The 49,756-nt window shown below is 59.6% G+C and carries 42 protein-coding genes, 5 pseudogenes and 1 other annotated feature; of the genes and pseudogenes, 25 read left to right on the forward strand and 22 right to left on the reverse strand.

Annotated elements, in window-relative coordinates; all coding sequences use genetic code 11:
* Positions 1–817 precede the first annotated feature (817 nt).
* Together ASE69_RS05780 and ASE69_RS21870 are read right to left on the reverse strand one after the other, a co-directional pair.
* A complete protein-coding gene (locus ASE69_RS05780; RefSeq protein WP_156362187.1) occupies positions 818–1,018 on the reverse strand; it encodes a hypothetical protein in 201 nt (66 codons plus the stop codon).
* Between the two features lie 386 nt (positions 1,019–1,404).
* Entirely contained in the window at positions 1,405–1,665 is a 261-nt protein-coding gene (locus ASE69_RS21870; protein WP_156362188.1) for a hypothetical protein, read from the reverse strand.
* A gap of 622 nt (positions 1,666–2,287) precedes the next feature.
* Here ASE69_RS21870 and ASE69_RS21875 point away from each other — a divergent pair.
* The 6 genes from ASE69_RS21875 (at position 2,288) to ASE69_RS05795 (ending at position 5,294) form a co-directional block, all read left to right on the forward strand.
* Positions 2,288–2,557 (forward strand): hypothetical protein, encoded by a 270-nt coding sequence (locus tag ASE69_RS21875; RefSeq protein WP_156362189.1) that lies wholly within the window; start codon positions 2,288–2,290, stop codon positions 2,555–2,557.
* 75 nt (positions 2,558–2,632) lie between these two features.
* A complete protein-coding gene (locus ASE69_RS21880) occupies positions 2,633–2,809 on the forward strand; it encodes a hypothetical protein (protein ID WP_156362190.1) in 177 nt (58 codons plus the stop codon).
* 705 nt (positions 2,810–3,514) lie between these two features.
* On the forward strand, positions 3,515–3,682 hold the full coding sequence (locus ASE69_RS22535) for a hypothetical protein (RefSeq protein WP_200924123.1): 168 nt from the start codon (positions 3,515–3,517) through the stop codon (positions 3,680–3,682).
* 50 nt (positions 3,683–3,732) lie between these two features.
* A complete protein-coding gene (locus ASE69_RS05785) occupies positions 3,733–3,954 on the forward strand; it encodes a hypothetical protein (RefSeq protein WP_056484236.1) in 222 nt (73 codons plus the stop codon).
* Complete coding sequence (locus ASE69_RS23385) at positions 3,954–4,145, forward strand: DUF6771 family protein (protein ID WP_056484239.1); 192 nt, start codon at positions 3,954–3,956, stop codon at positions 4,143–4,145. The genes ASE69_RS05785 and ASE69_RS23385 overlap by 1 nt, the downstream gene beginning before the upstream one ends.
* Before the next feature lie 900 nt (positions 4,146–5,045).
* Positions 5,046–5,294, forward strand: a complete 249-nt coding sequence (locus tag ASE69_RS05795) for a hypothetical protein (protein WP_056484242.1) — start codon at positions 5,046–5,048, stop codon at positions 5,292–5,294.
* Here ASE69_RS05795 and ASE69_RS21885 read toward each other — a convergent pair.
* The 6 genes and pseudogenes from ASE69_RS21885 to ASE69_RS05830 form a co-directional block, all read right to left on the reverse strand.
* Positions 5,278–5,966, reverse strand: a pseudogene (locus ASE69_RS21885) (IS3 family transposase); the annotation flags it as partial. The gene ASE69_RS05795 and the pseudogene ASE69_RS21885 overlap by 17 nt on opposite strands.
* Positions 5,543–5,659, reverse strand: a sequence feature (AL1L pseudoknot). Its footprint overlaps the pseudogene before it by 117 nt.
* 794 nt (positions 5,967–6,760) lie before the next feature.
* Positions 6,761–7,571: pseudogene (locus ASE69_RS05810) on the reverse strand (replication initiator protein A).
* A gap of 191 nt (positions 7,572–7,762) precedes the next feature.
* Positions 7,763–8,803, reverse strand: a complete 1,041-nt coding sequence (locus ASE69_RS05815; RefSeq protein ID WP_056484245.1) for a ParB/RepB/Spo0J family partition protein — start codon at positions 8,801–8,803, stop codon at positions 7,763–7,765.
* A gap of 62 nt (positions 8,804–8,865) precedes the next feature.
* Entirely contained in the window at positions 8,866–10,062 is a 1,197-nt protein-coding gene (locus tag ASE69_RS05820) for an AAA family ATPase (RefSeq protein WP_056484249.1), read from the reverse strand.
* A gap of 190 nt (positions 10,063–10,252) precedes the next feature.
* Positions 10,253–10,495, reverse strand: coding sequence for a hypothetical protein (locus ASE69_RS23390; protein WP_056484252.1), 243 nt, complete (start codon positions 10,493–10,495; stop codon positions 10,253–10,255).
* A complete protein-coding gene (locus ASE69_RS05830; RefSeq protein ID WP_056484255.1) occupies positions 10,492–10,734 on the reverse strand; it encodes a hypothetical protein in 243 nt (80 codons plus the stop codon). The genes ASE69_RS23390 and ASE69_RS05830 overlap by 4 nt, the downstream gene beginning before the upstream one ends.
* Before the next feature lie 282 nt (positions 10,735–11,016).
* Here ASE69_RS05830 and ASE69_RS05835 point away from each other — a divergent pair.
* Positions 11,017–11,534: pseudogene (locus ASE69_RS05835) on the forward strand (integrase core domain-containing protein); the annotation flags it as partial.
* A 106-nt stretch (positions 11,535–11,640) separates the two neighbouring features.
* Here the strand turns inward: ASE69_RS05835 and ASE69_RS05840 are convergent.
* Positions 11,641–12,732 carry a hypothetical protein gene (locus ASE69_RS05840; protein ID WP_056484257.1) on the reverse strand — a complete coding sequence of 364 codons (1,092 nt, stop codon included), beginning with the start codon at positions 12,730–12,732 and terminating at the stop codon, positions 11,641–11,643.
* 150 nt (positions 12,733–12,882) lie between these two features.
* Between ASE69_RS05840 and ASE69_RS05845 the strand changes: the two genes are divergently transcribed.
* The 10 genes and pseudogenes from ASE69_RS05845 to ASE69_RS05880 all read left to right on the forward strand — a co-directional run bounded on the left by ASE69_RS05845 (position 12,883) and on the right by ASE69_RS05880 (position 27,233).
* A complete protein-coding gene (locus ASE69_RS05845) occupies positions 12,883–14,118 on the forward strand; it encodes a hypothetical protein (protein ID WP_056484260.1) in 1,236 nt (411 codons plus the stop codon).
* Positions 14,119–14,357: 239 nt separating this feature from the next.
* On the forward strand, positions 14,358–16,223 hold the full coding sequence (locus ASE69_RS05850; RefSeq protein ID WP_056484263.1) for a putative bifunctional diguanylate cyclase/phosphodiesterase: 1,866 nt from the start codon (positions 14,358–14,360) through the stop codon (positions 16,221–16,223).
* Positions 16,224–16,887: 664 nt separating this feature from the next.
* Positions 16,888–17,181 carry a hypothetical protein gene (locus ASE69_RS05855; protein ID WP_082452925.1) on the forward strand — a complete coding sequence of 98 codons (294 nt, stop codon included), beginning with the start codon at positions 16,888–16,890 and terminating at the stop codon, positions 17,179–17,181.
* Entirely contained in the window at positions 17,181–17,897 is a 717-nt protein-coding gene (locus ASE69_RS05860; RefSeq protein WP_056484269.1) for a cellulose synthase operon protein YhjQ/BcsQ, read from the forward strand. The genes ASE69_RS05855 and ASE69_RS05860 overlap by 1 nt, the downstream gene beginning before the upstream one ends.
* The coding region (bcsA, locus tag ASE69_RS05865) for a UDP-forming cellulose synthase catalytic subunit (protein ID WP_235518181.1) at positions 17,894–20,616 on the forward strand (2,723 nt) is incomplete at its 3' end. The genes ASE69_RS05860 and bcsA, both read left to right, overlap by 4 nt.
* A 1-nt stretch (position 20,617) precedes the next feature.
* Positions 20,618–21,382 (forward strand): annotated as a pseudogene (locus ASE69_RS23195) (cellulose biosynthesis cyclic di-GMP-binding regulatory protein BcsB); the annotation flags it as partial.
* Entirely contained in the window at positions 21,316–22,362 is a 1,047-nt protein-coding gene (locus ASE69_RS23200) for a cellulose biosynthesis cyclic di-GMP-binding regulatory protein BcsB (protein ID WP_082452927.1), read from the forward strand. The pseudogene ASE69_RS23195 and the gene ASE69_RS23200, both read left to right, overlap by 67 nt.
* Positions 22,359–25,718 carry a cellulose biosynthesis protein BcsC gene (locus tag ASE69_RS05870; protein WP_056484273.1) on the forward strand — a complete coding sequence of 1,120 codons (3,360 nt, stop codon included), beginning with the start codon at positions 22,359–22,361 and terminating at the stop codon, positions 25,716–25,718. The genes ASE69_RS23200 and ASE69_RS05870 overlap by 4 nt, the downstream gene beginning before the upstream one ends.
* 5 nt (positions 25,719–25,723) lie before the next feature.
* Positions 25,724–26,170, forward strand: coding sequence for a cellulose biosynthesis protein BcsD (bcsD, locus tag ASE69_RS05875; RefSeq protein ID WP_156362193.1), 447 nt, complete (start codon positions 25,724–25,726; stop codon positions 26,168–26,170).
* Positions 26,160–27,233 carry a glycosyl hydrolase family 8 gene (locus ASE69_RS05880; protein ID WP_056484278.1) on the forward strand — a complete coding sequence of 358 codons (1,074 nt, stop codon included), beginning with the start codon at positions 26,160–26,162 and terminating at the stop codon, positions 27,231–27,233. Before bcsD ends, ASE69_RS05880 begins: the two co-directional genes overlap by 11 nt.
* A 362-nt stretch (positions 27,234–27,595) precedes the next feature.
* Here the strand turns inward: ASE69_RS05880 and ASE69_RS05885 are convergent, their stop codons facing one another.
* The gene (locus ASE69_RS05885) at positions 27,596–28,102 is read right to left on the reverse strand and encodes a MucR family transcriptional regulator (RefSeq protein ID WP_056484319.1); all 507 of its coding nucleotides are present in this window, start codon (positions 28,100–28,102) and stop codon (positions 27,596–27,598) included.
* A 106-nt stretch (positions 28,103–28,208) separates the two neighbouring features.
* Here ASE69_RS05885 and ASE69_RS05890 point away from each other — a divergent pair, with 106 nt between their 5' ends.
* Complete coding sequence (locus ASE69_RS05890; RefSeq protein WP_056484283.1) at positions 28,209–28,496, forward strand: hypothetical protein; 288 nt, start codon at positions 28,209–28,211, stop codon at positions 28,494–28,496.
* A gap of 286 nt (positions 28,497–28,782) precedes the next feature.
* On the opposite strand, the gene ASE69_RS05895 is transcribed toward ASE69_RS05890, so the two are convergent.
* On the reverse strand, positions 28,783–29,193 hold the full coding sequence (locus ASE69_RS05895) for a DUF3597 domain-containing protein (protein ID WP_056484286.1): 411 nt from the start codon (positions 29,191–29,193) through the stop codon (positions 28,783–28,785).
* A gap of 153 nt (positions 29,194–29,346) precedes the next feature.
* Between ASE69_RS05895 and ASE69_RS05900 the strand changes: the two genes are divergently transcribed.
* Both ASE69_RS05900 and ASE69_RS05905 read left to right on the forward strand, forming a co-directional pair.
* Entirely contained in the window at positions 29,347–29,937 is a 591-nt protein-coding gene (locus ASE69_RS05900; RefSeq protein WP_056484322.1) for a DUF4142 domain-containing protein, read from the forward strand.
* 155 nt (positions 29,938–30,092) lie between these two features.
* The gene (locus ASE69_RS05905; protein WP_056484289.1) at positions 30,093–31,976 is read left to right on the forward strand and encodes an AI-2E family transporter; all 1,884 of its coding nucleotides are present in this window, start codon (positions 30,093–30,095) and stop codon (positions 31,974–31,976) included.
* Positions 31,977–32,135: 159 nt separating this feature from the next.
* On the opposite strand, the gene ASE69_RS21895 is transcribed toward ASE69_RS05905, so the two are convergent.
* The 6 genes from ASE69_RS21895 to ASE69_RS05925 form a co-directional block, all read right to left on the reverse strand.
* The gene (locus tag ASE69_RS21895) at positions 32,136–32,654 is read right to left on the reverse strand and encodes a hypothetical protein (protein WP_156362194.1); all 519 of its coding nucleotides are present in this window, start codon (positions 32,652–32,654) and stop codon (positions 32,136–32,138) included.
* Between the two features lie 79 nt (positions 32,655–32,733).
* Complete coding sequence (locus ASE69_RS05910; RefSeq protein ID WP_235518184.1) at positions 32,734–32,916, reverse strand: hypothetical protein; 183 nt, start codon at positions 32,914–32,916, stop codon at positions 32,734–32,736.
* Positions 32,917–32,994: 78 nt separating this feature from the next.
* Positions 32,995–34,485 (reverse strand): methyl-accepting chemotaxis protein, encoded by a 1,491-nt coding sequence (locus tag ASE69_RS05915; RefSeq protein ID WP_235518186.1) that lies wholly within the window; start codon positions 34,483–34,485, stop codon positions 32,995–32,997.
* A 140-nt stretch (positions 34,486–34,625) separates the two neighbouring features.
* A complete protein-coding gene (locus tag ASE69_RS05920) occupies positions 34,626–34,940 on the reverse strand; it encodes a hypothetical protein (protein ID WP_235518187.1) in 315 nt (104 codons plus the stop codon).
* Positions 34,941–35,751: 811 nt separating this feature from the next.
* Positions 35,752–35,973 carry a TetR/AcrR family transcriptional regulator gene (locus ASE69_RS23395; protein ID WP_082452929.1) on the reverse strand — a complete coding sequence of 74 codons (222 nt, stop codon included), beginning with the start codon at positions 35,971–35,973 and terminating at the stop codon, positions 35,752–35,754.
* 206 nt (positions 35,974–36,179) lie between these two features.
* Positions 36,180–40,583 carry a beta strand repeat-containing protein gene (locus ASE69_RS05925; RefSeq protein ID WP_156362195.1) on the reverse strand — a complete coding sequence of 1,468 codons (4,404 nt, stop codon included), beginning with the start codon at positions 40,581–40,583 and terminating at the stop codon, positions 36,180–36,182.
* Positions 40,584–40,857: 274 nt separating this feature from the next.
* On the opposite strand from ASE69_RS05925, the gene ASE69_RS22540 reads away from it, so the two are divergent.
* From ASE69_RS22540 to ASE69_RS22850, 3 genes are all read left to right on the forward strand, one after another.
* A complete protein-coding gene (locus ASE69_RS22540; protein ID WP_200924124.1) occupies positions 40,858–41,130 on the forward strand; it encodes a pyridoxamine 5'-phosphate oxidase family protein in 273 nt (90 codons plus the stop codon).
* Between the two features lie 573 nt (positions 41,131–41,703).
* Entirely contained in the window at positions 41,704–41,922 is a 219-nt protein-coding gene (locus ASE69_RS05930) for a hypothetical protein (RefSeq protein WP_056484299.1), read from the forward strand.
* Between the two features lie 36 nt (positions 41,923–41,958).
* A complete protein-coding gene (locus tag ASE69_RS22850; RefSeq protein ID WP_082452930.1) occupies positions 41,959–42,144 on the forward strand; it encodes a hypothetical protein in 186 nt (61 codons plus the stop codon).
* A gap of 288 nt (positions 42,145–42,432) precedes the next feature.
* On the opposite strand, the gene ASE69_RS05935 is transcribed toward ASE69_RS22850, so the two are convergent.
* The 4 genes from ASE69_RS05935 to ASE69_RS21225 form a co-directional block, all read right to left on the reverse strand.
* The gene (locus ASE69_RS05935; protein WP_056484301.1) at positions 42,433–42,933 is read right to left on the reverse strand and encodes a MucR family transcriptional regulator; all 501 of its coding nucleotides are present in this window, start codon (positions 42,931–42,933) and stop codon (positions 42,433–42,435) included.
* Positions 42,934–43,281: 348 nt separating this feature from the next.
* The gene (locus ASE69_RS05940; RefSeq protein ID WP_200924125.1) at positions 43,282–43,599 is read right to left on the reverse strand and encodes a hypothetical protein; all 318 of its coding nucleotides are present in this window, start codon (positions 43,597–43,599) and stop codon (positions 43,282–43,284) included.
* A 361-nt stretch (positions 43,600–43,960) separates the two neighbouring features.
* Positions 43,961–44,434 (reverse strand): hypothetical protein, encoded by a 474-nt coding sequence (locus ASE69_RS05945; protein ID WP_056484305.1) that lies wholly within the window; start codon positions 44,432–44,434, stop codon positions 43,961–43,963.
* Positions 44,435–44,543: 109 nt separating this feature from the next.
* A complete protein-coding gene (locus tag ASE69_RS21225) occupies positions 44,544–44,945 on the reverse strand; it encodes a BLUF domain-containing protein (RefSeq protein WP_082452931.1) in 402 nt (133 codons plus the stop codon).
* A gap of 709 nt (positions 44,946–45,654) precedes the next feature.
* Here ASE69_RS21225 and ASE69_RS21230 point away from each other — a divergent pair.
* Together ASE69_RS21230 and ASE69_RS22855 are read left to right on the forward strand one after the other, a co-directional pair.
* Positions 45,655–46,173, forward strand: coding sequence for an IS5 family transposase (locus ASE69_RS21230; protein ID WP_162236852.1), 519 nt, complete (start codon positions 45,655–45,657; stop codon positions 46,171–46,173).
* 155 nt (positions 46,174–46,328) lie between these two features.
* Positions 46,329–46,484: pseudogene (locus ASE69_RS22855) on the forward strand (IS481 family transposase); the annotation flags it as partial.
* Positions 46,485–49,297: 2,813 nt separating this feature from the next.
* Here ASE69_RS22855 and ASE69_RS05965 read toward each other — a convergent pair.
* A complete protein-coding gene (locus tag ASE69_RS05965) occupies positions 49,298–49,549 on the reverse strand; it encodes a hypothetical protein (RefSeq protein WP_056484316.1) in 252 nt (83 codons plus the stop codon).
* Between the last annotated feature and the right edge of the window lie 207 nt (positions 49,550–49,756).

A 49,756-nucleotide genomic window follows, 5' to 3' on the forward strand; every position in this document is an offset into this window, starting at 1 on the left:
ACAGATTTCGTTAATTTGTCATATTCGTCAATACCCAAACAATACCTATTAAATACTTTTATGCTGAATTGTTGCGTAATAGCATCCTCCATTCGTATGGCGGACACGCACGATGCTCGCTGATCGATACGGTAGAGGCGGAAGTCCAGTTATGTTCTCTCAACGCCAAAACGGACAGGCGGGTGACCACAAGGGGCTGGCCAATCAGCCTCTTGCTGCCGCTCGCTGAAGGAACGGCAGCTTACCCGCTGATCGTCACCCGTAGCCGGACAGGCTGCGATCCTCCCCAACTCGGACATTCCCGAAAATCGACCCCTGCAACACTAGGGCGGCGGTTGAACGCTAAATTGCAGATATCCGCATTTTCAGGGACAGTGCCGAGATGCAACCTCGCGCCCTACATACTCTTCGAGCGATAGCGACTGCCCTTTTGCCAGCGTGGCTTTAGCCGCATGCAATCCTAGGCAAAACAAGTGTGAGAACAAAGACTAGAACTGGACGCATCGTCTTGAGCAGTCAGTATCCGTGTCACATGTGCTCCTCGTAACGCAAGCAGGCATTTTGCTGTGGAATGGTAGTGCTATCAGTCCCCAAGACCTATCAAGTCGGCTTGCACTGAAGAGCGAAATGAATGTTATGCCGAAAACGCTTCTCCGGCATGAACGGGGTGTAGACTGTGCTGAACTTTTAGCTATAAAAAATCAGATTGAGAAATCGATGGACTGTGCCTCCGGCAAGTGTGCGGAGGGACGCGAATGGAAATCAATCCCTGATAACGGCTTCGACGGCTTCAGTGGAGGACAATAAGAACGCTCGATTAAGCAAAATCGTGTGGACGGGAAAAAGCTAGACGCCTCAAGCGGTCCTTCATTTCGGCCACCAAGGCATCGCGCCACGGATCGCCCGCTTTGGCTTTGGTCGCTAAAAAGGCAGTTCGAACCACTCTGTCGGACATCGCACTAATACGTTCTTGATACTCCAAAACGTGCTGGTCCTGCCCGCGTTTTTGTTCTTCCATCACAGCCTGTTCCGAATTCGCCGCCCGCCTGAGACTTAGACTTATTACCGTCATCGCGCCGCGCTAATCGCCGAATTCGTCCGACGAAATCGTGAGTAACATTAGATAACATCGGACCAGTAAGAGGCTTCTTCGACCCATAGCGGTTGCGATAGCACTTTACGAAGCTCTAACATCGTTTAGGGTTAATACCCCAGTATGAGTTCGGGATCGCCATGATGCTAGAGTATCGTATGTATGTTCTCGATAAAGTCGGAAAGATTGTCGAACGTATCGATCTAGAATGTCCAAATGATGCGGACGCAGTGTCGGGCGGAAAGACTTACGCACGAAAAAACGATGTAGAGATTTGGTGTGGCCAGCGGGTTGTTACCGTTCTTCACACGTTAACCTGATTGAGACCGTAGAGCCTCATTTTCGATGGACTCTTCCGGCGTGGTGGCATTCGCAGGGCGAATACGCGTCGTGTACGAGCCTGGCTTACCTTCTCGAATTATGCCATCGGGCGCTTGGTCATGCCAGCGAACCAATAGCGAACCATTATCTTCAAATTCGAGATCGTATGGATGGTTCCTCATTGCCTTCCAATCAATGCCTAACTCTTTGGCGACAAAAGTACGCTGCTTTTCCAATTCGCTTTTCAGCATAAATATCTCGGAATCCTGACTAAGGTTCGATACTGGCGCGACAAACCCTCCAAGGACAGTGATTGATCCTGTTTAATTTTTACTGCGGTTACATTAGCGTCGAATGGTTGGGCTTACTCGACCGAACGAGGACGACGCGGGTGCTGTCGTCCTTCCAGCATCCTCAAGGTTTCAGGATCGCTGGGATTCATCGTGCCATACGGTAGCTTTAAACCAAGCTACTTGGATCGGGTCCCACCGGCTGCGGCAGTGCGTTGCCGAAAATGGGGTATCGATGGGGTACAACGTAATATATTTTGCCCAAGAACGGCCTATTTTATGCGTGGCGTGGACCGTTGCGGCGGAGGGGTTATCCGCCGCACCTTCAAGAGGCGTAGGATTATGTCGGTTGCTTACCTAACAAGGGGCTGCCGTGGACTGACGTCGAAGACGAAAACCTTCGCCTCTGGTCGGAAACTAAGGGTACTCGCGAGATTGTGGACTTGCTTGGGCGTACGCCAAACTCCGTTTACGAACGGCAAAAAGCCCTTGGCTTGAGGCAAAGCCATTGACCCTGCGACGGAGGGGATATCCACCGCACCATCGTAAAACATGACCCATTCGGGCAACAGGATGACTCCAAATGACGCGCCTTGTCGTCGAAAAGAACCAGTACTTTGTCCCATGGGCGGAACTTGCGACTTTGTGGCGTCGAAAAGGTAGGAAGATCGGTCCAGGTAGCGAGGAAATGCTCGCAGTCGCGACGCTGCGCGAAATCGTTTGTATCGCGGCTTCATTGGGTTTGCCGGCGCGAAACCGGCTTCGAATCGTTCTCCCGAACCGAAACTGCTGGCCCTATGGGTATTACGGCAAGCAGCAGCTCGCACGACTAATCAAGCTTTCAACTCTCTAGCGCCTGGGGCGTTAAGGGAGCGGCGCTGGAAAGAAGTGCGGCGGTGAGGTCTCCGCCGTATGAGGAGGAATAAGCGTGGATGAGATGGATGTAACGGCCGTCGCAAAGGGCATGGAGGCGCACTTTAAAGCCGCGCTCGCTCCGTTCGATGCAAACTCCGTGTCGCTATCGCGGGAGGAGGCGGTGCTTACCCTCGGGCTAATATCGGCGCTGGTCGACCTCTTGGAACGTCACGATCCGGCCAAATCATAAAATGCTGCGGCGGATAAGGTATCCACCGCATTGTGCGAGGTGAGGACGGGAATGGCTACTTCTACGAACCCAGCTGACGACCTTGCACAGCGCAAGAATGCGGTGAACAGTAGGCAGGCTTGGACGAACGATGACGACACCAGGCTTCTTTTGATGGCTGGCTCGAAAAGCCAACGCGAAATCGCTGTTGAGTTAGGCCGCTCGGTATCGGCCGTTGAAACTCGTATTCGAAGTTTGAGGATGAAGTAGAGTCAAATCGCACGAAGTCGACCAGTGTTGTAATGCACAACCGTGATGCATTTTGGGGGGCAATGGGCGTTCCTGACGTTGCCAAAGGGATCCCTTTGTGGCTCGGCCCGTGCGAGCTTTGATTCTCGAAATAGGATCGTTTTTTGAGAAGCCGGATCCCGTTATCTGTGGCGATCAGTTTTCCGGAAAAGGTGAATGGCAGGCCTCGTTTGGACAGGTTAAGGGCTGCGATATGATCCGCGCCACACTCTTGAAGCTTAAAGCTTGGTTATCCCCCGAAGTTGCGAGCAGCGGTGCGAAGGCCAAAGGGCACAGTAGTGTGGCTAGCGCCCAACTTGCAGAGTCCGCGAAGAAGACCAAGCGGCGGGCGCAGAGGCAAGCGAGAGCGCGAAACCGTTAGAGCCGGTGGATACCGAAACGGTCCTCCTGGTAGATCGGCCGTGTTATTGCTTTGCCATGACAATCATCGAACGAGCATTCGAGATCGCGCGGAGCGGCAAAGCGCGCTCGATAACGGACATCCGCACCCAGTTGAGGCGGGAAGGTTTCGATCACGTGCAATCGCATTTGAACAGCGCGGCGCTGCAAAAGCAGCTAAAAGGCCTGATCAAACCTCCCAATTAAAGGGACGCGACTGCACTAGCGTTCTTTCTTTGTTCCGCTATGGTCCGGGTATGGAACACGCACCCGAGTCGATGCGCGACGGCGCACAGCCCTTCAGCCATACCCACACTCTGATTGCCGAAATCTTGCCAGAGCTTCGGCCTTGCGAGATGCAGACCACCTTTTTCCAATGCTTCGAGGACGGTCCTGAAACCCTCCTGGCGCCGATTGAGGCAGAGTTCGCGCGGCGTGGGCTGTCGCCCTACGGCAAGTTCTCGACCCATTGCTTCTGATGGCTAGCGTGATCTCGCCAGAGCGGATTGCGGCCATTCTCAAAGACGCGCCTGCATGGGCTCTGATCGGCCTTACCGCGCCGCGCGAGGGTCTGAGAGCAGACGCACGCCTTGAAGTCGCAAGGCATGTCTACGGCATTCTATACCAGCCTGTAGACGCTGAAGCGGCGCAGATGGCTTTGCCTTGGTGATCCTGTGGGCAACACGCGGTTTAGGACGCTGGGCGATTTCACGAAGCACGAAGCTAATGTGGGCTGCGTATGCTCCAAATGCGGGCGCAAGGGTGTCGTGCACCGCCTGGTTTTAGTGAGGTGGTGTTACCTCAAACGCAAGAACATGTCGGTCGAATGCCTCCTCGGATATCTGGGGTGTTCGGCTTGCGGCAGTAGGCCAAACAAGATCGCACCGACGCCGCTACCGCCGTCCTTTCCCAGTTACGGTCGGGACGAACGCCAATGGAAGCGCTTCGAGCAGAAGCTGAGAGTGTAAGGTGGCGTTCTTGTAAAGGCGGACGTCATCACCGACTATGTCGTTGATAATGCCGCCGATGCCGGGTCGACCGTCCAGATGGGCTAGCATCACAGACGAGCGCCGGGAACACACTACAAGCTAGGCAGTTTCTAAATACGCTAGAAGCGTCCTGCCCTTTCGGGGGGAACGGCGGTGAAAGCTCGCAATGCCCTGTCGGTCTTCAGATCGGCAGGGCATTTTCGTAACTATGTGCGGAACCGACGCCGGCCTGTACTGTTGATATCATAACCGGTCGGGCACTTCCCCCCCCCCCCTTGGTCCCGCTGGTTCTAAAGCGCCCCGCTGCCCCCCCCCCGCAGCGGGGCATTTTATTGTCTGGGTCCTTTTGGACAACGGGCCAATCGAGATTCTACATCCGCAATGATTGCTTGAGATGTCAAAGCTAGGGATACAACGGAGCCATTTTCGCACGTGGCTGGTTAGTGCGGCATATCCCTATCGACAGTTCCCTATGCGCTTGCCGTTAACGATGACCCGTTCATCCTCATGGATGTCACAGCCATTCTCGAAGATGCGGGTTCCGCATCTATGAAGCGGATCACAGCGATGCTGCGATCGCGATGCTCCCTGAATACGCGCACACAATCACCCTGCTCTTCTCAGACGTCGATATGCCGGGCGATACTAACGGGTTCGCGCTCGCCCACCACGTCGCGGAGAATTACCCCTGGATCGAGATCGTTATCGGCAGCGGCCACCTCCGGCCGAAGGCGGATGACTTGCCCGAAAAGGCCACATTCGTATTCAAGCCGTTCAATGCGCAGATGATCTATGGTGATCGCGCGGTCATGGCGCTGCTTTATCGCTGATGGTCGTGCGCACCGGCTTGCCGCTGATTACCCCCGCCAAGCCCATCTCGCGCATCAGCCGTTCCACGGTACAGCGCGCGACCGCAAAGCCCTCCCGCATCATCTGCCGCCATACCTTCCGCACGCCGTAGACCGCAAAGTTCTCCGCGAACACACGAGCGATTTCGGGCTTGAGGATCAGATCCTCACGCGCCCGTGCCGACAGACGCGATGGATCCTGTCGTTGCGACGTGCTCGTAGTAGGTGGATGGGGCTATCGGCAGGACACGGCAGATCGGCTCGACCCCATAGGCATCACGGTAATCGTCAATGAAAGCGATCATCTCCGGAACGGGCGGTCGAGCTCCGCCTGCGCAAAATATGCCGACGCCCCTTCGGCAGGCTCAGGACAGGCTTGCGCAGGATCTCGTTGGCTTGCCGCAGTTCGCGGACCTCGCGCTCCAGCGCCTTCACCTTGTCGGCCACATCTGTCGGGACACCGCCACGTTTGCCGCTGTCGACTTCGGCCTTCTTCACCCGTTCATGCAGCGTCTGCGGAACGCAGCCGATCTTCTCGGCAATCGATACCACGGTCGCCCATCTGGACGGGTAATCCCGCTCGTGATCGAAAACCATCCGTACCGCCCGCTCGCGGACTTCGGGCGCAAACTTGTTCGCCGTCTTGCTCGTCATGGCTCCACCTTCTCAGGAGTTGAAGCCTCCAACAAACCCGGGGCGGTTCATTTAATCCGCTTTTCGAAAATATACAAATTCGCTGGTTAAAGGGTTTATACCTAATGTTAATGAGTTAATCGCCTTTCTAATGCGCTTGAATGCCCTGTCTTCCATGAGCTAGCTCGATAACGCGGTTCCGGATGTGTCGTCGTTCTGTTCCTAGAGTGTCTAGGACAAAGTTCCCGAAGGGTCGACTTTGCGTTCCTAAAGGAGCGAACCTTGTTCCTAGAGTGTCGAAGGCTGGCTCGATTGCGTAATTTTTCTCGAGTAATTGCATCAGATTGTTAAGGTTTGTCCTAAGGGACGTTCAATTGCGACAGATACCCAAGCGTAAAGAAGGAGGGACGTTTACAAACACGACACTTCGGGAACGGTTGAACTAGGCTATAGGGATTTTGAAGTACGCGGCCCCGATGCCCTCTCAAGGCAAAGGCGGTTCGTAAGGCCAAGCAGTGCTAACGCCCAAGTTCGTGACGGTGCTTTTCATGGTAGCGCCGTACAAAGCCGATGAACGCCGCCTGATAACTCACCGGCGTGCGCGTACTGTCCGCCTCAACCCAGGCGCGAAACTGATCGTGTAACGTCTGGTAATCCCATCCCGGGCATTCCCTGCACAGCGTTGCCATTGTCGCGTCGGTGATTTCGCCGGCGGTGGCGCGTGTCGCCAGACTGGTCCGCGACCGTCGCAGCAGCGCTGTTACGTCAATCGTCTCATCCGCATCGTTGGCTGTGGCAGTGGGGTTGGTTGACGTTTACCTTGCTGGAGCTTTAGCGCCCCCTGCCCCATGTGCCACCACGGTTTTCATCGGGCGCTCGACGTCGCTGCGACGTTTCATCCGCAGCAGTGGCTCGCGCTTTCCAGCTGGCGTCTCCAAGGCGAGCGCATAGCCCGGCAGCCCGTTGCGCTCGACGATCTTCGCGATCTCGAACTTGAAGCGGCGATATTGCCCTTCGGCGCCCGACTTCTCGAACAGCGTCGGCATGGCGATCGCGAAGCCGACTTCCCCTGCCCCTCCAGCATGTTTGCGCGCGACGCGGTATAGCCAGCGCTCACGCCCGCCCGTCAGGTCGAAATAGGCAGGGTCGATCGACAGCACCCCGCCCTGCATCATTACGCCTTCCCAGAACCAGTTCGACACCTCGATCGTCATCCCACGCGACCGCTCGGTCTTTTCGTCGACCAGCTGTGTCCACCCATCGAGCCAACTGAACGTGGCCTCTCGGCGATTCTCGGCGAATGTTGGTCTTGATCGTGCTTGACACCAGCCGGTCGAGCGCTTGGCCGAGCAGTTCATGCGCTCGACCGGTCGTGGGCCGCCCAATTGCGCGGAGTAGGTCATAGGGCATAAGGTAGAGCTTGCACGGAACGTCGTTGATCCCGCGCCGGGCCATATCCGCAAGCACGCTCGCGCAATAGATTAATATGTCCGCATCCCAAATCGTCGCCATCCCGTAATCAGGGTTGCCTGAGACGTGCACCCACAGCTTGCGGTCGGGGCTGCGATAATCGATCGGCTTGACTCGCTTGGGCTTGGCGAGGCTGAAGAACGGACGCTCCATCATCTCGCGCTGGTCGCGCAGCGGCAGGTCGGCGAGATAGGGGAGGAGCAGGTCGATCGCTCAGACACCCTCTGACGATCGGCGCGTGTCATGCCGTCACGACCTGAGTGTTTCCCAAGGAAAACATCATCTGGGCGGTAGCGGCAATCGTCCGCGTTGGTATGGAACGGACATGTTTCCCCGGGGAAACACACTCACCGCTGCAGTCCGCGGCCTTCGGCCTCCAAATGCACGAGCGCCTGCCGCAGCGCGTTGACCAGCTCGTCGTTCCCGGCGCCCGACCCGGCATGGAGTCGGATTGTTACGCCCTGTCGGTTGCTCGACTGGATGCTGAGCCCAGGGCGTCCAGACGGCGTGGTCCATGTGAACGGGGGCGCAGCGTCGGTGGGATCGTTCGACGCCTCGAGCAACCGCCGCAGCACGTCGCCAGCAGGGTAGGGGGGCGCACCCCGATCGCGCCGCGCAGCCTGCTCACGCGCAAGATCTCGAGCAGCACCTTGAATAGCCTTAGCGGCAACCTTGTCGTTGAGCGCCTGCGCCAATGCATAAGCAGGCTTGAGTTGGACGTCGGAGGGGGAGGCGAACGCGGTAATCACCGCGTCTGGGATCTGCGCGACCTTGACCATCTTTGACAGCCAACCCTTTGACACTTTGAGCCGGTCCGCCATCCGCGTCAGGTGGTTGCCGTAATGGGCCTTGAGCGCCTCGGCATAATTACGGGCACGCTCGAGATCTGACACATCTTTCCGCGCGCGGTTCTCTAGATCGGCAAGCCGGAACGCGGCTTCGTCGTCGAGGTTGGCAACCTGCGCTACGAACTGCATCTCAGGATAGGAATGCGCACGTAGCCAGCTGATCGACCAGTGGCGTCGAGTACCCGCAATCACCTCGAAGTCATGTGTAGGATCGCCGTTGACACGGCGTACCACGGCAGGAACCTTTTGTCCGCCCTCGGCGATTATGGAATCGATTAGCTCGCGGCAGCCTTCTTCGGTCAGATGCTGGTAGCTACGCGCATTACCCGGCCAGATCCGCACGCGCACTGGATCGAGTAGCAGCTGCGTCACTTGTCGCACTTCCCCGCTAGTCACTCGCGCTAGTGCAGTCTCGCGGTTGAGCAGTGTCGTCCCACGCGTCCGTTCGGACGTGGGCGGGGCAGGGGGCGCGTCGGTGTCGATTTCCGCTGATTCGTCGGCCAGCAAGGCTGCGAGATAGTCAGATTGCTTACGCGCCATGCTGCACCTCCCGCGCTGGACTTATTGGGAACGCTGCCGCGCAGGACAGCACCAATTCGGGTTCACGCGACACGGAGTAGATCCTCCTCGCGTGCGGGCTCGACACGGCCCCAGCCTTGTCGGACGAGTTGCTCGATCTGCCCCATCGCCTCGTCAAGATTGGCACGGCAGCGCTTGTGCGTCTTGGGAGTACCGATTGGGCGTTCAAGTTCGTAGATCGTCATCATTCGCATCGCGGCATGGCTGATCTCGGCGGATTCGAGGATTGGCACCGGGAGTAAGGCTGGACCGAAGCTCTGTTCCATAATCGTGCGAACCATTGCGTGGCTGGGATCGTTACTGTCAAACTTCGAACATATAAGCCGAAGGAAGCTATATTCGACCTCGATTCCGGCATGCGCGAGCTGCTGCAGGACCTGGTTCATCATCGACAGAAACTGGACGGTCGAGCAAAAATCGGGCGTCGTAGCGGCGAGCGGGACGAGCAGCGCATTTGCCGCCTGCATCACCGCGAGGCTGATCGTCCCGAGAGCAGGTGGAGGATCGAGCAGTACCACGTCGTAATTGCGCGCAAGATCGGCCAGCCCCTGTTTGAGCTTGCGGAAGCGCGCGGCGAGCACCGACTGCCCGTCCGATCCCGCGGCGGCAAGTTCATATTCGACGTCGAACAATTCGAGGTTCGATGGGATAAGGTCGACATTGGGCCACGGTGTCGATTTGACCGCATAGAGCAGGTCGGCCTGGGTCGGATCGATCGACAGATAGGGGTAGAGCGTCTCTTCTCGCGCGATATTGAAATGGGGGTTAAACCCGAACAGCGTCGTCGTCGTCGCCTGGCTATCGCAGTCGACAACCAGCACACGGTACCCCTGCACCGCGAAATAATGCGCGAGGTGGCACGTGACCGTCGACTTGCCCACCCCGCCTTTGAAATTCTGCACTGCGATGATCGCGGGGATATCAAACAGTGCGCGTGCAGGAGAGGCGCCAAGTACCTCGCGCATCTGCAGTAGTTCCTCGACCGAATAACCAAGTCTCCGCCCATTTTCACCCGCCGGGGCAGGGGGGAGGCGACCGTCATCCTCCGCCATGCGGATCCGGTTGGTCGAACAGTCGAGTAATTGCGCTGCCTCGGCAATCCCGAAGCGGACATTGAGCCCCTTGCGGCTTTCGGGCAGGAATGCCTTGCGCCGTAAGCGTTCAATCATCCGCTCGCCCGCGTCCGCCAGTTCTCCGATATGATTGACAATGGCATTCATGAACTGGTCCGATCGCTCGTCTGAAGCTTCTGGGCAATTTTATACGCGTATTAAACTCAATGCGTAAGGGTATGGCATAAAAAGGTCTACGGTGAGGCGATCTTCGCTATTAGTGTACTGGGTGTTTGATCCCACGGTTTGATGGTGTGATCCGTCGTTAGAATGGAAGAAGCCGTATGGGACAGGTACGTCATGGGAGCGCCACGACCACGCACGCCGTCAGAGCAGCAATACAGCGATCGCAAGCTTCGCTCTCGACGCTGATGCGACGCATGGCGGTATCAGCGATGGTCTCGAGCTGGTTGCCCAGTTGGACAGCCTGGGCGACAGCGAGGTCGCGCAGACGAACATGCTCGGTAAGCCTGATGGCTTCGGGGTTGTGGACATGGGGCGTGAGCTCGGCATGCAGCGCAGCAAGGCAGCGTGCGATCACCGCAGCATCGAGTGGATCGGTCTTGGCCAGCTGTGCTCGGCACGGGCGAAGCTGCGCACCCGTGCCGGATCTATAAAATAGGCGGCAAGTGCCAGCCGATCGAGCAGGATGATAAGCTTGCGCTCGTAACCGCCCGACGCCTCGAAGCCGATCCGCAAACGGGCCGTGCCGGCAAGCCGGGTCAGCTTGCGGCCGAGCATGGCAAGACCGGTCTTGCTGTTGGCGACGCGACACAGCATGCCGGTCGGATGAAGGTGAATAGCGAGTTCGTCGTTGGCAACATCGATGCCGACAAAGGTCGGGCTATGACATGATCCGGTCTCCCAGGCTCGTCGTGCGGGTCCGTTAACGGTCCCAAGCAACTGTTCGGGGTTTGGGAAAGACGGATGCGGCCCTGCTCAGGAACGGTCTTTGACGACCAGCCTGTCGAACGGCCTCACATCCGCCGCCTGAGCGGGGTGGCCATCCCGCTCAGGAACCTCGTGAATACACCATTTTCCACAGACAAGCTCGTCGAAGGGCTCTGCCTGTTCGTCGGCATCGACCGCACTAGCAAGTTTGCGGTCACCCAGCTCGTCGATAAGGCTGACAGGCGGACGGCTTGGGAGTTCCTCGAACATCTGTTGAAAGCCGTGCCCTACCGCATTCACACGATCCTGACCGACAATGGCATCCAGTTCGCCGAGCAACCGCGCAACCGCAACACCGCCTCGTCGCGCCAAATGCGCTTTGACATGATCTGCGAAGCCAATGACATTGAGCATCGGCTTACCAAGCTTAACCACCCTTGGACCAACGGGCAGGTCGAGCGGCGGATGAACCGCACGATTAAGGAAGCGACCGTCAAACGCTTTCACTACGAGAGCCACGAGCAGTTGTAGGTGCACTTCGCCGACTTCATGGCGGCCTACAATTTCACCCGCCGGCTCAAGACGCTCAGTGGCCTCACGCCTTACGAATACATCGCCAAATCTGGACGTCAGAGCCGGACAGGTTCATCGTCGATCCGATCCACCAGATGCCGGAATTAAACACCTAGCACTCAATTTGTGGGAATGCGGCAATATTTGTTTATCTGAGCCGCTGTAGTTGACTGGTTGCCACTGCTAGCCGGAGGCTGAACCCGTAATCGAAACGCGCGACGTTCAATGACGCCTCGAACGTTCCATCAACCGATCGATATCAGCCATGCTTGCATCAAGGTCGGCCGTGGCAAGGGCCAGCGGCCCGTCGTCCAGGATAGCGGGTTGCTCGACCAAAAGCTCACGTTGCGTCGGATGAATACGACCGCCTGCTGCGAGGGTAACGAGACCGGCACGGGCGAGCGCATGCGCCTGGATATCGGCCCCGGCTCGAGACAGACCTAGCGCCCGTGCAAGCTGGGTCCGCCGCAGCGGGCCGACCGCAACGATGAGCGCCCACGCGTCGCGCGTGCGTGCGTTGCGGGAGAGGCCGGTAAGCGCTTCAATACCGCGAACGCAGCGGCGGTTGCTCTGTTCAAGGCGGTCAAAGCAACCGCGAGCGATATGTTCACAATGCTGGACAAGTGCCTCGGCGCGCTCCTGAGTCGTCAAATTAAGACGAAAGACGGTCCGCGGAAGCTGCCCCGCAAGTCCAGGCCTGACGCCCGTGTTGTGGCCCAACAACGCTAGGTTGAGCGCCCAACACCCTGAAGGTGGTGCTGCGACATAGCGATGCAGCGGTCCATCCGGCAGTTCCAGCATGGCGTCATGGCTGTCCTGCTGGGCGAAATCGGGATCGTCGAGCAGCACATCGATAGCGCCAACGGCCGGCGCGATCTGCTGCAAAGGGTGATCGGCAGCAAGCCCAGCGAGTCCGAGAGCTATAGCAAGCGAGCCGGTTGTCTGCACTGCGAGCAAAGCGGCTTGTGCTGCGTCGAGGAGCGCTAACTGATCAGGCCCAAAATGCCGGGACGCATCGACCATGCGTGCCAGCATGGCGGCGGGCGCTGCGATCGCGGGCACAGCATGATTAGCAAGCCATAAGAGTACAGCGTCACGACGGAGGTCGTCGGTGAGGAGAAGCGTGTCGGCGTCGATGCTCTCCTGATGGGCAAGACCGACATCGCCGACGCCGGCATCGCGCCGGTACGCGCGCCATGCCTCAGCAACAGTCGCAAGACCGCTGATCCGGTTGCATTCGGCAGTGGCAAACCGTGTTGCGCCGGTCAGGCACCCCAATGCGTGAGCCAACGGGGCAAAATCATTACGCACCATAAATTTAGAAATAACCTAGCGGATCAAAGATTACTAGGCATCGCTACTTTTCTTTCTTTTTAACTTACCATAATCGAACATTATGGTAACTACAGCGATGTGCTACGAAGCCGGGATGCAGGGCAAACACGACCAGCGGGCAGGGCTCACGTGAACGAAATCATCGTCCATCGCACCGACGGGGAGGGGCTTCCGATCCGCGCGCGGCGTGGGATCGTTGAGCCGATCGATGCGCGTGTGACCCGGTTGCTGGCGCTAGCGCTCCCGGTCGACGCCGGCCCCGTGAGCGAGATCGGCTTCGCCGCGCAGCTTGGCGCGATGGCCGCGGCGAGCAAGGCGGCACTGGCGTCGGACCTGGCCTGCTATCTGCGTTGGTGTGAGGACATCCGTGTCGCCCCGCTGCCCGCCAAGCCCGAGAATCTGGTCCGCTACATTGCCATGCTCGAGGCGCGGGGCGCCAAGCCCGCCACGGTCGCCCGGCGGGTTGCCAGTCTCGCCACCGCACACGGCCTGTCAGGCATGCAGGAGAGGGGGCATGCGCCCACCAGCCACGTCATGGTCCGTGCGGCGCTCAAGGGCCTACGCCGGCGTCGTGGCGCTGCTCAGCGTCAGGCTGCCCCGTTGCGCTTCGGGGCCTCGCTAGATCCCCATACCAAGGGGTTCACGCTTACTGCCTTGCTCGGCGCCTGTAGCGGCGATCTGCAGGGCTTGCGCGATGCCGCACTGCTCTCACTCGGCTATGATGCGGGACTGCGCGTCAGCGAGCTTGTCGCCGTCACCGTCGCGCATATCGATCCGCACAGCGACGGTTCGGCACTCCTGTTCATTCCGTCGTCCAAGACCGATCAGGAAGGGCAGGGGGCGTGGGGCTGGCTGTCCGCGGACACGATGCGCCGGGTCGGCGCCTGGCTGGTAGCGAGTGCGATTACCGAGGGACCCGTCTTCCGCCGCGTCGGGGTCGATCGGCGCCGTCTGCGTGCGGCGGTTCCGCCGATGGCGTACGAGGCGATTCCGGGGCACACGCGGCACTGGCAGGAGAAGCTCAAGGGCAAGAAGGCCGAACCGGCACGCACCGTCTACACCGTGGGGACCACGTCGCTGAGCCGGCAGGGCGTCAACGGTATCTATCGGCGTGTGGCGCTGAGCGCCTTCGATCAAGGGCTGGTCGAGATGCCAATTGCGAGGGTTGAGGAGGCTGCAAGGGCGCTATCAAGCCACTCGCTGCGGGTAGGGCTGACGCAGGATCTGTTTGCCGCCGGGGAGGACGGCGTTGGCATTGCACAGGCACTCCGTTGGTCGTCGCCATCGACGGCACTGCGCTATGGCCGGAAGCTTGTCGCCAGGAGCAATGTTGCGGCGCGCGTACTCTCTCGCATCAGGAGCTGAAGGTGAGGAACCGACGGCCGCATCGGTTTGGCAACGTAGTAACGCGATTGAACGCCTATGGTCGATTACGGCAGCAAGCGGTTTGAATATCGACTCTGTAATCAGCAATCGAGTTCTCGCCGGATTTTCCGATCGGATTCCGGAAACCGGAAACAACATTCAAAACGGATGTTTTGATATACGGGTTTTATTTATGCTTTAAAGAATTATAAATCGGCGTTGTGATACGCTCTGTTTCCATGGGACTTTCTGAAACCGATCCATATCACGGAGGCGATGATACAGTAACCGTACTGCTTCATCTTCAGAACGCCATTCTGAAAATGATTGCCAAGGGCGCTGGGCTTACACCAACGTGTAGCACGCTGTGTGTAGAAGTAGAGCGGATCCTCCCTGACGTAATCTGTTCGGTTTTAACAGTCGATGTGGCAGGCCTGCTTCATCCGCTAGCTGGCCCGAGCCTTCCGGAAGTATATTCCCAAGCGTTGGATGGCTTGTCAGTCGGCCCATTAGCCGGCTCCTGCGGAACTGCTGCCTATCTAAAGACAGAAATTACCGTCGTTGATATCGAGACCGACGTCCGCTGGGCGCAGTTCAAAGACCTCGCACTTCCCCACGGACTCCGCGCCTGCTGGTCTAGTCCGATATGTGATGCAGACGGTCGCGTGATCGCGACATTTGCTTTCTACTATCGCAGCGCCCGACGACCGACGGCCTTCGAACGCGAGGTGGTGACTAACTGCGTTAACCTCACGCAAATCGCTATCGAGCGACATGAGCGTGTCCTCGAGCATCAGCGTCGGGCCTTTACCGACGCCCTGACCGGTTGCCCCAATCGGGCCGCTTACCATGCCGCACTTTCCAAACTCGAAGGCGCTGCGGTGGGCAGCTGGGCGCTGTTCGTGCTGGATCTCGATAATCTCAAGGTCGTGAATGACACGTTCGGGCATCATGCGGGTGACGAGCTTCTTCAGATCGCCAGCGACAGGATCTCAGCAGCGGTCAGCCCCGGGCGAACGTTTCGCGTCGGGGGCGACGAGTTTGCAGTCATTCTCCAGGCTCCTGTAGCTCTTGGTGACCTGGAGAAAATCGCTGATGACGTTCTAGGCGCGCTTTCGGTTGCTGCCGACTGCGGCGGGCATAGCATCGTCCCTCGCGCTACCATCGGAGGTGCTACGTTTTCATCGGACGACGCGGGGGTTGGAAGTGTTCGGCAGAATGCCGACTTTGCCCTCTACCACGCCAAGGAAACCGGTCGTGGTGGTTTTGTACGATACTGGGCAGGGCTCCGCTCGAACATGACGCGGCGTATGGGCGCGATCAGGGACCTCAGCGCGGCTTTGCAAGAGGACCGGATCGAGGCGCACTATCAGCCGATCTTCCGACTAGACACGCGCGAGATCGTAGGCCTGGAAGCCCTTTGCCGCATGCGCATCGGCGACAACCTGGTCTCGGCTGCCGCCTTTCATGAGGCGACTGCCGACGCCCAGGTTGCGACTTCGCTCACTGCCCGGATGATGGCGCTTGTCGCGGCTGACCTACGCCGATGGCTGGATTTGGGTATTCCGTTCCAACACGTCGGTATCAACGTCTCGTCTGCAGATTTAAGTGGCGGTGCCGTAGGACAGGTTCTCTCCGCAGCGCTCGAGCGCGAACGGGTCCCTCTCGATCACGTCATTCTCGAGGTAACCGAGACGGTGTACATGGGACGTGGCGACCAAGCGATCCAGCGCGCGATCAGGGCGTTACGCGCTGACGGTATACGTATCGCGCTGGACGATTTTGGAACGGGTTTCGCATCGCTGACGCACCTGCTCACCGTTCCCGTCGATGTCATCAAGATCGACAAACTGTTCGTTGACCACCTGGAACCCGACGGTGTCAGCGTGACCATCGTCGAAGGCCTTATCCGTACCGCGAAAAAGATGGGCATCAGGATCGTCGCCGAGGGGATAGAAACTGAAGAACAAGTCGAACAGCTTCGCGCAATCGGCTGTACGTTAGGGCAGGGGTACATCTTCTCACCCGCAGCCAATCGCGATACTACGACCGCCCTTCTCCTTGAGCACGCGCAGGGCATCGCGCCCAAGGCGTTGAAAAATTAAGCGGCAGGAGATAGGATCCATCAGTCTAAGGTGCTGTACGTCACCGGCGACGGTGACGTTGAATGCCGGAAAGTATTGATTGTCGCAGCGGCGTATTGCCGCGGGTCAGCGGTTAAGCCGATACGGCCGCGAAAATTTCCTAGGCCAGGACTTTTGTGGTTGCCGCCCCTGATGCAAGAGGTTTCTGACCGTGTGGGTTAGTGATCGGATGCGGTCTTCTGTCAGGCCTTTTGAGACGGCATTCAAAGCCGCTGGCTGGTATGGCGATCCGCGAAGCAGATCCAAATTTCATTGGCGAGCTGTAGCACTCTGAGTCCTAAACTGGTTTTCTAATACAGATCTGTTCGATTGTTTTGCTCAATCGGGTCGTCGCCTTCTTACACTCCCGTTTATTCGGCCTCAGGCAGAACTTGCAGCATAACGTCATGCTGCTTCTGCCTATGCCGCAACTCGATAATCCTTATTTTTCGTCAGCATCGCCCACGACGTCCGTGCCATCTTGTTGGAAGGCGATCGCCACGAGCATCCGCAACTTCTGCGATATAATTCGTGCTCGGCTCGTCAAGCATTCCGGAATCTAGAAGAATTTGTATGTATCTAACGGAAGGCAATTAACTAACTCGAAAACCTTAACTGCGAAGCATGCTGGAACAAGGAGTTCCGGATGCGACCCGATGCAAAGGCACTATTATCAAGGTTGGGGCAGCGCGATTTTCAGTATCGCCAGTTTGCCGATCCAATTGCAGACGTTGAGCCGTGGCCGTTGTTCGCGGCATTGCTAGAGGACGAGCGTGTCGTCGGCCGAGCCGAACGCGCAAACGAAGAAAGGGCATCTGCCGCAAATTTCCTGAGTGATTACGATGATATGTCGGGGCGCGGCGACCCTAGCCAACGTCAGGGCGGCAGCTTGCGCGCGTTCCTGTCCGGCCTTTCCGACGACAGTACGGAGCGCCGCTGATGCCGTTAATTCTGTGCCATTCACCCGTCGGCGGTGTTGGAACCACGTTCATGACCGCCCGTCTCGCGCTCGGCCTTGCAGCACGGGGGCACGACGTCTCCGCGATTGATTTTACACATGCCGACGCATTGAAGCTGTTCTTCGGGATGCTCCCTGCGCAGGAAATCCCGGCGATGACCGATGCCACGACCGAAGGCATCGTCGTCGACGGCGTCGAATTGCTGTCGGGCTATGCCGCCGTCCAGAGCGGCGCGTTCGGGCGCCTGATGGCGCGGTCGGGCGCGTCGCCGTTCGATAGCGAGCGTATTGTGATCGCCGATGTCGCCTGTGCGGACCTCGCGCTGAAGACCAGCCTGTTGCCGCACGCCGCGCTGCACCTGTGCACGCTCGTGCCGCAACCGACATCGCTCGCGGCATTGGCGAAGGTCCAGCCGGGTACGCCGACGATCGACCTCGAACAGACCGTGTTCGTTCTCAACCAGGTCGACGACACGCGCAAATTGTCGCGCCATTCGCAGATCTTCCTGCGCGCGTTGTTCGGCGATAATCTGATCGCGACTGTGCGCCGCGACGAGGCAGTGAACGAGGCGCTGGCATCGTTCCAGCCGATCGTGCGCTACGCCAAGCAGAGCGTGGTGCTGCCTGATCTCGAAGCCATGACCGACGCAATCCAGGCCCGTTGCGGCCTTACCGCCGTCTCAGAGCCGGCGGAATGACGCGCGGATCGGTCCGCAAGGCCTTTCGTGCCGATACGCTTGGCATCACAGTCGCCGCTCTGCTGACGCTGGTCGTCGTGACGGTGCCGCTGGATATGAAATCGCAGTGGATCTTTGCTAGCGTGTCGATCCTGGGCGCGATCGTGCTCGGGCGGTCGAAGTCGCGTCGTGGGACGCTGGTGCTCGCCCTGCTGTCGCTGGTCGTATCGACGCGTTATCTGTTCTGGCGGACCACCGCGACGCTCGAATTCGAAAGCGCGCTGGGCACGTTGCTCGGCATGGGACTGTACCTCGCCGAACTTTATGCGTGGGTCATCCTCGCGCTCGGCGTGCTCCAGACCGCGTGGCCGCTCGATCGCCAGTCGGTCGAGCCGGAGGGCGAACCGCACGAATGGCCGACCGTCGACGTCTATATCCCGACCTATAACGAAAGCCTGGAGATCGTCCGGACGACCGTGCTCGCGGCGCTCGACATGGATTACCCGCGCGATCGCTATCACGTTTACCTGCTCGACGACGGTCGCCGGCCTGAATTCCGCGCGTTCGCGCGGTCTGTCGGCTGCGGCTACATCACGCGCGCCGATAACAACCATGCGAAGGCGGGCAATCTGAACGCCGCGATGTCGAACACCGAAGGCTCGCTGATCGCGATCTTCGACTGCGATCACGTCCCGACGCGCGCCTTCCTGCAGATGACGGTCGGCTGGTTCCAGCGCGACAAAAAACTCGCGCTCGTCCAGACGCCGCATCACTTCTATTCGCCCGATCCGGTCCAGCGTAACCTGGGCTCGGTCCGCGACCTGCCGGGCGAGGGCGACCTGTTCTACGGCGCGGTTCAGCGCGGCAACGATCTGTGGGACGCCGCTTTCTTCTGCGGGTCGTGCGCGATCATCCGCCGCGCGGCGCTTGCCGACACCAATGGATTCGCGTTCGAGACCGTCACGGAGGATGCGCATACCGCGCTGCGCCTGCAACGCATGGGCTGGTCGACCGCGTATCTCGGCATCCGGCTGTCGGCCGGACTCGCGACCGAGCGGCTGGTGCTGCACATCGGGCAGCGTATCCGCTGGGCACGTGGGATGACGCAGATCCTGCGCATCGACAATCCGTTGTTCGGTCGTGGCCTGAGCTTGCAACAGCGGTTTTGCTACCTCAACGCGATGCTGCATTTCCAGTTTCCGCTGCCGCGCATCGCCTTTCTGACCAGCCCGCTCGCATATCTCATCCTCGGCGAGAACATCATTCATGCGTCTGCCGGGATGATCTTCGCCTATGCCGCCGCGCATCTCTACTGCGCGCAGGTATCGGGCGGCCGGTTGCAGGGTGGCGATCGCCGGCCGTTCTGGGGGGAAGTGTACGAGACGATCCTGGCGTTCCACTTAGTCCGGCCGACCGTCGTAACGCTGTTCCGGCCGCATGGCGGCAAGTTCAACGTCACCGACAAGGGCTCGCTGCTCGACAAGACGCATTTCGACACCGCGACTGCGCGTCCGCACCTGATCTGTATCGGCTTGGTGCTGTTCGGCATCGCGTTCGGGTGCGTCAAATACTTCTTCTTCGCGCATCTGTTCAACATCCAGGGCGATACGCTGGTGCTGAACACGGTGTGGGCGGTTTTCAGCCTCGTCATCCTGCTCGCTGCCGTATCGGTCGCGCGCGAGACGCGGCAGGTCCGCGAGTACATCCGCATTCCCGTCCAGTTGCCGGCGACGCTCTATTTCAGCGACGGCCATGTCGTCGATGCGGAAACGATCGACCTTTCGATGGGCGGTCTTGCGATCACCGCGCCACCGGGCGTGACGCTCGCCGACCGCGAGGTCACCCACGTCGCGCTGCCGATGGGGGATGAAGTGCTCACCCTCCCAGTCGAAACGCAACTTATCGACAAGACCTTGGTCACCATGCGGTTTCTGGAACTCGACATGCTTCAATTACGTCAACTCGTCCGCGCCGTCATGGGCCGCAACGATGCCTGGGAACCCGAGGCACCGCGGCGTCCGGTCTCAACGCTGCGCTCGCTCCACGACATTCTGGTCGTAGATCTCGTCACACTCAAACGCTTGCTCGGCTTAAACCGCGCAGAACGCCATCGCGAACGGATCCGGCTAAAGGCAGTAACCGCATCGCTTGCTGCCGCGGCATTGGTGATGAGCGTCAGCCTGCCGCAGCCGGTCGCCGCGCAGGCTCCAACCGTACCGGTGTCCGCACCCGAAGCACCGGGCGGTATCCGCCAGGAGCGCCTGACGCTGCGCGACCTGCGTATCGGCAGCGCGATCCGCCTTGCCGGCACCCGCGGCGAGATCGCGATCCCGTTCGGGCTTCGCAGCAACGAGGTCGTCACGGCAGCCAACCTGACGCTCGCGCTCGCCTGGTCGCCGGCATTGCTGCCGGATCTGAGCCAGTTCGTCGTGATCCTGAACGGCGAGGTCGTCCGTACGGTTCGGCTCACGCCCGACGGTGCCGGCGGTCAGCAGCTCACGATGGCGGTCAATCCCGCGCTGTTCCTGCCGGGCGACAACCAGCTCAATCTGCGCTTGATCGGTCACTACACCCGCGATTGCGAGGATCCGTTCCACAGCTCGCTCTGGGCGAACGTCAGCAATACGCGYTCGGCGCTCGACCTGACGATCCAGCGTCTCCCGCTTGGGCCTGACCTTGCCCGGCTGCCGTCGCCATTCTTCGATCGCGCGGACAATCTGCCGCTCAACCTGCCGTTCGTNTCGGCGCTCGACCTGACGATCCAGCGTCTCCCGCTTGGGCCTGACCTTGCCCGGCTGCCGTCGCCATTCTTCGATCGCGCGGACAATCTGCCGCTCAACCTGCCGTTCGTGTTCGGGGCGGCGCCGTCGAATGGCGAACTCGAGGCCGCGGCCAGCGTCGCATCCTGGTTCGGACGGCTGGCCAGCTATCGCGGGTTCGCGTTCAAGCCGAGCTATGGCCGCATCCCGCGCGGCAACGCGATCGTATTCCTGCGTCCCGGCATGCGCGTCGGCAGCTACGTGCCCACCATCGCCGGTCCATCTGCGCAGGTTATCCGCAACCCATTCGACGGTTTCGGCCAACTGCTGCTGGTGATGGGGCGCGACGAGCGCGAACTGAAGCTCGCCGCCGCTGCGCTGGCGACGGGCCGCGGCACGATCGGTGGCGCCGCGGCGTCGTTCGACGGTGTCCGCATCCCGACCTATGCGCGCTACGCCGCACCCCGCTGGCTCCGCTCGGACCGTGCCGTCAAACTGGGCGAGATCATGGACCCGCGCGCCCTGCAGGGCGTCGGCCTGCCACCAGGCCCGCTCACCGCGGCGTTCCGGACCGCGCCCGACCTGTTCTTCTGGCCGCGTGGCGGGGCATCGCTCGACCTGCGCTATCGTATCGCTACCCGTCGGCGACATGGCTCGACCGGCGCGCGTCGCGGCTCGATATTTCGATCAACAACCAGTATCTGCGGACGCTCCCGCTCGCCGGCGCGGCATGGTGGAAGGCGCTGATCGGCGGCCAGGACGGCGCATCGTCGAGCCAGGCTCGCGCAAAAGTCGAACTGCCGAACTATAATCTGTTCGGCCAGAACGAGCTGATCTTCGATTACAACCTGATCCTCGGCACTAAGAAGAAGTGCGAGGGCACGCTGCCCGAGAACGTCCATGTCGCGATTGACCCGGACAGCGCGATCGACCTGACGCACGCCTATCATGCGCAGCGGATGCCGAGCCTCGCGACGTTCGCGAACGCAGGCTATCCCTTCACGATCAGTCCCGACTTGGCCGAGACCGTCGTCGTCGTCCCCGCCTCGCCCGACCTTGGTATCGTCGAGGCGTTCCTGGCGATGATGGGCCGCTTCGGTGACTCGACCGGTGCCGCCACCACGGGGGTAACTGTCACGCAGGCAGCTGACGGCGACCGGCTTGAAGGGCATGACGTGCTGGTCATCGGTATCCCGCAGACCGCCGGCGCGTCCGCGTTGTTCGCCGGTGCGCCGGTGCGGATCGAGAACGGCAGACTGCGCGTGGTAGAACGCAATCCGATCGAGCGCGTCTTCGGGCTGATCTCTCCCTACGGTGATAGTGACGTGACCGAGACCAACGCGTTTCTTACGACCGCAGCGCGCTTCGAAGGTTTCGTCAGCTTCCGATCACCGTTTGATAGCGCACGTACGGTCGTTGCGATGCTCAGCACGGATCCAACCGACCTGCCAGAGCTTATCCAAGGTCTTGCAGAGCAGCGAATTAATGCGCAGGTGCAAGGCGATCTATCAGTAACCAATGGCGAGGGCATGCGCAGCTTTGCGGTCGGTCAGACTTACTGGTCCGGATCGCTGCCGGTATGGATGCGGATTGGCTGGTGGTTCAGCGAACGACCGCTGCTGATGGCGCTAAGCGGCTTGCTTATCGCGCTCCTGCTGGCAGGGCCTCTATATTTGCTGCTGTCGCGTCAGCAGCGGCGTCGCCTGGGTTCGGAGGACGCGGCATGATCCGCTTCACCACGCTAGCGCTATTAATGGCGGGCATAGCTTTGCCAGCGCTTGTCCAACCAGTGGCCGCGCAGGTCGCCGGAGTCGGTGCGCTCGTCCAGCAGGGACGGTATTGGCAATCGCGCGGTCGCATGGACTTGGCGCGGGTCGCCTATCGTCGTGCGCTCGCAATCGATCCGTCAAACGTTGAAGCTCGTCATGCCTTGTCTGCATCAAGTGCCCCGGCCCCGGCACCTATTGCACGGCCCAGCAAGGGGCCAGCGCAGGTTCCGTCGAGCATGACCGGTGCCGAACCCGCGCCAGCAACTGCCTTGCGAGCGGTGCCGGCGACGGCCCCGGCACGCAGAGCAGTACCGACACCGTTGGACCGCGGTGGGGATTCACGCGCGGCGGGCTTCCGCTCGCTCGACCAGGGCAATCTCGTACAAGCGCAACGCCAATTCGAGGCGGCGCTTGCCAATAACCGTAACGATGCTGATGCGGCAGGGGGCCTTGGCATCGTCCGGTTGCGGCAGTCGCGCTTTGCTGAGTCGGCCAGCCTCCTGTTGCGCGCCTCGGCACGTGGCAATCGGTCGCGCTGGTCGGAGGCACTTGCGTCCGCGCAGTTCTATGCGGGGCTCGGCAACGCTCGCGCGCGTCTCGCAGGCGGTGATGTCGCCGGCGCACAGACCCAGGCCGAGGCGCTTGCGCGTACCGACGTCAAGAATCGCGGCCCTGCGCTGGCGCTGCTTGCTGACATCTATGAACGCCAAGGTCGCTACGCGGACTCGGCTGATCTTGCACGCCAGGCGGGTTCGGCAGGCGGCAGCGCGTCGCAGCTCGAAAGCCGCGTGGTACGCAACGACGCGTTGCAGGCAGCGACGCACGGCGATCCTGCAAAGGCAGATGCCCTGTTCCAGCGTGGGCTGCTGCTCGACCCAACGGACCCGTGGATCCGCTACGAATATGCGCGGTACATGATCGAGCAGGGCCGTGCCCCGGAAGCCGAGGCACTGATCCAGTCGATCCAGACGATCGGTACCGCCGACGCGTTGTATGCTGCAGCGATGCTCCACAACGAACGTAGTCGGCAGGCACAGGCAACGTCGTTGCTGTCGCGGTTGACCGAAGCGCAGAAGACGCCGGCGATACGCCGTTTCGAGGCGCAGATCGCGGTGGACTCTGCCGTTGCGCGGGCCAAGGCGATCGCGGCACAGGGCCGGGGCGGTGAGGCGATTACGACGTTGCGCCAGATCGGCTCGACCCCGACGTTAGGCGCTGCATCGCTCGCAGCGATTGCCGGAGGCCTGAATGATCTCGGCGATCAGGCTGGCGCCATTCCGCTAGCTGAGCGCGCGTTAGCCGCAAGCCCTACAGCCGCAGCGGATTATGAGCCGATCGTTCGGGTGCTGGCGCAGACCGGGCAGGATGCTGCGGTTGTTAGCGTGATCGATCGTGCGCGGACGGCATCGGCTGGATCCGCTTCAGGTGCCCAGGCAATTGCGCGTCTCGAGGGAATCGCGGCATCATCGCAGGCGGACCGGATGCGTTTGACGGGTCAGAACGCACAGGCGTTCGACCTACTGCAACAGGCATGGACCGCGTCGCCGGGGAATGTCGATGTGCTGAGTGCGCTCGGCAGATTATACCAGTCGGGCAACATGTCCTCGCAGGCGGCGCAGACGTATCAGATGGTGCTCACGACAAATCCGCGGGACAAGGGCGCATTGATCGGCTTGATCGGCAGTGCTGGCGCCGGCGGCAATCACGACGTCGCCGCCGCCACCGTTAACCGCGCGCTTGCTGCCTATCCAGACGATTACGAGATCTACGCGGCTGCCGGTCAGATGGAGCAAGCTCGCGGTGATCAGGGAGCGGCAAAACGCTATCTGCGTCGTGCCGAGGCAGCCTATGCCGCCCGCTCCGGCGCCGGTGCCGTGCTGAGCGGGACTAATCCGTTCGCCGCGGGCATGGGTTCGGGCAATCCCTTCCGCCAGGCGGAACAGGTGCCGGTCGTTGCGGCAAACCCGTTTGCATTGAGCGCTGGGCCGATCCCGACTTCCAAGCCCGGCCGCTCTTCGACGCCGATGGCCTTCACCGTGGCGCCCGGATACGGCGCAGGCTTGCCCGGTGTTTCGATACCAACTGGGTTTGCGCCAGGTAGCTATGCGTCCTCAAACAACGCGGTGCCGCAGGCCGGCGTTGCAGGCGGCGATGCCACGCTGATCCGCCTGCGCGACGATATCGCCCGGTTGAGCGACGACACCGGTCCGCGCGCGGAAATGAAGCTCGGCTTTCGCGAGCGCTCTGGCGAGACGGGCTTGAGCGAATTGCGTGAATTGTCGGGCACTGCAACGCTTTCCACGGGTGTCGCTGGTGGTCGCGTATCCGTGTCGGCGACACCGGTCGTGATCGATTCCGGCCGCCCAACCGGCTCCGCGCTTGCTCGGTTCGGCCGTAACGCCACGCCGGAGGCGCAAGGGATCGTCAACGCGTTACCTTCAGCTCTTGTCCAAGCCGATACCCAGCACGCCTCCGGCGTCGCTGTTGTCGCATCGTACGACAGCCCCGGCGTGCGGATCGAGGTCGGATCGACACCGATCGGGTTCCACAATACCGAAATGACGTGGGGCGTGACGGCTAAACCGAAAATTTCCCGGACGGTAACGGCGCAAGGCTGGGTGAAGCGCGAGCCAGTGACCGACAGCATTGTGTCCTACGCTAGCACGCGGGATCCCGTCACCGGCGCGCGCTGGGGTCAAGTCATGCGGACCGGAGGCGGAGCATCGCTCTCGTGGGACCGCGACGGCACGGGCGTCTATGCCGACGTGTCGGGTTATCGTTATGCCGGTGAAGCGGTTCGAAAGAACCGTGGTTACCAGGCGAATGCGGGTGGCTATCTGCCTGTTTACCGCGACGAGCGTTCGACGCTCACTGGCGGCCTCAACCTTAACTGGCAGGCGTTCGACAACAATCAGAACTACTTCACCTACGGTCATGGCGGCTATTTCAGCCCGCAGAGCTTCCTAAGCATGAGCGTACCGATCCGGTATGCGTACAATTCAAGGCGTTGGGAGGGGCGTTTCGGCGTTGCGCCAGGTTATCAAAGCTTCGAACAGGATCGAGCGCCAATCTATCCGACCGATCCTGACGCGCAGGCCGAACTTGACGCGTTGAAGGCGCGGAATTCTGATGTCCGCTCTTATTACGACAGCCTGAGCAACACCGGTTTTGCCTTCTCGGCGGACGGGTCATTGTTTTACCGTTTGAACCCGAACACCCGGATAGGCGCCTCGGCCAGTGCCAACACGTTCGGGACCTATGACGATTACCGATCGACTTTCGAATTGCGCCAGTCCTTGGGGGGCGCCAAATGAACGCAATGACTGAATGGTCCACCGACAACGCGACCGAAACCACTGCTGCATCCCTGTTGCTGGGCAACATCGTCGCCGAAGTCGAGGGTAGCGCAACGACGGCGCAGCGACGCACGTTCTTCCGTGCGGTCGGCGCCCGGATCGCCGCGGGTCACCCGGTTGGCGACGCGCAGGACATTGCCGCGCTCGCAGCGTCAATTAATCGGCTATGGCGCGAGCATGACTGTGGTGAAGTGCGGTTCGAACTTGCCGAGGATGGCCTGTTGATCACGCACACCGGTTTTCTTCGACGGCTGGCGCCAGTTATCGGTGACGCTACCGAACATACCCTGCGGCCGCTGTTAGAAGGGGCGTATGATGCATGGCTACATACGCTTGGCAGTAGCACCAACCTGACGACACGCACGCTGTGGTGGACCGATACAGAGATGCGACTGAAGCATGGACGTTGATCGTCGCCACGTCATGGTCGGGATGGCCGGTCTGGCCATCGCAGGGTGCAGTAACGCACGCACACTGGACGACCGAACACTTACCTCCGAGAACAGCGCAACGCAGAACCTCGCGGCAGTTGAGCCAACTACCCTACCGGCGACCGGCACAAACGGCGTGAGCTGGGCGACGTTCAAGCAGCGGTTCGTGGCGGACGACGGCCGGATCGTCGATAACGGCAATGGCGACGTCAGCCACAGCGAAGGCCAGAGCTATGGGCTGCTGTTGTCGCAGGCTGCCGGCGACCGCGTGGCGTTCGATAAGATCCTCGGCTGGACCGAAGCCAAGCTCGCCCGGCCGGATGTCCCGCTATACGTTTGGCGCTATGATCCGCGCTCGGCCAATCCTGTAGCCGATCGTAACAACGCGACCGATGGCGACCTGCTCATCGCCTATGCTTTGGCAGAAGCGACGAAACGATGGCACGAGCCACGCTATGCTGCGCGTTCCCGGGTGATCGTGGATGCGATTGCCACCCGCCTCGTGAAGACGGTCGGCGGCAGAATGATCTTGCTGCCAGGGTTGGACGGGTTCTCGACCGCCGCGCGAACGACGATTAACCCGTGCTATTATGTCTGGCCTGCGCTCGATCTATTCGCCAAGACAGGCAACGCGGCGGTCTGGCGACAGGTTATCACCGACGGCGAGGCCTTGATTGCGGCAGCACAGTTCGGTGCGCACCGCTTGCCCACCGACTGGATCGACGTCTCGAACGTCGGAGCGGTCTCCCCGGCAGTCGATAAACCTCCGCGGTTCGGCTTCGACGCCATTCGCGTGCCGCTTTATGCCAACGTTTCAGGTCGCAACGCGCTGGTCGTGCCGATCAGAACCTTTTGGAGGCAGTTGCCGGTTGAACGAATACCCGCTTGGACCAACGTCATTACCGGCCAAGTTGCGGAATATCCATTGTCGACCGGCGGCCAAGCCGTCGTGAACCGCGTGCTTGGGACCCCATCAACGCATGTGCTTTCGACAGATTACTACGCTGCGGCACTGCAGTGCCTAGCTGAGGTTTTCGCTTGAGTGGTGGCGTCAATCGTATTTAACCCTACGGTTCCGGGTTCTCATCTTCCCCGTCCTGCATCAGCTTTTGAGTTTAAGCTCGCGAACGATCCAGTATTATTACGGGCTTGCCAATTGACCGAGAAATACACGTAGCGTATTTGACGTTGAGGTGCGCGAATTAAACGCGGACTGCCCATTATTCAAATTTAACATGAGCTGTGGAGCGCGAAAAGCAGGCCGGGGTATGACCGCGGTATCATAGCTTTATAAGCAGCAGGTTTCGAATCAGGCAGATACCGTCGATAATTGCCTACTATTGTCGACACAGGCTGCACCTAACAATGGCCCGGCTTCCGTTTCAAGGAAGCCAGGCCCTTGGGTTATTCCGCTGCTGCTTCTTCCACCTCGCGCTTGCGCGGAGTCGGAGCGGACTTTGCGTCTGCCTGAGCTGCATTCGTCTGGCCAGGTTTGCGACCTAGGCCAATGCTCTTGGCCATCGTGCGACGCGCTTCTGAATAGGTAGGAGCGACCATGGGGTAATCAGCCTTCAGGCCATAACGCTCGCGATACTCCACTGGCGTCATGCCGTTAGTCGCGAGGTGACGGCGCAGCGTCTTGTACGGCTTGCCATCGATCATGCTGATGATGTGATCGGGGCTGGCGAGCGACTTACGAGCCGTCACCGCCGGAGTGTATTCTTGAGCAAGTGCCTCTGGCTCGGCAGCCGTCGCGTTTCCGCCAACCAGCACCGAAACAGTTTCGTACATTTTGTTCAGGAAGGCCGGAACGTCGTCAGCATTGGTACGCGTGTTGGGGTTGGCTAACCAAGCGATCGTTAATTCCGTGGCGAGTTCAACAGGGTTTAGGTCGAGGGCAGGATCGGACATAGAAGTCTCCATTTCTGGAAGCGCATCTAGGTAGTGGATTGGTATCTGGCAATCTCTGACGGCGTTTGAATGGCTCTTTGCGGCGCAGTGCCGTTTTCAACCGGATATGTATCGTATCACGTTGGCAGTTAGTGACGTGCTTCCCAATTTCAGGCCGGATCTGTACTCGGCAGCTTGGGTGGCGCTGGAGTCGCAGGCGCTGCGCCCGGGGGCGGTCTTGGCGGCGGACTGGGGGCATTCTTGGTTCGGTCTTTGGCGAGCGACGATAGAGCCGTCCGGAGATAAGACCCTCCTGCTCGATCAAACCGGCGGATTTGAGGTCCACGAACATCTCGTCGCCACTGGGCTACGGCACGGCGATACCTTCGACGGTATGACTGGGGAGCGCATGTGATGCGGAGACGGGGAAACAAGCGAGCTGGTCCTGTGGCAATTGTCATCTTCGTGATGATCGTGGCACTCGTCGTCACGATCTGCTGGCTCGCCGCGCAGGGCTTTCAGAAGGAGCCGAATGGACCGCCGCGTGGTAGTCGAACGCTGCCAGCGCAAGCAGCGCGGCGGACCGTAACTTCGACGCCTCCCAACGCTACTCCTGCCCGATAACGGAGACGACGGTTAAATTGGCGGTCTGAGGTCGGGGGGGGCCGCGTAGGGTGCGGTCCCCCCCCGGATAGGCTGGTTTAGTTGCGCAGGGTGTCGGGAACGATACCGCCGTTATCGGCAAGCTTCTGCATCACTGCCTTATGAAGGGCGATGTTCTGCTCGGCCGAGCCGTCGGCTGCTGCATGGACGTTCAGTTCGCTAGCGAGTTCCTTGCGAGCCGTCAGACTGGAATCCAGGTCCAGCAGCTTCAGAAGATCGACGATCGAGCTCTGGTAGTTGCCCCCGCCATCTTTCATCGATGCCATCTCGCTGAGGACCGCACCGACATCGACGGACTGCTGAGCCGCTGCTGGGGCGGGCTGGTCGGTAGCGGTCGGCGCGGCTTGCGGTGCAGCCTGCGGCGCCGCGGCAGGAGCCTGAGCCGGCGCAGCGGCTGGCGCGGCTTTGTGATGGAAAACCTTGTTCATGATCGTGCTGAAGATGCTCATAGCCGTGTCCCGATAAGGCCGGCAGTTGTGCCGGCAGACGGCTAGAACGAACTTGCTTCACGATCGGTCCGGCGTTCGTTGCTTGGGCGGAACGGTCCTCAGGAAGCACGCGTTGAGCAGCCAGCGGCAATATGCGAGCAGATGGAGAGTATGATGAACTTCAAGACCCTGGCACTGGTATCGGTAGCGGCATTGTCATTGGCCGCATGCGGCAAGAAGGCCGACGATACGACCGCCGTCGATAACAGCACCTACGCCAACACGACCGCCACGGACGTTAATGCAGCCGGTTCCAATGATGCGATGGCAGCACCCGCCTCAGGTGGGCAGGCTTTCGTTAACATGGCAGCTGCGAGCGATGCGTTCGAAATCGAGACCTCGAAGCTCGCTGTAACCAACGGCGCATCTGCTGCTGTTAAGAAGTTCGCTGGCCAGATGATCACCGCACATGAGGGTTCGACTGCGAAGCTGAAGGCACTGACGGCAACGCTGTCGCCAGCTCTGACGCCCAACCCGGTGCTGAGTGCTGAGCAGCAGCAGAAGCTTGCCGATCTAAAGACCAAGCAGGGCACTGATTTCGACACCGCATACGCGGCTGCCCAGGTCGCCGGGCATCAGCAGACGCTCGATACGCTCAAGGGATATGCTGCAACCGGCGACGTGCCCCAGCTGAAGACGTTCGCGTCGGGTCTGGCACCCACGGTCGCAGCGCATCTCAACATGGCGAAAGCGCTCAAGTCCTGAGGTAGCGTCCCAGACGATGAAGTATGAAGCCGAGAGGGACGCCAGGTGTGCCTCTCGGCTTTGCCCGTCCTGACGTCAGGACGGATACAACGAAAAATGCTTCGTGCCGGGTCTCGACGTGACCGATACGCGAGCCCCGGCAGGAAGGTTTCCGCATGAGCAGCCCCGACAATATCGCCGGTTACAAGGATGTCGTGACCGGTAGCCGCGAAGCGCCCGCGGACAATCCAGGTGCGGCTCAGATCCGCTCGGCCTCGGCGCCGGAACTCAAGACGCTGGCCGGCGTGGCCGTTGGCACGCTCGTCATCGCCGCCCTGTATTTCGGTCAGGAGGTGCTCATCCCGATCACCCTGGCGGTGATGCTCTCCTTCGTTCTCTCACCGGTTGTCAACCTGCTGCAGCGTCTGCGTCTTTGGCGTGCACCTGCCGTGATCTTGACCGTCATAGCGGCCTTGGGTGTCTTGGGCCTGTTCGGCGCGCTCATCGGTAGTCAGGCGGCATCACTGACTGTGAACGCACCGCAATATGCCCGCACCATCGAAGCCAAGATCCAAGGGGTTCAGGGGTTTGCGGTCGCACGCCTAGCCTCGATCACCAAGGAACTGGGGGGCTCGCGACCAACTACCCGGCCTCGTGCCGCGCCGGCAACGCTGGCAACACCGCCGGCTGTGACAGCGTCCGACCAGCGCCGCCCTATTCCAGTGGAAGTCGTTCAAGGCAGCACGTCGCCGTTTGCGATAGCGCGTACGGTTCTCGAACCCATCCTGGGCCCGCTGGAAACAACGGTCATCGTTCTTATCGTGGCAATCTTCGTGCTGATGCAGAAGGAGGATCTGCGCGATCGCTTTATCCGAGTGTTCGGATCGAGCGACCTGCACCGCACGACGCGTGCTATCGATGACGCGGGTCAGCGTCTCAGCAAATATTTCCTTTCCCAGCTGGCTGTGAACACGTGCTTCGGCGTCGTTATAGGCCTTGGTCTATGGCTGATCGGCATACCATCGCCGGCCATGTGGGGCGTGATGGCGGGTCTGCTGCGCTTCGTACCCTATATCGGGCCGTTCCTGGCAGCAGTGGCTCCCGCAGCCCTCGGTGCGGCCGTGGATCCAGGCTGGGGAATGGCGCTGGAGGTCGTCGCTCTCTTCGTGATCATCGAGCCGCTCACCGGATATGTCGTCGAACCACTACTCTATGGCCACTCGACAGGTCTTTCGCCTGTATCCGTGATTGTATCAGCGATCTTCTGGACGTGGCTTTGGGGTCCGATCGGGCTGATCATGTCCACCCCGCTGACACTATGTCTGGTGGTCATGGGGCGTCACGTTAAGAGCCTGGAGTTCTTCGACGTACTGTTGGGCGACAGACCGGCGCTGACGCCTATCGAAAGCTTTTACCAGCGCATTCTGGCTCGGAACCCGGACGAGGCTTTGGCACAGGCTGAGATGCTTCTCGCTGACCGGTCGCTCACCGAATACTATGACGGGGTCGTGCTTGAAGGGTTGAAGCTGGCAGTCGAAGACGAAGCGCACGGGACAATCGACCGCGCTGGTGCGGCGCAGATGACCAAATCGATGATGTCCGTGATCGAGGACCTACAGCCAACGTCCGGGCCAACACCGTCTGACACCATGGTAAAGGCTCAAACGGTCGCCTGCGTTGCGGGGCACGGTCCGTTCGATGACGCTGTTACTGCTATGCTCACGCAGTTGCTGGGTCAGCAAGGGGTGCAAGCGACGCGTATTCCCAATACCGAAGTGTCCCGGGATGCGGTGCAGACGTTGGATCTAACCGGGATCGATGTGATCGCCATTTCTTATCTCGAGGTGACCGGTTCGCCAGCTCAGCTGCGTTACCTTGTCCGGCGCTTGCGTGCCCGAGCGCCAAACGCGCGCATTGTTGTCGGGCTATGGCCGCAGGGAGAAGCTACCCTTAGCGATACCGGGATCCAACAGGCCTTGGGTGCGGACCGTTATGTAAGCTCGTTGGCCGATGCGGTCACAGTGATAGTAGAACCAAGACCTTATCTAAAGGCAACCTGATCGGCCTGACGGAGGCAATGAACTTTAGGCCCTGACCTCCAAAAGAATAGCTCACTCACGCGGGACGGCCAACGGTAAATAAATGCGCATGGTAACAAAGGTGTAATTACGACCGAGGATCAGTCGTTACAAAGGTGTGTAAAATAGTATTGTGAACTATTAAGTTGCTTTTATTAAAGCAAGATTAGGATCGGAGCTCGCCAGAAACTTTGTTTGAACTCCGGATCGTTCGGCTTCTATGAGAAAATCGGTATCTGTCAGGGTGCGGTGATCAATCCACCACTTCGCATCAGTTGCAAGGGTACAGACCTGAAAGCCTTTTCCCTTTGTAACCGGCTCGGCAACGAATCTGCAAAGGCGGCTAGCTCGAAGGGTTGTTGCCCATGCGACTTGACGATCACTACCGGTTAGAAGGGGTAGGTTAAGGTGCGCTATGGCGGCGCCGTCACGAACCGCCGCTTCCGCCTGCTCGGTCTGTTTGGTTGCGACGAAACAGGTGCGGCACTCGGTTGTCTCTAGCCAGCGCGCTTTTCGCTCCTGCTGGCTGGCGAAGCCAGAGAGATAATGAATCTGCTCATGCCCACAGGCATGCGTAATGATTTGTCCCATAACGGGATGATGCTCGGCAGACATTTTCAGGCAACCGGTATGAGTCAGGGTGAATCGGGCATGCGGCAAGCCGTTGGCCTATAGTACCTGCCAGTTGGTCGACCTCGGCGTTGCCACATTGTTTTGGCATCGCATGGTCGGGTTGCCGTCAAAGGCTGATATTCCGCCTCGCCATTTCAAGGAACGCCACATTGCCGATCGGCGTGCGAGGCTCGGCTTTGAAGATGTCGGCCAGATCAAGCAGGTCGTTGTCGGCAAGGCCTGTTATGGACGTCTCGATCTCGGCAAGGCGTTCAGCGGCGCGATCACCACGATTAGTGATCCGCTTCATTTTTGTCCTGAGCATGCACCCTCCTACCATGGGCATCCTGATGCGGGCACCCCCAGGGAGATGGGACCGACTTGGCACCTACGCTTTTGCCGCATCGTCCGAGTAAAGGAACGAGACGAACAGATCGGTCGACGATCTCAAATGCCGCGCGCTTGCCGCCAGGTCGCTGGCGCTGCCCCGTACCGACGCTGACAAGAGCGCGGCAGATCCCGCCGCTTCCGCAACGCCGTCGATCCGGGTGCCGATCTCGTCCGCCGCGCCGACCGCACGCGCTGCACCCGCATCTACCTCTTGTGCCGTGAAGCGCTGCTCGCCGACTGCGGTCGCGATCCCCGATGCCGCGACCGATACCTGGCCGATCGCGGTATTCACGCTGCGAAGCTTCTCGCCCGTATCCGCGACGCCCTCGCGAATCCCAGCGAGCAGCATGCTGATCCGGTCGCTCGCCCGCTTGGTGTCCGCCGACAGGACCTTCACTTCGCCCGCGACCACCGCGAACCCGCGCCCTGCGTCGCCCGCCCGCGCGGCCTCGATCGTTGCGTTCAGGGCGAGCAAATTGGTCTTGTTCGCCAGGTCACGGATATCGTCGAGAAAAACTTCGATCTGGACCGCATGATCCTCAAGCATCGCGACCGTCTGCACGCTGCGCTGCGCTTCTAGGCTCGCCACCACGGTCAACTCCGATTGCCGGTCGGCCGCGATCGCGATCGTCCGGATCGATTCGGACAGGTCGCGGATCGACGACGAGACATGCGCAATGTCGCGTGCTGCTCGGCTTGCGCCCGATGCCGCTTCAACCGCATCTTGGGTCGCACCGCCGGTGACATCCTCGAGCCGCACTGCTGCGTGCTCTAGTCGTTCGGTCGCCTGTCCGATGCTCTTCACCACAGACGTCACCGAATGGTCGAACTCGTTCGCCAGGACCACCAGCTCGCCGCGCCGCTCGCTCGCGATTCGCGCCGCCTGCTCCTCGCGCTGTTGGCGTTCGCGCGCCGCCACCGCCTCCGCGGCACGCGCCTGAAGCATTGCCTCCTCGGTCCGCCGCTGGCCGTCCTCCGCCACCTCGGTCAACTCGCGAGACCGCCGCAACGCCGCGCTCTGCGATTGGAACAGCCGCTCGAGCTGAATCGTCAGCACCGTCAATGCGCCGAATTGCAAGCCGACCGCCAAGACATGAAAGATCACCCGGCCTAGATTGCCCGTGCCGGTGAACACGAATTCCGGGGCCCACCATTCGAGGGCAAGATGATGGACCGCGGTCAGCGCCGTCGCCAGCGCAATCGGACGCCAGTCCGCTAACATTACCAGCGCCGCCATGCCGACGAAGAAATACATGTGCGCATCCATCTGCCATGGATGTCCCTTAAGGAGAAAGACGAGCATCGCCGGTATCACCGCGGCAAGGGATCCCATCATGGTCCGGGCCTCGACATCGTAGCGCCTACGAAGCGCCATCGCGGTCGGACCTGCTGTGATGATGGTGCCGATGACCAGCAGCGGGACGCCTGCGCCCGCATCCAGTACGGCGTTACCTATTAGCAGCCCCACCAACGAGGTCCAGCCGATCAACGCCCACGCTTGGACAGCGCGACGCCGCAACCGGTCAAGCGGGTTGAGTCCGGGATCATCCCCGATTTTCCCGGTGGCCCCGAGCTTTCCTCCGAAATCCAACCGGGAGAATGTTGGCTTCAGCAGTGAAGTGGTTCGGTTCATGCGCGCTTTCCAGCACCGCCATCAACGCCGCACCCCGCTGGCGGAGCGGCCATGATGACGATATTCCACGCGACCCGGGGGGCGATGCGGGCACGATCGCCAACGACGACCAGCGATCCCGGAAATGGCCCGGCTCCGAGCAATGCCGCACCGCCCGCCAGCGCACCCTGTACGGCTGCTCCGCCATTTTGACCAAGTGGCACCAACAGCATCGAACCCGATTCTGGCGGCCACACCGTCAACGCCACGAGCCCAAACGTTGCAGTAGCGATCTGCGCAGGGATCAACATCCGGCTTGGCAGGAATTTCATACGCTTACCTAGTCACCGCCTGGTTAATGCAAAGTAAGTTCGCCACCCATGATCGCCCCCGATCTGGCTTCGACAAGATCCAAATTGGTGGCCCGAGCTGGGGGTATCGCGGAGGACCGGCCCTGACGGATACGAGCCTAACAGCGCGGGAGTTGATTTGCGATTGGACAGTCTCGGCCGACAATCCCACCACGTCATCTTGAGTATGGTGGGTTTCAGTTTCTGGAGTGTAGGAAATGACATTAAGCCACGATCGCTAATCCGATGCTGTCGCGCGCTAAAGCGCGAAATGCCGCCAACCGTTACAAATCTGCCACAATCGCTGTGTCATGTTGTGTTTGCCGATTTCATCCAGTGTCGCGTGTTCCGGAACGCGGACTATACCCGCCGACTTCGACGCAAATCGTTTATAGCCCAGTATCTCAGATACGGGTTTTGACGCATACCCGCCGCGAATATCCTAAGTTTCGGACATCTCGAATATCGCCACTTATGCGACAGCGGCATGTCACCACGCGGCGGACTGCGCGACGCCTCTGTCGAAGCGCGACGCCTGCTAAACGTCTGCTCACAAACGAGCTTTCTCAAAACGGCCGGAAGCGATGCGCACAAAACAGCCGTTTTCTATATAAGTATAGGAAAACACAAAAGGCAGCCCCTCGCGGGACGGCCTTTCCATTGCTAGCCATTAATGGCTTGCTCATTAGAGCTGGACAGCCCCGCCAGCGGGGAACATATTCATCCGGTTTGCCCTTAGCGGGGTATAAAAAGTAACTTTTCAAAACGAATATCTAAAGGAAATAAATGCCTATTACAAATAATGTTTAGTTTCATTTATAAGTGAAAGTTTGTCCGTAAAATAACGGTAAATGATGGGAGGAGTTATTCGAGCATGTTTTGCAACTTCTTTAAGTGTTAAAGAATCCTCTCCGTTTTCTTTGATTATCAACCAAGCAATATCAATTAATTGTGATCGTCGCCGTTCGTAAGATAGTCGTGTGCCGGGTGGGGACCGGGTCGTAAACGTGATCATGTGATTTATCCTATGATTAGTCCGCCGGTAGATGGGTTTAATGTAATTTGAGTGTTACCTGCCGGCCACGTCGCTTACAGCGGCTCACGATGCCTGTTAGTTCTAGCTGCTCAGTACGAGCAGCTCCTTTCGCCGCAATCCTCTAATGAGAAACCCTGTTAGCGGGACGGACGTCCGGGCGTCATGGATGCCCGTCCCTGCTAGTGTCAGTCGCCACCAAAGCTGAAGGTGGCGCCGGCCACGGCGCCGACATTGCTGCCACCGTTTGGACTAAAGCTAACCGCACCGTTGTAACGTAGGCGCTGATTGCCTGACGTATGTCCGATCCCAAGCGCCACGCCGGCCTCTCCCTTGTAGTACGAGACTGCGCCGCCCATTGAGGTCCGGCCCGGACGGTCGTCGAACCGCATACCGTTTGCGGCCAGAGCGACTGCGGTGCCTCGCTGAGCCTCAGTCCGCACGCTGCGGATGTCGTTACCCAGATCATAGCTAACCGATGCCAGCTGGTTCAGGTTGACCGCGTCCAGTCCGCTCGTACCCGGAGCCACGTTGTGCAGCTGGACGGGGCCGGCGGACGGCGTTCCGAAGGTGACCGACGAGCGGTCCGGAGCCCCCGAGGCCGTCCGGTCGTACTGGACCGCCGATGCCGCGACACCCTGCAGCTGTGCGACGTTGACGGCGTCGGTCAGCGCGCTGCCGGCCGCCACGTTCGTGATCTGCCGCTGTCCTCCAGCCGAGCCGACGGAGAGTTCACCGACGGAGTTCTGCGCAGTCTGCAGACCCGTCGCCGCATAGTTGGCCTGGGCGCCGCGATCTGCCGTGCTTCCCGAGCCGAGCGCGACCGAGTTCGCCGCGTTGGCCGTCGAACCCGTGCCGATGGCCACCGAGTTGGCCCCGGTCGCATTCGCCACCGGTCCGGTGCCGTTGATCGCCACATAGGCGCCGTCGGCCGTCCGGTTGATGGCGTCGAGCTGCGTCCGTGCCGTCGTCAGGCTGGCGTCGAGACCGCCGAGCGCGCTCCCCACGTTCGCGTACGTCCGCCCCTGCACCGCATAGGCCGGGATGGTGATCGACCCGTCGGCGTTGAGCGTGGCGCCCGCGCCAAAGGTGGAGACCACCGCCGCCAGCTGACCGCCGTTGACCGCAGCGTTGGCGCGGCCGCTCGCCGCTACCCCCGTCAAGGTGCGGTCGCCCTGCGTGCCGGCCACGTTCACGACCGTGCCGTCCGTGCCGCCGCCCACCGCGATCGTGCGGGTGGTCTGGTCCTGCTGGACGATACCGACCGTACCGTTGGCGATGCCCTGCTGCAGGTTGGATAGACCCGACATGTTCGCCGCCGTCTGACCGGCCACCGCGACCAGTCCGGTCTCCGTGGCGGTCACCCGCCCGTCGAGACCGGTGACCGCGGTGTTGGTCGCCGCCACCTGGGTGCGAACGTCGCCGATCGCGCCCTCGTTGGCCGTCACCCGCCCGTCGAGGCCCGATACCGTGGCGTTGGTCGCGGCCACTTGGCTGCGCACGTCTCCGATGGCGCCTTCGTTGGCCGTGACGCGGCCGTCGAGGCCCGTGATCGCCGTGGTATTGCTGGCGGTCTGCTGCTCGTTGACCGTGACACGACCGTCCAGTCCGGTGACACGCCCGTCGAGACCGGTCACGCGACCGTCAAGTCCGGTGATGGCGGTGGTGTTGGCCGCGATCTGCTGCTCGTTGGTGGTGACCCTTCCGTCCAGTCCGGTCACACGGGTGTCGAGACCTGCGATCGCTGTCGAGTTCGCGGTCGTCTGCCCCTGCAGCGTGCCGATCGCAGCCGAGTTCTGCGCACCGACCGTCTCGTTGACCGTGACGCGCCCGTCCAGACCGGTGATCGCGGCGGAGTTCGCCGCAAGGCCCGTCTCCGTCGCGACGACCCGGCCATCCAGCCCGGTGATGGCGGCGCCGTTGGCGGCGATCGCCGTCGTGTTGGCGGCGAGTCCGGTCTCCGTCGCACCGACGCGACCATCCAGTCCTGCGATCGCGGTGGTGTTGTTCGCAAGTCCGGCCTCCGTGGCGCCGACCCTGCCGTCGAGTCCGGTGATCGCGGCCGAGTTGGCGGCGAGGCCGGTCTCGGCCGCACCCACGCGCCCGTCCAAACTGGTTATCGCACCGGTGTTGGCCGCCGTCTGGCCCTGCAGCGTGCCGATGGCGGCGCTGTTCTGGCCGATCGCACCTTCCGCGAGCGTCGTCCTGGTGCCCAGATCGCCGATGGCGGTCTCGTTCGCGGTAGTCCTGGTGCCCAGATCGGCGATCGCGCCCGAGTTAACCGCGGTCTGCCCCTGAAGCGTGCCGACCTGGCCCTGAAGGGTCCCGATGTTGCCCTCTGCAGTGGTCAAACGGCCGTCTAGTCCGGCCGCTCCGCCTGACAGACCGCCGATCTGCGTGCGGATGTCGGCGATGTCGCCGGTGTTCGTGAGAACGCGACCGTCGAGTGCGACGAACGCGTTCTGCAGGTTGGTGATGCCCGTCTCCGCGCCGCCCACCCGACCGGTGACGCCGGCGATGAGATCTGCGTTGGTCGTGACGCGGCCGCCGAGCGTGGCGATGTCCGCGGTGTTGACGTCGATGCGGCCTCCCAGCGTGCTCAATCCGGTCTCGGCGGTGCCGATGCGTCCAGTCACGTCGGCGAGACCCGTTTCGGCCACGCCGAGGCGACCGTCCAGCACGCCGATGTTCGCATCCGCGAGATCGACGCGACCGATCACTGTGGTAAGACCCGTCTCCGTGGTGCCGACGCGGGTGTCGAGACCTGCGATGGCCGCGGTGTTCGTGCCGATGCCGGTTTCAGCCGTTCCGAGACGCGTCCCGAGGCTGTCGATGGACGTGTTGGCGAGATCCACCCTGCCGTTGACGTCGGCGATCCCTGTCTCCGCGGTGCCCAGGCGGGCGTCCAGACCCGTGATGGCTGTGGTGTTGGTGCCGATGCCGGTCTCGACCGTCCCGAGACGGGTGTTCAGACCGCCGATCGCGACGCCGTTGGCGGTGATGCCGCCGTTCGCTGCGACTAGTCCGGTCTCCGCGACGCCGAGACGCGTGGTCACGTCGGCCAGACCGGTTTCGGTCCCACCGACGCGCGTTCCCAGGGTGGCGATAGCCGTCGTGTTGGCGCCGATGCCGGTCTCCGCCGTGCCGAGACGCGTATCCAGACCACCGATCGCCGCCACGTTGGCGGCGATGCCGTCGTTGGCGGTGACGAGGCCAGTCTCGGCTACGCCAAGACGTCCCGTCACGCCGGTCAGGTTGGTCTCCGTGGTGCCGACGCGGGTGTCGAGCCCGGTGATGGCTGCGGTGTTCGTGCCGATCCCCGTTTCCGCCGTACCGACGCGCGTCGTCAGACCGGCGACCGCCGCGGTGTTGGTGCCTACCGCTACCTCGGCTGCGCCGACGCGGCCGCCTAGCGTCCCTACGGCGGCCGCGTTGACGCCGACTTGGGTGCCAAGCGTCCCCAGATTGGCGTTGGTCACATCGACGCGTCCGTTGACCGCGTTCAGGGCGACGTTGGTTTGGTCGGCTACGCTAGCGACCTGACGCACCGTCGCCGCATCGGTTGCGAACACGCCGTCCGCCACGTTGCGCAGCTGACGGGTTGCACCGACCGCACCGATCGAGACCGAGCCCTCGTTGGTTCCGGTGCTGGTGTCGTACCGCACGCCTGCGACGGGACCGACCACGCCGCTGAGGTACGTTCCCGTGCCCTGCGTGGTCGCGAGTCCGACCGAACCCGTTCCGAGCGCGACGCTGCCCGTCGGTGCAGCTACCGCGCCGGAGCCGAGCGCCAGAGAACCGTCGCCCGACGCCGCCGCGCCTGCGCCTACCGTCGTCGAGGCGGATCCGCTGGACGTGGCGCCGGCGCCGAAGGCCGAGGAGAACCCGCCGGTGGCGTTTGCGCCCGCACCGAGCGCCGTGTTGTTGCCGGTGAGGTCGACTGCGTCGCCTGCGATCGAACCGAGGCCGATGGCCACGTCGGCGTCCAGGATCGACAGCGCGTTCGCGCCGATGGCGATGCCCGCGATACCGTTGGACGCCGCTCCATCGCCGATGCTGATGCCACGCCCGCCCAGCACGCTCGCGTTGACGCCCAGACCGATCCCGTTGTCGCCCAGCACGTTGGCGCCTAGGCCCAGGCCGATGCCGTTGAGGCCAAGGATGTTCACCGCGGCGCCCAGACCAATGCCGTTCTGGCTCAGCACGCTCGATCCTGCGCCGATGCCGATGCCGTTGATCCCGCCGACCTGCGCGCCCGCGCCGATGCCGATGCCGCCGATGGCGCCGCTCAAGATGTCCGCGTCCGCGCCGATGGCCACGCCGTCCTGCGCCAGGATCGTCGCGTCCGCGCCGATGCCGACGCCGCGCGTGCCGTTGATCTGCACGCCGGCGCCGAGCCCCAATCCGTCGGATACGCCCAGCGAGGTTTGAGCCCCGCCTACGCAGACGTTGCCGAGTGCGTCTACCGAGATGGTCGTGCCGAGAATGGCGACGCATGCTGCGCTGGCCGGGGTAGAGAATGCTACTGTGATCACAGTAGCAGCGAGGATTGGAAGCGCGGTTCGCCCAAGCAAAATGGATTTTTTTGTCATCCGATGTCTCCTTTGCGCCATTCATGCGGCGTTGAGGGCAAGACATCATCGAATCATCTAACAATTAGTTGACGATATGTAAGTCGGAGCAGTCAGCCCAAAATGGTATCCATAATGGTTTATCTGTTTAGTGACGGTTTGCTTGCTTTTTCTAAAAGATATTGTCTTATTTATGCATTATTATTTATTTTATATGCCAAATCGGTTTCATAGGAATGAGTGATTTTACGAAGAACCTTGCATTCTCATAAGAATATTATGGTATCTATTAAAATTGGGACTCACCGTTAACGTGCAGCAAGACGGCGTATCAGCCGCCCTAGTTACACCGGTGCCGTTGGCATGCTCGGCCGGCCCCGCTCTTTGCAACTGTTGGATGCGCCGCTGCGTTGATCAAGACAAACCCGCTTTTGCGGATCACTGGACCAAGGATCTCGATCAATATTTTCCTGAGGGCATCGACACGCCCGGCATCGTCATGATCCCTGTGAGTGCAAAGGCGATCCGCTACTGGGATGGTAGCGACGAAAGCCCGCTCGCCGTCTGATTGGGCACTAAAAGTCGTACTACATCGGACTTCTGCGGCATTGTCGCGGAAGTTCTAAGTTTCGGATATTTCGAATGTCGCCACTGTTGCGACAGCGGCAGGTCACCACGCGGCGGACTGCGAGAAGCCTCTTTTGACGCGCTATGCCCGCTAAACAACTGCTAAAGAACGATCTTTTTGGGAAGACGGCCGGGAGCGATGTGCACAAAACAGCAACTTTCTAACCAAGCGGAGAGAAAATGCAAAAGGCCGCCCCTTTCGGGACGGCCTTTCCATTGTCAGCCACTAATGGCCTGATCCTTAGAGCTGGACAGCCCCGCCAGCGGGGGTCGCACTCATCCGGTTTGCCGTTAGCGGCGTATAACAATGAGACATTCGACCACCTCCTTCCAGTTGTTGAACAGTCAAACGGATATGGGTGCGCTCACCGAAGGTTCAAGGATCTCAGCAGGATAGCCTTTCGCTCGCGCCGGATTGTTGATGCGCGTTTGCGCAACGGTGCTCGCATCCGTGAAGCGCGTAGGGATTCCTGTTCGGTTGGGTTAGTAATCCCGCTCAACAGGAGCTAATTCAATGCGTTACGTAATTCGTAAAGACGGCGAGATGTCCACGCTGGGTGTTCACCGAAACAGCTTCGACGAGGCGCTCGCTACCGCCGCTGAAATGATCGCGATGCGCGATGACGAAAAGTCGATTGCTGTGGAAGACACGTGGGAAGATCGGACGATCGACGAAGCGGAAATAGCGTCTTTGATTGCCGCGAGATCGCCAGACACGGCTGACAATGCGTAACGTAGTACATTCAAGCGCGGTCGTTGGGGGATACGAGTGAACGGTTACGTGGAATTTCACAGTCCTGAGGGCGATCCGATCGTGGTGAACGTCGATCGCGTGAACTTTGTACGCCGTTTCAGGGGCGGCAATGATGCAAGTGCCGTAAACTTTGAGAAAGGCAATTATGTCGTGGTCAAGGGGAACCTCGCGGCAGTGATGAAAATCCTACAGCACGGATAACTGTTTTCCTGGTAGGCTCTACCGTCACGGTTCAAATGCCCAATCATGCCGCGTGAACCAGAATTGGGGTCAACCCTGCAGCTGACCATACTAGTATATCAAATATGCGAATTTCTACTGGGCATGCTGCTCACGCTCGTTGCTTGCAACAATCACAAGCGGCCCAATTCTTTCGGCGCCAAGCCGGATGAGAACGTTTCCCCTCCATACAATGGCGTGCCGCAGGGAGGGCAAAAAAAGTAACTACCTAGGGTGGCCGGCCTTCGTTTTCTAAAGGCCGGCCCTAAATCACTCTGCGGTATCGTCGGCTTTGCGCTTACGCGGTGCAAGCTTTGCCGCCTCTGCCTTGGCCTCATTCGTCTGACCGGGCTTGCGACCCAGCCCGATGCTCTTGGCCATGGTACGGCGCGCTTCCGAATAGGTAGGAGCGACCATGGGGTAATCAGCCTTCAGGCCATAACGCTCGCGATATTCCACTGGCGTCATGCCGTTAGTGGCGAGGTGACGACGCAGCGTTTTGTACGGCTTGCCATCGATCATGCTGATAATGTGATCGGGGCTGGCGAGGGACTTCCGGGCCGTTACCGCACCAACGTATTCCTTCGGCTCCTCCGCAGGGTTTTCTTCGGTCTGCGAACCGCCAACAAGCGACTGAACGCTGCTGTGCATCTGCGATAGAAATGCAGGAACGTCGTCGGCCGACGTACGGGTATTTGAATTGCTAAGCCAAGCGATAGTCAGCTCGGTAGCGAGTTCAACAGCGTTAGGCTGGTAGGTATCGTCGGACATTGGGTGCTCCATTTAACTGACAGGCAAGTAGGGTTCCCTTAATAATCGTACAACCTTTCAAAAAGTTATTCTGTGAGATCGCCTAATCAAATGAGACCAACTGCCTGACGATCAACAACGGCTGAGTGAACCCCGATTGAGAATTCACCGGAGATATACGCCAGCAAAGTGGTACCTTTTTAGATGTAATTCGATCCGGTTTGATCTCGTCAACCTTAAACTCAACACCGATAGTCCCGTGGACTTCCCCGTCCTTTGCCGATCGCTATTCCTGCCTAACACACGTCGGCAATTGTTATCGGATGGGCAACTTGGGTTCGGTGTGAACGCCAGTCTAGACCGCTTTTTTCAGGGGCTCCGGCAGCTTGCCATCGGGCAGGGTTCGCGGGGATGGCCATGGATCATCTGCGCATTGAACGGCTTGGATACGAATGTTGCCTTGTCGGGCAAGTCACCTGCCTTCGGCCGGAGGTGACCGCTGCCGATGACGATCTCGATCCAGGGGTAATTCTCCGCGACGTGGTGGGCGAGCGCGAACCCCTTAGTATCGCCTGGCATATCGACGTCTGAGAAGAGCAGGGTGATTGTGTGTGCGTACTCAGGGAGCATCGCGATCGCAGCATCGCCGTTATCCGCTTCATAGGTGCGGAAAACCCGCATCTTCAAGAATGGCGCAAGCTAGCCGATCAGCAAATGCCAATCGCGACGGAGGCCGTATTGAACAGCAGGTGACTTTGCCTTTTAGAACTGCACCATGGAGCATCAATGCTGATTGGCAACAATGAGAAAGGGAAGCGAACCAGCAGTTTTGGAGCTGATAACTTCAGATTTTTGACCGTTACAGCCCGTCACTCGGACGAGCTTATTTGCCGTCTCACCAACGCAGCTGCTGTTTCATATTGAGCGGCTCTGCCTAAATGCAGTTTACGGTCTCTGTCATGAGTCGCTGCCGCAGCCTTAACTAATTCCTGCTCCGCCTGTACGTCGTATTTCGATGCCTCGCCATCGCTGACCATTGGTTTTCTCCCTAATACTGTAATTCGGGGGAATTAACCGCCCGCAGGTAGGCGGACATTGCCTGGTTGCCGTTATCACTAAGTGAGATTTCAATTCGGCGCCGGTCGACAGGATCCGCGACGCGGTTGATTAGGTTCAATTTATGAAGATGGTCAATCCAACGCTGCGATGTGGTAGCTGGAGCGTCCGAGAAGCTAACCAGGGTTTTGACGTTCATCGGCAGGCGCTCTTCTCGCGCGGCAAAGAGAGCTAGTAGCATATCCCAAGCCGGTTCCTGGAACAGCTCGGCTGGTAAAAAGTGGCGACGCATGCGTCGTTCGGCGAGTAGCGCATTTGCATACTTGGTAAGCACCGTCTGACTGGGCTGCTCGTTCGACGCATCCGGCTGTGTCGCTCTAGAAACCCGTTCATTGAACTCAACTGCCACGGTTGATAGCGTCTCAGTCAAATCATTAATCAGACTCAATACGGTCTCATTTCTCATAGCCCCCCCCTTCAGAGCATTCTATGAACGTCGAGTATTTAGCACGCTTTGTTATGCACATGTCGTGAAATTAAGCTACGATTTCAATACGGATTTTCAACGAAACACCTCACTTTGCCAGAGAAGCAAATCCGATAAATGATGCCTTAATGTGGTTGTCAGTTACGTTACGTACCTTTTCCTTTACGTCCGCGAGTAGTTGCGGAACGCTAAGGTTTGCCTGGAACCCGACACACGCTAAATCCCATTTTTTAAACGCCCGTTCAGGAGTACAACCGTTAATCATGTAGACGATTTTGTCATGTCGACTATCCCGGGCGATGCGAGCCATGAGCAAAGTTACGGCAGAAGCCTCACCTTCGATAAGCTGAATGTATCTCACGCCATCAAATACCAGAAGGCCTGTAACACCCACAAGCTTGTTATGGGCAGCTGATGTTTGACAGAGCTGTTCCAATTTAACAAATGAGCCATTTTCTATAGCGCGGCTTGTGTATCCAATATGATGCATATCGATTTACGATGAAATGCTTGAACAGGTCACATCGAATCCCTCTCGTTTCTTACCGTCACTGTCAGTGTTCAGGTTTGGAGAACTTAATTGAAATTATAAAATACAATATTTTTTTATTGATTCACCTCAAGGGATACGTAAGCAGTGTAGTCTTATTTGATTAATCCTGGTATTCTTGTGGCAGTAGCCGACCGGCCTCTAAGTTGGGAAAGCCGCCCGGACGGAAACGTATTGCTTAAGGGATACGCCGAGCAACTGACGGTAACGTGCCACTGGGGTGGGCAAGATGGGATAAGGCGCTCATGCTCAAATTTAGCGCGCAGAACAGCCTCAAGTTACCAGAACGGCGCAAGAAGCTCTCGTGCAAACTGTCGGTCTGCTTTATCGGAATGGAGGGTCGAGTAGGATTCCCCAGATCAACGCCCTAAAAAGCACTGGCGTTGGATGCCGTTTTCTCAACTTCTGTTCCCAAATTTATTTTCTCAAAATGGCTTAAATGATACGGAAAACGGGAATCCTTAGCCGATCGGTTTTGGCGACGGAACTATGTCCAATTACCAGGCCACGTGGACAAGGGTTGACGCGCGTCTGATCGGTTGACTCAAAGCTGTCTTGAGTGGGCTCTGATTGGGCCCCTGCTGCCGTCGGGGCGAGGACGTGGCTGACGATCCGCGGGAGACAACCGGCCCTATTTCGAAGGCATGGTGTGGAAGGCGCGCAATGGCGGCATTTGCCAGATGAATATGGCAGGTGGAACAGTGTGTTCCGTCGGTATCGTCGCTGGGTCGTGACGGGCGTGTTCGGAGCCATGCGGGAGACCCTGGCCGCTGTCATCGAGCGGGATGTCAGCGCCGACATGATCGACAGCACCGTAGTCCGGGCGCACCACTGCACCGTTGGGCTAAAAAAGGGATCAAGACTTCGAAGGGCTTGGCCGTTCGCGAGGCGGCTTCACAACCAAGGCTCTCCTGAGCTCGTCGAAGGGCTGCACGCCCGCTGTGACGGTCAGGGGCGACCGCTATGTTTCGTCCTGACGCCGGGCCAGGCCCACGACGTGAAGGGCTTCGGGCCCTTGTTCGGGATGCTGGCTGACCGGATCGAGGCCCTGCTTGCCGATAAGGGATATGACGCCAATGCCATCCGCGAGGAACTCGCCAGGGCGGATGTCGAGGTGGTCATTCCAACCAAAAGTAACCGCCGCATACCGAACCCGCATGATCGCTAGAATACCGTTGGCGCAATCTCGTCGAGCGCCTGTTCAGCAAGCTCACGAACTGGCGCCGTGTCGCAACGCGTTATGACAAGACAGCAAAGTCATATCTCGGCTTCGTCGCGCTCGCATCAGTTACGCTTTGGCTGCCCTTTGTCCACGTGGCCTAGCAGTTACGGGTGCACCTCGCCGACTTCATGGCAGCCTACAATTTCGCTCGTTGACTCAAGACATTCGGTTGCCTTACGTCTCACGAATACATCGCCAAGATCTGGACATCAGAGCCGGACAGGTTTATCGTCGATCCGATCCACCAAGTGCCGTGACTAGATACCTAGTGCGTCAAACAAGAATCACAGGTTCCTGCTGCTGCCGATTGACGCTTTGAGGTCTATGATGGGTTGCCCACATGGACCTCTACGTCATGAGTTTCTGGGCTATCCTAATTGTGCTCTCGGTTCTCGCCTGGCGTCGGCGAGGTCGTGCACTGGGGATAGTCGGCTCGGCGCCCCACGTTGCCCAGGTCTTCGCGCTTGCTGCGATTAATGTGGCCGGCATCCCGTCTTTCCTCAAATACGTCGCAACGGGCGGGCTGCGCCACGGCACGCGGTCCGCGTTGTAGACCATGCCCAGTACCTTCGCGCCGAGCGTCTTCGCCCCGCCCAAGATCGTACGGTTTTGCCGCGGGAGCTGCTTCAGGCTTGCCGAGTTTCTCCCGCGCACGGAAACCACGCTGACCCTAAAGCTATCGTCATGTCTGTTCCTTCCAATTTGAAGCTATATTCCATGTTGAACGTCTCTATAACGCCGGCAACAGGAGCGCTTCGCTGCCGGTTGGCCCGCCTCGCGTTTGCTGTGGCGCTTGAGGCGGGCCGTTATTCTGATCTTAACTATATGCCGTCAGACCAATCGTTGAGGCGTCGCCCTCACACCGGACGGTCCCTGCTCGCCGTAAAGCTCTCCACAGTCAGGGCGGGCAGGGGTTCGGGATCATCACGCGGGCCTTGAAGTTCGTTACTTGTCCGTCCACAGAACGTCTCGTTGGTCCCGTCGAATCGCACTCGATCCCAACCGGCCCGCTTTTGCCCCCACGGTTTAGCGGGCCGTTATTCCGCTGGCTTGTCGGTCTCGACACGGAGCGCCGCACTGGCCTTCTGATGAAATGCTTAGCAATCTTGAAGGTGTCCTCGCTGAGCACTCTGAGGCCCGTACCGTATGTCGGGGCACTGAGCAGCTTAGCGTTGCAAGGCGATGATTGCTGCTGGCACTGCTACCGCCATGTCACTAACAGGTATGTCTAGGACCAGTGATGCTTCTGCCGAACAGACTGCGCAGGCCCATCCAGAATCCCGCCGCAAAGCGGCTGGGCAGCACTGCGAACATGCCGGCCGCTTTGAACAGCTAGATCAAGAGTGCCGGATCACCGGCCGCGACCTTGCGATCGTCGCGCACCTGGGATCTTTAAACGAATGGTGCGCCATACCTAGCGTTGTATCATGCATTCCACGGTTCAGTATTGAACCGTCTTTAAGCGCTCGGAACGGCGACAGGCGGGAGGGCGGCGAAGCGACACGGTTAGATGCCGGCTTAAACTTACCTATTAGTGTAAAACCTCGTGTTCTGAGAAGTAGCACTGGTCGGCATTGTAGCATCGACAACCCCGCTACTCCTTGGCCAAGGCGTCCTATTTTTGAACAAGGGCATCGCGAAGCGAGCTACTTTTATATCGACTTCGTCATCTGATTGCCTCAGATCGGTTCTACGTGATCGATGTTTATCCGCATAAAAGGAACTGGTATGATTAATACCCTAGTTTTTTGCGTTGCCGTTATTTGGGGTGGATCATTAACAATAGCTGTCGCGCTATGGATTGTCGAGGCCATGCCCATCCGCATTGCTGATCCGAAGCGGCGGTCTAGTGACCGCGCACAATAGCTCGCAAATCTAACGCGGCTTGTTTTAGCGTCCGCAATTAATGATCGCTACGCTCAAAGGAATGCGACTAGCTCCGGACGTCGTCGGTGATATGCAACACCAATTGCCTTGATCACATCGGCCGTCATGGGGTTGCAGACAGATGCCATGTCGCCCTCAACTCTCGCACTCGCCGGGTCACGATCGGCCATATGTTGGCCACATCTGCAGGACAAAATGTCTTGGAGATGGTCGAATACCTATGCCAAGAATGTGATGTTGGTCATGTAATATTTCATCCGGCATGCGGTCTGGCTGCCGCGTTTTACCGCTGAATCCGTTCCGCTGCGCCGACCCTTATCTGTGTTCAGTAGGCGCAAGTAATGGTGGGCGGTAATGACAAAAGATACGAAATGGTATGCTTATGGGTATTGCGATCTGACTTCTTTTATGGTCGCGCCGCTCGCCAAGTGCTACAGCCAAGTGCAAGTCTGAAGTTGAGGAAAACCAAACCAGCCATCGATAGATTCGCAAAGATAAGCCATTAATTCGGCAGGAATGAACTGGAATTTATTCTACGTCAATTACCTCGCAAGCAATGACTTCGGAACCTCATGCTGTAGAATGGTTAACGACAGAGAGGCAGGGTTTGATAGGAAAACCCATCTATTGTATATCACGGATCCGTGTTAGGGCGACTCGCCGGTAAACGTGGCGAACTGGCGTGGGTGTTTGAATTAGCCACGTTGTATGGAGGCCGCTTTGAGCGAGGGCCGGGACGATGCTGACGTCGACAAGATGCTGATGGAAGCGCTTTTTTTGCTTGAGCATCGGCAAGAACATCTAGCGGCCGCGCTTGTAGGCCAAGCGCTTACATGGCTGCGATGGCAGGATGAGATAGGGCTAGAACTCAGACCTGACGGGAAACCACATGCTTCACAATGAACATACCTTCCTATTACCGTTGGACTATTGCCACAGCATTGCTCCTAATTAGGGATGGGGCGGCATACTACTGTGCTCACTGTGGTTAGCTTATGCGGGCATAGGAGAATGTCGTACTTTATCGTTCCAAGCAGCTAGGGCCTATACCTGACCGGCCCGCGCTCTCAACGTGTCGGTGACGATCCGATCAACTGTCGCTCCCGGTATGTCAGCTGGTACATGGGCGGTGCCGGACAAAAGGAGTCGTTTTAGGCCAGCGCGCTGACGCTGGCCTAAAACGTTAGTTGCTGTCCGAGTTATCGTCGCCGTCGATCGCCAGATAAAGCGCACCGCCGACTGCGATTGCTGCGGCTGCAACGATAATCAAACCGCCGTCAGCGACTTTGCTCTTTTTAGCGGTAGGTGTGCCTGTTCGAACTGCCTTCGATACCGAAAGGCTCGCTGCAAAGGGTGCGGGCGCAGCGCTCGCAGCAACAGGTGCAGCGATCAGGGCCAAGCCGGCCGAGGCCATCGCGAGGGATTTGAGAAACATAATATTCTCCAGTAGCTGCGACGTGGTTCGTCACACCGCCAGTTATGACATACCCGTTAATCAATCGTAAACGACCTAAAATCCAGTTCTACGTTCCTGCTTATCCTCATGAGCTGCTGCCGGTTTCGTGGACACCGAGATAAGGTGTTTTCGGAACCGGAGGGTGTAAATGCAACGACGGAAGTTCAGCCGAGAGTTCAAACTCGA

Source organism: Sphingomonas sp. Leaf208 (assembly GCF_001421415.1).
Taxonomy (GTDB): domain Bacteria; phylum Pseudomonadota; class Alphaproteobacteria; order Sphingomonadales; family Sphingomonadaceae; genus Sphingomonas.

Excerpts from the sequence above, each read along its gene's own strand:
- ASE69_RS05780 (WP_156362187.1), bottom strand. The coding sequence starts at position 1,018 with ATGGAAGAACAAAAACGCGGGCAGGACCAGCACGTTTTGGAGTATCAA.
- ASE69_RS21870 (WP_156362188.1), bottom strand. The coding sequence starts at position 1,665 with ATGCTGAAAAGCGAATTGGAAAAGCAGCGTACTTTTGTCGCCAAAGAG.
- ASE69_RS21875 (WP_156362189.1), top strand. The coding sequence starts at position 2,288 with ATGACGCGCCTTGTCGTCGAAAAGAACCAGTACTTTGTCCCATGGGCG.
- ASE69_RS22535 (WP_200924123.1), top strand. The coding sequence starts at position 3,515 with ATGACAATCATCGAACGAGCATTCGAGATCGCGCGGAGCGGCAAAGCG.
- ASE69_RS05785 (WP_056484236.1), top strand. The coding sequence starts at position 3,733 with ATGGAACACGCACCCGAGTCGATGCGCGACGGCGCACAGCCCTTCAGC.
- ASE69_RS23385 (WP_056484239.1), top strand. The coding sequence starts at position 3,954 with ATGGCTAGCGTGATCTCGCCAGAGCGGATTGCGGCCATTCTCAAAGAC.
- ASE69_RS05795 (WP_056484242.1), top strand. The coding sequence starts at position 5,046 with ATGCTCCCTGAATACGCGCACACAATCACCCTGCTCTTCTCAGACGTC.
- ASE69_RS05815 (WP_056484245.1), bottom strand. The coding sequence starts at position 8,803 with ATGGCGCGTAAGCAATCTGACTATCTCGCAGCCTTGCTGGCCGACGAA.
- ASE69_RS05820 (WP_056484249.1), bottom strand. The coding sequence starts at position 10,062 with ATGAATGCCATTGTCAATCATATCGGAGAACTGGCGGACGCGGGCGAG.
- ASE69_RS05830 (WP_056484255.1), bottom strand. The coding sequence starts at position 10,734 with ATGCTGTGTCGCGTCGCCAACAGCAAGACCGGTCTTGCCATGCTCGGC.
- ASE69_RS05840 (WP_056484257.1), bottom strand. The coding sequence starts at position 12,732 with ATGGTGCGTAATGATTTTGCCCCGTTGGCTCACGCATTGGGGTGCCTG.
- ASE69_RS05850 (WP_056484263.1), top strand. The coding sequence starts at position 14,358 with ATGGGACTTTCTGAAACCGATCCATATCACGGAGGCGATGATACAGTA.
- ASE69_RS05855 (WP_082452925.1), top strand. The coding sequence starts at position 16,888 with ATGCGACCCGATGCAAAGGCACTATTATCAAGGTTGGGGCAGCGCGAT.
- ASE69_RS05860 (WP_056484269.1), top strand. The coding sequence starts at position 17,181 with ATGCCGTTAATTCTGTGCCATTCACCCGTCGGCGGTGTTGGAACCACG.
- ASE69_RS05870 (WP_056484273.1), top strand. The coding sequence starts at position 22,359 with ATGATCCGCTTCACCACGCTAGCGCTATTAATGGCGGGCATAGCTTTG.
- bcsD (WP_156362193.1), top strand. The coding sequence starts at position 25,724 with ATGACTGAATGGTCCACCGACAACGCGACCGAAACCACTGCTGCATCC.
- ASE69_RS05880 (WP_056484278.1), top strand. The coding sequence starts at position 26,160 with ATGGACGTTGATCGTCGCCACGTCATGGTCGGGATGGCCGGTCTGGCC.
- ASE69_RS05885 (WP_056484319.1), bottom strand. The coding sequence starts at position 28,102 with ATGTCCGATCCTGCCCTCGACCTAAACCCTGTTGAACTCGCCACGGAA.
- ASE69_RS05890 (WP_056484283.1), top strand. The coding sequence starts at position 28,209 with ATGTATCGTATCACGTTGGCAGTTAGTGACGTGCTTCCCAATTTCAGG.
- ASE69_RS05895 (WP_056484286.1), bottom strand. The coding sequence starts at position 29,193 with ATGAGCATCTTCAGCACGATCATGAACAAGGTTTTCCATCACAAAGCC.
- ASE69_RS05900 (WP_056484322.1), top strand. The coding sequence starts at position 29,347 with ATGAACTTCAAGACCCTGGCACTGGTATCGGTAGCGGCATTGTCATTG.
- ASE69_RS05905 (WP_056484289.1), top strand. The coding sequence starts at position 30,093 with ATGAGCAGCCCCGACAATATCGCCGGTTACAAGGATGTCGTGACCGGT.
- ASE69_RS05910 (WP_235518184.1), bottom strand. The coding sequence starts at position 32,916 with ATGAAGCGGATCACTAATCGTGGTGATCGCGCCGCTGAACGCCTTGCC.
- ASE69_RS05920 (WP_235518187.1), bottom strand. The coding sequence starts at position 34,940 with ATGAAATTCCTGCCAAGCCGGATGTTGATCCCTGCGCAGATCGCTACT.
- ASE69_RS23395 (WP_082452929.1), bottom strand. The coding sequence starts at position 35,973 with ATGATCACGTTTACGACCCGGTCCCCACCCGGCACACGACTATCTTAC.
- ASE69_RS05925 (WP_156362195.1), bottom strand. The coding sequence starts at position 40,583 with ATGACAAAAAAATCCATTTTGCTTGGGCGAACCGCGCTTCCAATCCTC.
- ASE69_RS05930 (WP_056484299.1), top strand. The coding sequence starts at position 41,704 with ATGCGTTACGTAATTCGTAAAGACGGCGAGATGTCCACGCTGGGTGTT.
- ASE69_RS05935 (WP_056484301.1), bottom strand. The coding sequence starts at position 42,933 with ATGTCCGACGATACCTACCAGCCTAACGCTGTTGAACTCGCTACCGAG.
- ASE69_RS05945 (WP_056484305.1), bottom strand. The coding sequence starts at position 44,434 with ATGAGAAATGAGACCGTATTGAGTCTGATTAATGATTTGACTGAGACG.
- ASE69_RS21225 (WP_082452931.1), bottom strand. The coding sequence starts at position 44,945 with ATGCATCATATTGGATACACAAGCCGCGCTATAGAAAATGGCTCATTT.
- ASE69_RS05965 (WP_056484316.1), bottom strand. The coding sequence starts at position 49,549 with ATGTTTCTCAAATCCCTCGCGATGGCCTCGGCCGGCTTGGCCCTGATC.